General features: G+C 36.0%; 46 protein-coding genes and 1 pseudogene (2 of these 47 running past the window's edge). 28 read left to right on the forward strand and 19 right to left on the reverse strand.

All coding sequences use genetic code 11. The annotated features are described in order from the left end of the window. The 8 genes and pseudogenes from RT723_RS01135 to RT723_RS01170 form a co-directional block, all read right to left on the reverse strand. Window positions 1–47, reverse strand: partial view of a hypothetical protein gene (locus RT723_RS01135; RefSeq protein ID WP_315945550.1) — the 5' portion only. It extends 1,723 nt beyond the left edge of the window; 47 of the gene's 1,770 nt are visible here — the first part of the coding sequence; it begins with the start codon at window positions 45–47; its stop codon lies off the left edge, out of view. A 14-nt stretch (window positions 48–61) separates the two neighbouring features. Further along, complete coding sequence (locus tag RT723_RS01140; RefSeq protein WP_216055657.1) at window positions 62–442, reverse strand: DUF3192 domain-containing protein; 381 nt, start codon at window positions 440–442, stop codon at window positions 62–64. Window positions 443–531: 89 nt separating this feature from the next. Further along, entirely contained in the window at window positions 532–1,872 is a 1,341-nt protein-coding gene (ppnN, locus tag RT723_RS01145; protein ID WP_315945551.1) for a nucleotide 5'-monophosphate nucleosidase PpnN, read from the reverse strand. Between the two features lie 77 nt (window positions 1,873–1,949). Continuing rightward, window positions 1,950–2,660, reverse strand: a complete 711-nt coding sequence (locus tag RT723_RS01150) for a GGDEF domain-containing protein (protein WP_315945552.1) — start codon at window positions 2,658–2,660, stop codon at window positions 1,950–1,952. A gap of 197 nt (window positions 2,661–2,857) precedes the next feature. Continuing rightward, window positions 2,858–3,442 (reverse strand): hypothetical protein, encoded by a 585-nt coding sequence (locus RT723_RS01155; RefSeq protein ID WP_315945553.1) that lies wholly within the window; start codon window positions 3,440–3,442, stop codon window positions 2,858–2,860. A 500-nt stretch (window positions 3,443–3,942) separates the two neighbouring features. Beyond that, window positions 3,943–5,231 (reverse strand): annotated as a pseudogene (locus RT723_RS01160) (anti-phage deoxyguanosine triphosphatase). Then, complete coding sequence (gene yfbR, locus RT723_RS01165) at window positions 5,228–5,821, reverse strand: 5'-deoxynucleotidase (protein ID WP_216055661.1); 594 nt, start codon at window positions 5,819–5,821, stop codon at window positions 5,228–5,230. The pseudogene RT723_RS01160 and the gene yfbR overlap by 4 nt, the downstream one beginning before the upstream one ends. Window positions 5,822–5,839: 18 nt before the next feature. Then, window positions 5,840–7,054 carry a pyridoxal phosphate-dependent aminotransferase gene (locus RT723_RS01170; protein WP_315945554.1) on the reverse strand — a complete coding sequence of 405 codons (1,215 nt, stop codon included), beginning with the start codon at window positions 7,052–7,054 and terminating at the stop codon, window positions 5,840–5,842. Between the two features lie 111 nt (window positions 7,055–7,165). Between RT723_RS01170 and RT723_RS01175 the strand changes: the two genes are divergently transcribed. Genes RT723_RS01175 through RT723_RS01185 form a run of 3 tightly spaced genes read left to right on the forward strand, consistent with a single transcriptional unit; the run spans window position 7,166 to window position 9,226 of the window. Continuing rightward, on the forward strand, window positions 7,166–7,735 hold the full coding sequence (locus tag RT723_RS01175; RefSeq protein ID WP_315945555.1) for a hypothetical protein: 570 nt from the start codon (window positions 7,166–7,168) through the stop codon (window positions 7,733–7,735). Between the two features lie 43 nt (window positions 7,736–7,778). After that, window positions 7,779–8,564: a glucosaminidase domain-containing protein gene (locus RT723_RS01180; protein WP_315945556.1), complete on the forward strand. Its 786-nt coding sequence runs from the start codon at window positions 7,779–7,781 to the stop codon at window positions 8,562–8,564. Between the two features lie 5 nt (window positions 8,565–8,569). Further along, a complete protein-coding gene (locus tag RT723_RS01185) occupies window positions 8,570–9,226 on the forward strand; it encodes a DUF2987 domain-containing protein (RefSeq protein WP_315945557.1) in 657 nt (218 codons plus the stop codon). Between the two features lie 16 nt (window positions 9,227–9,242). Here RT723_RS01185 and yfaE read toward each other — a convergent pair whose 3' ends face one another. The 3 genes from yfaE to RT723_RS01200 form a co-directional block, all read right to left on the reverse strand. After that, window positions 9,243–9,509, reverse strand: a complete 267-nt coding sequence (yfaE, locus tag RT723_RS01190; protein WP_216055666.1) for a class I ribonucleotide reductase maintenance protein YfaE — start codon at window positions 9,507–9,509, stop codon at window positions 9,243–9,245. Window positions 9,510–9,824: 315 nt separating this feature from the next. Continuing rightward, a complete protein-coding gene (gene speE / locus RT723_RS01195; RefSeq protein WP_315945558.1) occupies window positions 9,825–10,682 on the reverse strand; it encodes a polyamine aminopropyltransferase in 858 nt (285 codons plus the stop codon). Beyond that, the gene (locus tag RT723_RS01200) at window positions 10,672–11,634 is read right to left on the reverse strand and encodes an adenosylmethionine decarboxylase (protein WP_315945559.1); all 963 of its coding nucleotides are present in this window, start codon (window positions 11,632–11,634) and stop codon (window positions 10,672–10,674) included. Before RT723_RS01200 ends, speE begins: the two co-directional genes overlap by 11 nt. Window positions 11,635–11,822: 188 nt before the next feature. On the opposite strand from RT723_RS01200, the gene speB reads away from it, so the two are divergent. After that, window positions 11,823–12,785: an agmatinase gene (gene speB / locus RT723_RS01205; protein WP_315945560.1), complete on the forward strand. Its 963-nt coding sequence runs from the start codon at window positions 11,823–11,825 to the stop codon at window positions 12,783–12,785. Then, window positions 12,778–14,715 (forward strand): biosynthetic arginine decarboxylase, encoded by a 1,938-nt coding sequence (gene speA, locus RT723_RS01210; RefSeq protein ID WP_315945561.1) that lies wholly within the window; start codon window positions 12,778–12,780, stop codon window positions 14,713–14,715. The genes speB and speA overlap by 8 nt, the downstream gene beginning before the upstream one ends. A 129-nt stretch (window positions 14,716–14,844) precedes the next feature. Here speA and nrdB read toward each other — a convergent pair whose 3' ends face one another. From nrdB to ubiG, 3 genes are all read right to left on the reverse strand, one after another. Continuing rightward, on the reverse strand, window positions 14,845–15,975 hold the full coding sequence (nrdB, locus tag RT723_RS01215) for a class Ia ribonucleoside-diphosphate reductase subunit beta (protein WP_216055671.1): 1,131 nt from the start codon (window positions 15,973–15,975) through the stop codon (window positions 14,845–14,847). A 64-nt stretch (window positions 15,976–16,039) separates the two neighbouring features. Further along, the gene (nrdA, locus tag RT723_RS01220; RefSeq protein WP_315945562.1) at window positions 16,040–18,355 is read right to left on the reverse strand and encodes a class 1a ribonucleoside-diphosphate reductase subunit alpha; all 2,316 of its coding nucleotides are present in this window, start codon (window positions 18,353–18,355) and stop codon (window positions 16,040–16,042) included. A gap of 356 nt (window positions 18,356–18,711) precedes the next feature. After that, window positions 18,712–19,428, reverse strand: a complete 717-nt coding sequence (gene ubiG / locus RT723_RS01225) for a bifunctional 2-polyprenyl-6-hydroxyphenol methylase/3-demethylubiquinol 3-O-methyltransferase UbiG (protein ID WP_315945831.1) — start codon at window positions 19,426–19,428, stop codon at window positions 18,712–18,714. Window positions 19,429–19,707: 279 nt separating this feature from the next. Between ubiG and gyrA the strand changes: the two genes are divergently transcribed. The 5 genes from gyrA (at window position 19,708) to rpsA (ending at window position 27,638) form a co-directional block, all read left to right on the forward strand. Continuing rightward, window positions 19,708–22,389 carry a DNA gyrase subunit A gene (gene gyrA / locus RT723_RS01230; protein WP_315945563.1) on the forward strand — a complete coding sequence of 894 codons (2,682 nt, stop codon included), beginning with the start codon at window positions 19,708–19,710 and terminating at the stop codon, window positions 22,387–22,389. A 236-nt stretch (window positions 22,390–22,625) separates the two neighbouring features. After that, entirely contained in the window at window positions 22,626–23,708 is a 1,083-nt protein-coding gene (serC, locus tag RT723_RS01235) for a 3-phosphoserine/phosphohydroxythreonine transaminase (RefSeq protein WP_315945564.1), read from the forward strand. Then, window positions 23,701–25,017, forward strand: a complete 1,317-nt coding sequence (gene aroA / locus RT723_RS01240) for a 3-phosphoshikimate 1-carboxyvinyltransferase (protein WP_252731777.1) — start codon at window positions 23,701–23,703, stop codon at window positions 25,015–25,017. Before serC ends, aroA begins: the two co-directional genes overlap by 8 nt. Window positions 25,018–25,165: 148 nt before the next feature. After that, on the forward strand, window positions 25,166–25,846 hold the full coding sequence (gene cmk / locus RT723_RS01245; RefSeq protein ID WP_315945565.1) for a (d)CMP kinase: 681 nt from the start codon (window positions 25,166–25,168) through the stop codon (window positions 25,844–25,846). A 124-nt stretch (window positions 25,847–25,970) separates the two neighbouring features. Further along, window positions 25,971–27,638, forward strand: coding sequence for a 30S ribosomal protein S1 (gene rpsA, locus RT723_RS01250; RefSeq protein WP_216055676.1), 1,668 nt, complete (start codon window positions 25,971–25,973; stop codon window positions 27,636–27,638). Window positions 27,639–28,079: 441 nt separating this feature from the next. Here the strand turns inward: rpsA and RT723_RS01255 are convergent, their stop codons facing one another. Further along, a complete protein-coding gene (locus RT723_RS01255) occupies window positions 28,080–29,444 on the reverse strand; it encodes an MATE family efflux transporter (protein ID WP_315945566.1) in 1,365 nt (454 codons plus the stop codon). 305 nt (window positions 29,445–29,749) lie between these two features. On the opposite strand from RT723_RS01255, the gene RT723_RS01260 reads away from it, so the two are divergent. The 3 genes from RT723_RS01260 to RT723_RS01270 all read left to right on the forward strand — a co-directional run bounded on the left by RT723_RS01260 (window position 29,750) and on the right by RT723_RS01270 (window position 32,462). Beyond that, window positions 29,750–30,223 carry a low molecular weight protein-tyrosine-phosphatase gene (locus RT723_RS01260; RefSeq protein WP_315945567.1) on the forward strand — a complete coding sequence of 158 codons (474 nt, stop codon included), beginning with the start codon at window positions 29,750–29,752 and terminating at the stop codon, window positions 30,221–30,223. Between the two features lie 12 nt (window positions 30,224–30,235). Continuing rightward, on the forward strand, window positions 30,236–31,588 hold the full coding sequence (locus RT723_RS01265) for a class II 3-deoxy-7-phosphoheptulonate synthase (RefSeq protein WP_216055679.1): 1,353 nt from the start codon (window positions 30,236–30,238) through the stop codon (window positions 31,586–31,588). A gap of 103 nt (window positions 31,589–31,691) precedes the next feature. Then, window positions 31,692–32,462, forward strand: coding sequence for a heparan-alpha-glucosaminide N-acetyltransferase (locus RT723_RS01270; protein ID WP_315945568.1), 771 nt, complete (start codon window positions 31,692–31,694; stop codon window positions 32,460–32,462). A gap of 35 nt (window positions 32,463–32,497) precedes the next feature. On the opposite strand, the gene ppsR is transcribed toward RT723_RS01270, so the two are convergent. Further along, complete coding sequence (ppsR, locus tag RT723_RS01275; protein ID WP_315945569.1) at window positions 32,498–33,310, reverse strand: posphoenolpyruvate synthetase regulatory kinase/phosphorylase PpsR; 813 nt, start codon at window positions 33,308–33,310, stop codon at window positions 32,498–32,500. Window positions 33,311–33,463: 153 nt separating this feature from the next. On the opposite strand from ppsR, the gene ppsA reads away from it, so the two are divergent. Then, window positions 33,464–35,860, forward strand: a complete 2,397-nt coding sequence (gene ppsA / locus RT723_RS01280; protein ID WP_315945570.1) for a phosphoenolpyruvate synthase — start codon at window positions 33,464–33,466, stop codon at window positions 35,858–35,860. Window positions 35,861–35,977: 117 nt separating this feature from the next. Here the strand turns inward: ppsA and RT723_RS01285 are convergent, their stop codons facing one another. Next, entirely contained in the window at window positions 35,978–36,427 is a 450-nt protein-coding gene (locus RT723_RS01285) for a YchJ family protein (RefSeq protein ID WP_315945571.1), read from the reverse strand. An 11-nt stretch (window positions 36,428–36,438) separates the two neighbouring features. Next, window positions 36,439–36,852 carry a hypothetical protein gene (locus tag RT723_RS01290; protein ID WP_315945572.1) on the reverse strand — a complete coding sequence of 138 codons (414 nt, stop codon included), beginning with the start codon at window positions 36,850–36,852 and terminating at the stop codon, window positions 36,439–36,441. Between the two features lie 159 nt (window positions 36,853–37,011). On the opposite strand from RT723_RS01290, the gene RT723_RS01295 reads away from it, so the two are divergent. Continuing rightward, window positions 37,012–39,549: an EAL domain-containing protein gene (locus RT723_RS01295; RefSeq protein ID WP_315945573.1), complete on the forward strand. Its 2,538-nt coding sequence runs from the start codon at window positions 37,012–37,014 to the stop codon at window positions 39,547–39,549. A gap of 51 nt (window positions 39,550–39,600) precedes the next feature. Here RT723_RS01295 and RT723_RS01300 read toward each other — a convergent pair whose 3' ends face one another. Continuing rightward, entirely contained in the window at window positions 39,601–40,794 is a 1,194-nt protein-coding gene (locus RT723_RS01300; protein WP_315945574.1) for an SPOR domain-containing protein, read from the reverse strand. 734 nt (window positions 40,795–41,528) lie between these two features. Between RT723_RS01300 and tssB the strand changes: the two genes are divergently transcribed. From tssB to RT723_RS01365, 13 genes are all read left to right on the forward strand, one after another. After that, a complete protein-coding gene (gene tssB, locus RT723_RS01305; protein WP_216055686.1) occupies window positions 41,529–42,017 on the forward strand; it encodes a type VI secretion system contractile sheath small subunit in 489 nt (162 codons plus the stop codon). Window positions 42,018–42,045: 28 nt separating this feature from the next. Next, entirely contained in the window at window positions 42,046–43,500 is a 1,455-nt protein-coding gene (gene tssC / locus RT723_RS01310) for a type VI secretion system contractile sheath large subunit (RefSeq protein ID WP_216055687.1), read from the forward strand. Window positions 43,501–43,567: 67 nt separating this feature from the next. Beyond that, window positions 43,568–44,113 (forward strand): type VI secretion system tube protein TssD, encoded by a 546-nt coding sequence (gene tssD / locus RT723_RS01315; protein WP_216055688.1) that lies wholly within the window; start codon window positions 43,568–43,570, stop codon window positions 44,111–44,113. Window positions 44,114–44,177: 64 nt separating this feature from the next. After that, window positions 44,178–44,873 (forward strand): type VI secretion lipoprotein TssJ, encoded by a 696-nt coding sequence (locus tag RT723_RS01320; protein WP_315945575.1) that lies wholly within the window; start codon window positions 44,178–44,180, stop codon window positions 44,871–44,873. 49 nt (window positions 44,874–44,922) lie between these two features. Then, window positions 44,923–46,314 carry a type VI secretion system baseplate subunit TssK gene (gene tssK, locus RT723_RS01325; protein ID WP_315945576.1) on the forward strand — a complete coding sequence of 464 codons (1,392 nt, stop codon included), beginning with the start codon at window positions 44,923–44,925 and terminating at the stop codon, window positions 46,312–46,314. A gap of 9 nt (window positions 46,315–46,323) precedes the next feature. Then, on the forward strand, window positions 46,324–46,986 hold the full coding sequence (locus RT723_RS01330) for a DotU family type IV/VI secretion system protein (RefSeq protein WP_216055691.1): 663 nt from the start codon (window positions 46,324–46,326) through the stop codon (window positions 46,984–46,986). Between the two features lie 38 nt (window positions 46,987–47,024). After that, on the forward strand, window positions 47,025–50,516 hold the full coding sequence (locus RT723_RS01335) for a type VI secretion protein IcmF/TssM N-terminal domain-containing protein (RefSeq protein ID WP_315945577.1): 3,492 nt from the start codon (window positions 47,025–47,027) through the stop codon (window positions 50,514–50,516). Next, the gene (gene tssC / locus RT723_RS01340; RefSeq protein ID WP_315945578.1) at window positions 50,516–52,249 is read left to right on the forward strand and encodes a type VI secretion system contractile sheath large subunit; all 1,734 of its coding nucleotides are present in this window, start codon (window positions 50,516–50,518) and stop codon (window positions 52,247–52,249) included. Before RT723_RS01335 ends, tssC (RT723_RS01340) begins: the two co-directional genes overlap by 1 nt. Window positions 52,250–52,267: 18 nt before the next feature. Continuing rightward, on the forward strand, window positions 52,268–52,756 hold the full coding sequence (gene tssD, locus RT723_RS01345; RefSeq protein WP_315945579.1) for a type VI secretion system tube protein TssD: 489 nt from the start codon (window positions 52,268–52,270) through the stop codon (window positions 52,754–52,756). A gap of 5 nt (window positions 52,757–52,761) precedes the next feature. Next, window positions 52,762–53,184: a type VI secretion system baseplate subunit TssE gene (tssE, locus tag RT723_RS01350; protein ID WP_216055695.1), complete on the forward strand. Its 423-nt coding sequence runs from the start codon at window positions 52,762–52,764 to the stop codon at window positions 53,182–53,184. Between the two features lie 8 nt (window positions 53,185–53,192). Then, complete coding sequence (gene tssF, locus RT723_RS01355) at window positions 53,193–54,920, forward strand: type VI secretion system baseplate subunit TssF (protein ID WP_216055696.1); 1,728 nt, start codon at window positions 53,193–53,195, stop codon at window positions 54,918–54,920. After that, window positions 54,884–55,891 (forward strand): type VI secretion system baseplate subunit TssG, encoded by a 1,008-nt coding sequence (tssG, locus tag RT723_RS01360; protein WP_315945580.1) that lies wholly within the window; start codon window positions 54,884–54,886, stop codon window positions 55,889–55,891. Before tssF ends, tssG begins: the two co-directional genes overlap by 37 nt. A gap of 7 nt (window positions 55,892–55,898) precedes the next feature. Next, window positions 55,899–57,671 carry the 5' portion of a type VI secretion system Vgr family protein gene (locus RT723_RS01365; RefSeq protein ID WP_315945581.1) on the forward strand. Its footprint extends 1,083 nt past the window's final position, so only the first 1,773 of its 2,856 coding nucleotides appear in the window; its start codon is at window positions 55,899–55,901; its stop codon lies off the right edge, out of view.

Consider the following 57,671-nt stretch of genomic DNA (forward strand, 5'->3'; position numbering starts at 1 on the left):
TGACATGACGATGCCAGTTCACAAAGCTGGTTATAAGAAGATAACAAGGCCGATTGCAAAGTTAGATGTTATTAAACTGTTCATAGGCGCTGTCGCCCCAAGCAATTAATTGCCCATTTTCAAATAACATTGGCGTGCACTCATCTTTAGTTGTGATCCCGTCAGATTGTGTATGCTGTGTACGGTAGAACATAACTTGAAAACTTACGTCATCTTTTAATTTCGCTTCAGTTAAATCTGGAGAGCCCAATGTTTGAATAACGTAGGAGCGATTAATGTTTTCATCAATAGAAAGGGCACTGATAAATCGTTGGTTGAAAGCTTGTCTATCTTCCCAACCCATTTGATCCGGATCATCTTCGTAAAATGTTAAAACTAGGGCCGCAAATATTGCATATAACCCAAAACCTATTCCTACAAACTTAACGACCTTTTTATCCATGATGTTCTCTAACTTATCCGATTTATTATTATGCTTTTATTATAACGTGATCACTTTGTACTATGTCAAAAGAAGTTTATTTTTTATTTTTAAAGTATATTTATCTTATAACAAGGTTCATATTTACTTCCCGGCAGCTTCATCCGTCCTTGTTCGACAAACGCCATTAATAATTTATCCATACGATGCATCAATGTCTCATCACCTTGAAGGATAAATGGCCCTTTTTCTTTAACGGCTAACACGCCTTGTTCTTTTATATTGCCAGCTACAATACCTGAAAATGCTTTTCTTAAGTTTGCAGCAAGTCGTGTTTTAGGCTGATCAAGATTAAGGTTTAGTTGAGACATGTTTTCATGGTTAGGGTCAAAACTATGTTGAAAGTCAGGTTCTATATTTAAGGTCCAATTGTATTGATAGGCATCACCTACCGATTTCCTAAAATCTCTTACGTTTACCATTTGGTCTTTAATGAATTGTGCTACTGCAGCAGGTTTATCAGGCATGATATTCAATAAGTCACGAGCCTCTTTGCCCAATGTTGCTTCAACAAATTCAGCTATTTCTTCAAAATAGGCGATGGACTCAGCAGGCCCTGTTAATACAATAGGCAACACTTGTAATTTATTCTTAGGGTTTAACATAATACCTAAAAGATATAATAACTCTTCTGCGGTACCAGCGCCGCCAGGAAAAATAATAATGGCGTGAGCAACTCTGACAAAGGCTTCTAATCTTTTTTCAATATCTGGTAAAATGACTAATTCATTTACAATTGGATTAGGGGCTTCTGCTGCGATAATACTAGGTTCGGTTAATCCTAAATATCGTCCATTTTTAATTCTTTGTTTTGCATGGCCAAGCGCCGCACCTTTCATTGGGCCTTTCATAGCACCTGGTCCACAGCCAGTACAAATATTTAATCCACGTAAGCCTAACTGATAGCCAATTTCTTTGGTGTAACGGTATTCTTTTTCTTTTATAGAGTGGCCGCCCCAACATACCACTAAGTTAGGCAAGTCGGTTGGTAAAATCACATTTGCGTGGCGAAGGATATCAAATATGGCATTGGTCACTTCAACACTGTCATTAAAGTCTGTTGTTTCATATTTTGACGAGTTAAATAATATGTCACGAATAACGGATTGAAGGTGTTCTTGTATACCCGTGATGATTTCACCATCAACAAAGGCAGCTTGTGGCGGGTTAATCAGTTCAATTTTAATCCCACGCTCACGGCTAAGTAGGTTAATTTCAAAGTCAGAATATTCGTTATATAACTCATCACTTTCATTCCCTACGTTTAATACAGCTAGTGCACAACTTTTGAAAAGGGCATATAAAGGGCTGTTTGAGGACTTTTGTAGTTTAGAAACTTCTGTTTGCGATAATAAATTCATCCCATCAAGTGGGTTAAGTAATACTCTCATTCATATTCCCGTCTGTTTTTATAAAAACTGAAAAATTCAATTTTTATTAATATGCTGTAGTAGAAAGAGGAAACAGGTTATTTTTTATAACACGTCTTATTTCGGCCTGTATGTTTTGCTTCATAAAGTGCTTTATCAGCTCTATCAAATACAGTATGGGTATTGTCCGTTGCTTTTAATGCCGTCACACCAATGGAAACGGTGATATTCAACCTATCTTTTTTGATTGAAAATGGAATGGCTTCGATAGCGAGACGCACTTTTTCAAGTGCTAACATGGATTCTTTAGGATCTGTATTGGTTAATATACAAACAAACTCTTCACCACCATATCTGGCAACATAGTCAGATACTCTAAAATGTTTTCTTAACGTTTTGGCAACAATTTGTAATGTCTTATCGCCAACACTATGCCCATATTTATCATTAATACTTTTAAAATGATCTAAGTCTAAAACGGCTAAACATAGTGGCTCTGGGTGACGGATCCAACGATGAAACTCTTCATCAAAGCGTTTATCGTATGCACCCCTGTTTGGTAAACCAGTTAACGCGTCAGTTTCACTTCTTGATTTCTCTTCTAACCATTTGGTTCGATAGAAAGAAGTTCTTTCTTCCATTTTAGAAAGTTTAGTTTCCATCTTACTGAGTGAAGAATTAAGTTCTTCGGTACGTTGCTTTTCAATATCTTCTTTCTTTTTTATTGACTCAGTAATGGAGTTTAACTTGCTATTAATAAGGCCTTTTAACTGCTCTACGTTATTTGTTTGTCCTGACTTTTGTGACAATTCATGGATTTGTTTTTCAATCTGGATATTTAATTTAGCGAGCTCTAAATCGTAATGTTTGGAGTTGGCTAAGGAATCGACTAATACTTGCTGAACTTCTTCTAGCGCTGAATTTATGCTTAGTACTAATGTTTGAGTTTGTTTAAATTCTTCGCCAAACTGTACAATTACTTCTGCAAACGTTTTAATGCATAGGTTTAGTTTATCTTTTTCAACGGTAGTTTTTTTATTTGGATCAAGCGTTTGTCTAATGACGGAACCAAAATCTCGTTATTAGCTAAGTTATCTAAACTGTCTACTAATATCTTGGTGATATTGAAACTTTCAGGTGCATTTGTCGAATTGTTAGTGTTTTTTAGCGCACTAAATAATTCAAGTAATTGAATAGTTTGCGGTTGCAGTTCTGTGAAAATACTTACCGTTCCTGACTTTAACTTATTTACAACCATTCTTAATTGGCGTCTTAAATTATCTGGAATACCGGTTGTGCTTTGTAATACTTCACCTGATTCGATTAAGGCATCTTTTAATGATATTTGAGATTTTTGTTGGAATTGTTCTAACGATTTAACTTTTAGGTTAGCGGATTCAATTGCATTGATAACGGATTGGTAATCAGCATCGTTTACGACAAGTTTTCTAAGTTTGGTAAGTTGGATGTCTAACTCAGGACTACTTCCTTTTGTAACATGACTTAATCTTTCTAATAAGCCAAAAGAAGCCTTATATGCTTTAACTTGTAATGCTTGCTTAATTTTTTCGTTGTCTACGTTATCGTTCAATTTTATTTCCGTATTATAAAGACTATAAGTGATAAATAGTTTGAAAAATCAATCCTAATAATGTCTTTAACTATAAGAGGTATAACAAAAAAAGCCATCTATAAAGATGGCTTTTTAATGATAAAAATATCAAGTCAAAAACATAATTGCGTTATTTATTTAATAAATAATAAGGCAACCAGCTATTTTCTTCATTCTGTTCAACAATCATCATGTACTCGCTTAGTAAATAATAAAAACAAGATTGGGGACTTGTTGATGAGGATAATACTCGATTTTTGATCGTTTGTGTAATCTATTTTGTAACATTACAAATGGGCTTACAGTTTGGTTGTCTATTGAGTTGTGTATTTGGTTGGGTTTTAAATTGAGGTGTGGGTGGTATTGTTTTAAAGTGTATACTTATCAATGCGTTAGTGTTTTATTGAGGTGTGGTAGATGTTTTATTTTATTTTTTAAGGTTGAAATGTTACTTTTGTACTTACGTGATTTGGTGGGGGTTAGATAGGGCTAAATAAATTTTGATACACTCTAGTTGCATGTTCATCTGACATACTCGCTAAATAATCGGATAATATTCGGTCTGGATTATTCCCTTTGGAGTCCGCATTTATCCATTCTTGTTTGATACTGTTAGGTAATAACCTTAATGGATCACTTTTAAAGGCATCAAACATTGCCATTAACATTCTCTGACCTTTAAATTCTAACTGTTGTATTTGTGTTGCCATGATAACGTTATTAAAAACAAACTTTTTAAGTACATCTAACAAGGCCATAGCTGAAACGGCCAAGGTGCCATTATATTTAAGTAGTGGTTCTGTAAATGCAGGGTTAACTTCAATGATAGTGATATTGGTAATTAAATGATTTACTAAGGCGCCAATTGCATTTTTACGTAAATGGTGTTCGTGGCTAAATAACATTTCGGTTAAATTGGCACTATGTTTTTTAGACCAAGGGTTTTCAATTTCTAATAATATAGGAAGAACTTGATCAAGCCATTTTTCTTTAGTGACATTGTTTAACACTATGGCATCTTCTAAATCATGTACACCGTAGGCAATATCGTCTGCTAGTTCCATAATGGATGCATCAAATGATTTGTACACTGTGGCGTTATTATTCAAGGTTAACAATAATTGTCGGTCTGGCTCTTTAAGATCTTTGAGTACCCAATCGAAACTTTTTCCGTCATCGATAAAGATGCCTTTGGTTGGTTTCCAATCTGCTGCTTTAATTAAGTACATGCCGTTTTCTTCTATATTCGAGGGGGTAGGGGCATCTAATAAACGAGGGTATTTAATTAAACCAAGTAAGGTTCTGCGAGTTAAATCCATACCAAAAGATTTAGTATAAGGTTCTAATTCAGTTGCGATTCTAAACGTTTGCCCATTTGCTTCAAAGCCACCTGAGTCTCGCATCATATAATGCAAAGCGACTTCACCACCATGGCCAAAAGGGGGTGACCCAAATCATGTGCGAGGCACAAAGACTCTATTAAGGCATCACTTGGTAATAACGCTTGTAAAAGCGGACTTGCTAAGACTTGAGTACTTTGCCTTAATTGTGCGGTTAAGCCGGTGCCGATTTGAGCAACTTCTAATGAATGAGTTAAGCGAGTTCGATAAAAGTCATTTTTACCAACACTTAATATCTGAGTTTTAGATTGTAAGCGGCGAAAAGCGGCAGAGTGCAATACCCTTGCTCTATCTCTTTGAAAAGCATCTCTATGATCATTAGGTCTTACGTTCCTGTCACCAGATAGCCGTGCTTGCCACTTATTCATAAATCTGCAGAAATCTCATCTAAACTCAGACTGAAACTAGGAACAAATACATCCATAAAGTAATTAACTTCAGGGGTTCGGTATTTTTCTAATGTTTTAGAAATATTGTTTTTCGCTTTCTCGAATTCATGGTTACCCGCAGATATTTCTTCTAATGCTTTGAGGTAACCGCATATTACATCAGCCGATTTAACTAAAAACGCGACTTCAGTATCTATTTTTTCATGTTGAATGAGCGGAGCAAAGTCTTCCTGAAACTCCGTGGGCAACATATTAACCAATGTTTTTTCAGCGATTGATTCAATTTTTTTATATTCTTTGGCAATGTCTTCGTTAAAGTATTTAATAGGGCTAGGTAAGTCACCAGTTAATACTTCCGAACTATCGTGGTAAAGCGCCACTAACGCAGCGCGTTCAGGGACTATATTGCCATTAAATTTTTTGTTTTTTATGACCGCTAAAATGTGACTAACAATAGCGACTTGATAACTGTGTTCCTGTACATTTTCTTCAGTGACAGTACGCATTAAAGGCCAACGGTGGATTAATTTCAATCTTGCTAAGTTGGCAAAAAAGTGACTTGTCTTCATGTATAAAGTACAACCTTGTTATTGTTTATAATGTTTAAAGAAATCTGCAAGTTCAGCTAATGCTATTTTTAAATCATCGATATTTGGTAAGAATACAAGCCTAAAGTGATCTGGTGAAGGCCAATTAAAACCTCGACCATGAACGAGCAAAATATGTTTCTGTTTCAACAAGTCTAACACCATTAATTCGTCGTCTTTAATGTTAAATTTTTCTAAATCAATTTTAGGGAATAAATACATGGCACCTTGAGGGCGTGTACAACTGATGCCATCAATTTCATTTAACGCTTTATAAGCAAATTCCATTTGTTTATATAAACGGCCATCTTTATCCACTAAATCATTAATGCTTTGGTAACCACCTAATGCTTGTTGAATCGCGTATTGGCATGGAACATTTGGGCACAATCTCATTGAAGCCAACATGTTTAACCCTTCGATATAATCAGAGGCATGTAAACGACTACCTGATAACATCATCCAGCCGGTTCTAAATCCTGCTGCACGGTAGTTCTTAGATAAACCACTAAAGGTAACGGTAAATAGGTCAGGTCTTAATACAGCAATGCTGTGGTGTATGGTTTTGTCATACAAAACCTTATCGTATATTTCATCACTGAAAATAATTAACCCGTGTTGGTCGGCTAACTCTGCTATCTCCAATAAACATTGTTTAGAATAAACAGCACCAGTAGGGTTATTAGGATTTATTAACACAATTGCTTTGGTGTTTTTTGTGATTTTAGACTTTATGTCTTCGATTGATGGTGCCCAGTTTTGTTCTTCATCACATAAATAATGGACAGGTTTTCCACCACTTAAATAAACCGATGCCGTCCATAAAGGATAATCTGGAGAAGGGATTAAAATTTCATCACCATTATTTAACAATGCTTGCATTGACATTGCGATTAATTCACTCACACCATTACCAATATAAATGTCTTCAACACGTATATCTTTTAACCCTTTTTGTTGGTAATACTGCATGATGGCAACTCTGGCAGAGTATAACCCTTGTGAATCACTATAACCTTGTGCTTTTGGCAGTTGTTTGATGACATCTTTTAACATGTCATCAGGGGCTTCAAAACCGAATGTGGCTGGATTTCCAACATTTAACTTTAAGATTTTGTGACCCGCGGCTTCTAGGCTTTTAGCATGATCGAGAACTGGGCCGCGAATGTCGTAACAAACGTTATCTAATTTTGAAGACTTTTTTATTGGTTTCATTTACTTAAGGGTACTTTTATAGGTTAAACACATCTTGTTTCACATATTTACAGACAAAGGGTTATTTATGTCAAATAATATATTTATCTAAGTGATTCAATCGAGGTGTATATGGCGTTACCTTTCATCGCATTAGCAGCCGTAATCGGCGCAAGTGTGGCTCATGAGTCGACAAAATCAAGATATAAAGATCTAGAACAGTTAAGACATATCGCAAAAGAAAATACAGATGACTTATCTGTTATTAAAACCCCCTCCGATACGTATTCATCAGATACATATGTGCAACCACAGCCTGGCAGTATTGTTTGTTGTGAAGTGTATAATTTATTCGAACATACTGGGATTTGGATTGACCAAGATACCATCATTGAATTGAGTAATGATGGATTGGTCAAAGCTGTGTCGGCATCCCGTTTTTTAGATGAACGTTCAGGTAAAAATATATTTGTTGCGTGTAATGCTCGTCATCAACCGATTGTATTACCAGGTTGTGAAAGAAGGGCTCTACATAGCATATTTACCTATCGAGAGTATGATGTATTAGAAAATAACTGTCATCGATTTACCCATTATTGTCTTTCAGGAAAAGACATAAAAGTGTCACGCTTTACACGATTAAATGAATTATTAATTGATAATGTAGAACAAAATATATATTGGGATAAAGTTAAGGTTTAGAGATAAAGCTGTTAATATAAAACCTTAATTTATTGAGGTATTTATGACGTTAAAAATAGTAACTAAAATTATCCTTGCTGCAATTATAGTGTACGCAGCAATTTATCCTATGTTGAACCTGCCTACGAGCAGCATTACTACGACAGAAAAGAATAACCACCAACCTAATATTGTTAAAATATCTCCATTACCAGACTTTTCAACTTATGTAGATGTCAAAGAGAAAAAAGTCGCTTTTTTCTCTTACCTTACGCCTTATGTTGAGCAAATTAACCGTGAAATATCGTTACAACGTGACTTTATCAGCCGATTAGATAAATTTCCGCAATTTACTAAAGATGCTGAAAAACTAGTGAAAATTGCCAAAAAATTTAAAGTTGATATGGAACAAGACTTTCCAGAACTTAAACGCCAATTATTGTTAAGGGTAGATACTTTACCGATTGAACTCGTTCTGATGCAAGCGGCAAATGAAAGTGCTTGGGGCACATCTCGATTCGCTTTGACGGCGAATAACTTGTTTGGCCAATGGTGTTTCAGAAAAGGTTGCGGTGTGGTCCCAAGTGGACGTCCAGTAGGTAAAACATACGAAGTTAGAAAATTTAAACATCCAATCGACTCTGTTCGTGGTTATTACCATAACTTAAATACAGGTCATGCTTATGACTTACTTCGCGATTTACGAGCAAACTTGCGTAAAGAAAATAAACAGTTAGATCCTAATGTCATTGCCGATGGTTTATTGTCTTATTCAACACGTCGTGAAGCATACATTGCTGAATTAAAACAAATGATCAGAATCAATAGAAAATACATCAAAGGTAATTAATAAAAATGTTTAACATTATAATGGGTGCTCTTACTGGTTTATTATTGCTAAGTGGCGTTATATCTCCTTTTAATACTTATGCTGATAGCACCCAATTAGTCCTAAATTATGATGGATTTTTTGACCGTATGGACGACTTGGATGAGCCTGAATATCAAGATATAAAACTGGCGTTTTATTTCATGGATGTCAAAGGTAATGCTTGTCCGGTAAAAGCGGTAAGGTTACAAACACAACTAGCTAAAAAAGAAGTTTATCATTTAGCCAGTGGTGAAATTTTATTACCTTTTGACCATCAGTTAGATGCTGATAAGGCCGCCATCGTTATAGATAAAGTGGACTCACAACCTTGTGGTTTAGATATGCGTTTGGAAACCAGTATTTTATTTGAACAGAAAGTGGGGGTTGAGAAAGCGAAATCGTTAATTGGTACATTCGACCTAGCATTAAACGACCTAGCTGGCATGATGTCATTCACCTTACCTGATGTGGTTGGTATAACGTTTAAATCGAAAATAGGTGAAACATTAACGATCACTAATTTAGCAGCTGGACATTGTGAGTTAAATGCGTGCACATTAACCTTATCTGATTTAACTTTGTATCAAGAAACGATTAAATTTTCACATACCATCATGAAAGCCGTTCCTTATATTAAATAAGAAAGGTTACATGGATTTATAATAATTGAATTTCTATATCTTCATTTGGAACACTACAACAAGTTAAAATCTCGCCTTTTCTAACAAAGGCGAGTGGTTCGTTGATATATGTAATGGAACCAGATTTTAACTTACATCGACACGCCCCACAAAACCCTTCTTTGCAATGATATAGCACTTCAACTCCATTATTTTGTAACGAGTTTAACAAAGTAGAATCCGTGTTATTGAACTCAATCTCAGTTTCAATGACGTCATGGCGGTGAACAGTGACTTTAGTCATAGTTAATCTGTAATCTCGACTTGTCGATGAAAACTGACTTTAGTAAATAATTGAGGGCTGATTTGACAACAAGGCTGTATGAAGAGGATATGTATAACATTGTTATTTAACATATTAATAACTAGCCTTTGTTCTTATTGTTTTGGGCTTAAAATTTAACAACATACCTAATATAAACTCTGATTAAACACGTAAGTTGTCATTATTATGATAGAAAATATTATACCGTAATAGTGATAAATATTCACGTTAAGAGTAGGCGTTATTGGATAATATAACGCCTAATTGATGATTACTTTTGTGTTGGTATATGTATTAGTTTTTAATTAAATGCGCCAAACCTTCTCTTACAAAGTTTGGTAGCGCAAAGGCAGCAGTATGTATGCCTTTATTATAATATTTGAATGACAAACCACTTTCATCAACCTTAGATTCGTTAAAGTCAGTCATTGGGTTATATTTTTTAGACGCCAGTGTAAAACACCATAATCCACCAGGGTAGGTTAAATTACTGAAGCTATACATATAGGTTTGATCAAATACGTTATTCAAGACGGTTAACAAGGATTTTTGTATCTCTTTGCCATACCAAGGCGTTTCGCCTTGAGAAACAACCATACCGTCATCGGTTAAACAGTTGTTTACATCTTGATAAAATTCTTCACCAAATAACGGGGTAGCAGGCCCTATAGGGTCCGTACTATCTATGATGATCACATCAAATTTTTCGGTGGTTTCTTTAACAAACTGAACCCCGTCGCCAATGATTAAATTAATTCTATCATCGTCTAAAGCACTCGCCGTTAAAGGAATGAACTCTTTACAAGCATCGACAACCATGGCATCTATTTCGACCATAGTGCATTTTTCAACACCTGGGTGGCGGATAACTTCACGGGCAGTACCACCGTCGCCACCACCAATTACGAGTACATTTTTAGGGCTTGGATGAACAAATAATGGCACATGAGAGATCATGTCATGATATGCAAATTCATCACGTTCAGTGACCATGATCAAGCCATCATTTAGTAACATTTTACCGTGACCTTTGGTTTCAACAACATCGACAGTTTGAAACTCACTTTTGCCAGAGAAAAGTACTTTTTCTACTTTTAAACGAAGCCCTAAAAAGTCTTCAAATTTTTCTTCTACCCATAGATCAGAGTACATGGTTTTCTCCGTTGATATTTATTTTAACTGGTGCGGAAAATTCAGTAGAGGGTTTTAAATAATTACTAAATTTAACTTCATAACCGTTGGTTAATGTTTGTTGTATTTTACACGTAGCCTGATATTCAGCCGGAATAAATTTATTGACCTTATTTAGGTAATCAAATTCGTTATAGGTAAGAATATCGAATGATGCAGGGTCTAACACTGAGATTATCTGCGGACTGAGTGAAATTAGGTCAATGTTAGACTCAAAACTAACGTAACTGCTGGTTTCTTGAGGCGTAACATGAATCGTTAAATATTTATCATCTTTAATCGCATTTAACGAATATCCATAAGGGTCAAATACAAAGTCATCGATTGTAAAACCAGGGATCAGCTGGTCAAAGTTAAACAGCGTTCTTATTTGCTGTTTAGATAACCCTGTTGTAGAAAGTAGTTTTGAAGCTTTTTCACTAATTTGATAGGCCAAAAATTCGTAGGTCTTATCTTGTTGGTCAGCTTGAAAATCATTTTCATAATGGAAAATAAAATTATGGTGACCATCAAGGGCGCCAAAACGATAAGCTTGACCATCAATGTATTTAGCCAGAATTCTTAAATCATCGCCAAAACAACTAGGTTGGGCATGAGAAAAGTATTCGTTTTTACGCTGATATGTAACTTGTTTTAATATTGCTTTGTCATACTTTTGAATGAAGTATTCAATAGAATTGATAAGCTTAGTTTCACCACAGGTTAAGATTAAAAATCTGTCATCCCATACAAACAAGCTTGACTCAGATAACAGAAAGGCTTTGCAATATTTATTTTCAATAGAAGATAATATTTTTGCTTCACATTTATGTACTAACTCATGCCAATATTGGTTTGGAATATCGTTTAGTAGTGATAGTTTGTTACTATCTATTTGGATTTCGGCTTTTTTTTCAGCACCTTCAAAAAACAACGATAGAGTCTCCGCAAATTATTAGCTTATAGCTATTTAAGTTGGCGTATTCTACAAAAATTCTTATACATCACAATAAATGATCGAGTTTTTAGTAAAAAAAATTATAATGCCGGAATTCACAATTATAGAGTAATACCATTTAAACGATATGGTATGAAACGACATATTTTAAATTAGGCGTACTTATGGATCTAATAAAAGCAATTAACGTTGATCTTACTCCCGCAAATGTTGTGTTTGAGTGTTCACTAGAGCAAAGTGGTATTTTCAGAGATACGATTCATATTGTTGGTTTTGAATTTGATGGCACGGCTTGTTTCCGTAAGGGCACAAAAGATGGACCTAATGCCTTAAGAGAAGTATCCGATGGGATTGAATCGTATTCTCCTTATTTGGATGATGATATTGATGGGATTTCATTTGTTGATTTAGGTAATTTCAAACTGCTTAACTTAACAGAACAACCAGAGCTTGTTGATGCATCCTCAGAGTTTATTGAGTCATTATGGCAAAAGGGTACAGATGACTTTGTAGACTTGTTTTCAGATGTGAATTTACAGCAAGATAATGTAAAGGTACTTACTCTAGGCGGGGAACATTCTATTTCCTATGCACCTATTAAAACGTATTTAGACCAATATGATGACTTAACATTAATTCATTTAGATGCGCATGCGGATTTAAGAGATGGTTATCTAGGTTATCATTACTCCCACGCATCGATTATAAGACGGGTTGTTGATCACTTTGGTGCTGGTCATGAATTGATCCAATATGGTATACGCTCTGGGACTAAACAAGAATATGTTTGGATGGATGAAAACCAAACATTAATCAAAGATAGAACTTCATTTCTTAAAAAAATAGAAAGTATTCCAAGTGATAGACCAATCTATTTAACCTTAGATTTGGATTACTTTGACCCGAGTTACTTCCCGGGCACAGGCACACCTGAGCCAGGTGGTGAAGATTTTCACTCGTTCGTCAGTTTGTGTAAGATTTTAACGAATAAAAACTTTGTCGGTTGTGATGTAGTTGAATTGGCGCCCAATATTGATGCATCGGGTAATAGTGATGTATTTGCCGCTAAAGTCGTACGTGAACTTATTTTATGTTTAAACAATTCTGGTACATCAAATCATGCCTAACAAAAATACCGAAACATCAAATTGGAACTTTGAAGACTCTGAAAAGTTATACGGTGTTAGCCGTTGGAGTAAGGGGTATTTTTCTATCGGCGCTAATGGAGATTTATTAGCGACGCCTGATCATCATCAACCTAGTCTCACCATAAATATTCAAGAGATTGTTGAAGAAATGAATGAAACGGGTATTCAGTTTCCTGCGGTTATTCGTTTCCACGACATTCTCCGTTCACAGGTAGAGTCACTAAATCTTACTTTCCGAAATGTTATAAATGATGCCGACTACCAAGGGCAGTACTTTGGGGTATTCCCAATCAAAGTTAATCAAATGCGTGAAGTGGTAGAAGAGGTGGTTAGTGCGGGTAAACAGTTCAATTACGGTTTAGAAGCCGGCTCAAAACCAGAGTTAATGGCTGCACTTGCTTACAACACAAACAAGGAGTCTTTAACCATTCTAAATGGTTATAAAGATGAAGAGTATTTTAAGTTAGCTTTGTTGGGGCAACAGATTGGCCGTAAAATCATTATTGTAATTGAAAAATTTAATGAATTAAAAACCTTGGTGCGGATAGCGAAAGAGATGGGGGTTATGCCTATCGTAGGTTTACGCAGTAAGTTAATGGTGAAAGGCAGAGGAAAGTGGAAAAACTCAAGTGGCGAACGTGCTAAATTTGGTTTGAGTTATGTTGAAATGTTAAATGCGGTTGATTATTTAACAGAGCAGGGATTTGCTGATAGCGTCAAATTGTTGCATTTTCATATTGGAAGCCAATTAACTGATATTCGCTCTGTTAAAGACGCAATACAAGAAGCCTCCATGGTTTATATGAACTTAGCTAAATATGGTGTGCCATTATCTTATATTGACGTTGGTGGTGGATTAGCCGTTGATTATGATGGGAGTCAATCTACACATAACTCGTCATGTAATTATTCTACCGAAGAATACATTGTTGATATTGTTTATGGCATCAAACAAACGTGTGACTTGTATGATATTCCACACCCTAATATCGTCAGTGAAAGTGGCAGGGCGATCACAGCTCACCATTCTTGTGTTATTGCAAAAGTGATTGGCGAAATCAAACCCAACAGTACCAAGTTTGATACCAGTATTGAGCAAGATGAGCATATTTTAATCAGTAATTTGCGCGATATTACCCAAGAACTTAATTGCGAAAATTACCAAGAGATGTATAACGATTTAGTCTCTGTAAAAGCACAAACGGTCAGTGCTTTTAGTTTAGGCGTTCTTAGCTTAAAAGACATGGCTAAAATGGAGTCGTTATATTGGCAAACTCTGGAAAAGATCAATCAACATTTAATTGGCGAGGAATTTATTCCAGAACAGTTAATGGAGATACCCGCGTTATTATCGTCACAGTACTTAGTGAATTTCTCTGTGTTTCAATCAACCATAGATTCCTGGGCCATTAAACAAGTATTACCGATTGTGCCAATCAACCGTTTGTCAGAAAAACCTACCAAGATAGCAAGTTTAGTGGATATAACTTGTGATAGTGATGGCAAGATAGATCAGTTTATTGAATCTAATGGCTCGACAAATACATTGCCTCTACATCAACTAAACACAGGTGAAGATTATCATGTTGGCATATTTTTAACGGGCGCTTATCAAGACGTTATGGGCGACATGCATAACTTATTTGGCCGGTTAAATGAAGTACATATATATAGTTATGACGACGACCCTAAAGACTATTACATTGAAGAAGTCGTACATGGTTCAAATATGGGTGATGTTCTGTCCACTATGCAATATAGCTCTGAAATTCTAGCTAATAATATAAAAAAAGAGATTGATGTAAAAGTATCGCAAGGGTTAATCAAACCAAGGATGGGTGTTCAACTTACCGATTTTTATGAAGGTTGTTTAAGTAATTACACATATTTAGCAGACGATAAACACTAATCAAAATAGTAAAGTTAAATAATAGATATAAAAAAGGTGATTTCATTTCTGAAATCACCTTTTTTATTTATGTCTCGTAGCCCTAGCTCCTAACACGAAGCTCGCTACTCGAATCTCAATACTTATAGACTAAAGTTCAAAGTCGTCAAACGCACTAGCATCAACATCAGAATCAATTTGTCCAACTAAGTAAGAGCTAATTTCTGATTCTTGTGGTGCTACTTGAACGTTGTCAGATTCTAAATACTTATTCATCCAAGGAAGAGGATTGCTCTTAATGTCATACATGGCTGGAATGCCTATGGCTGACAAACGGTGATTAGCAATATACTCAACGTACTGGCATAATATTTCTTCATTTAGACCAATCATAGAACCGTCTTTGAACAAGTATTTTGCCCATTCTTTTTCTTGGTCAACAGCATTAACAAAGATTTGTTTCGCTTCTTGGAAGCACTCAATGCTGATCTCTTGCATTTCAGGATCATCTTGCCCATCTGCCCACAAGTTTATTATGTGTTGAGTTGAGGTTAAATGTAAGTTCTCATCACGAGCTATCAAACGAATGATCTTAGAATTACCTTCCATGATTTCACGTTCAGCAAATGCAAAGGTACAAGCAAAACTGACGTAAAAACGAATCGCTTCTAATGCGTTAATTGAGTTTACCGCTAAATAAAGTTTCTTTTTAAGCTCTCTAAGTGTGATGTTGTAAGTAACACCATCAACCACATGTTCACCAAGGCCTTGTGTTTGATATAACTGAGTACAGAAAATTAAGTCATCGTAGTATTTAGAAATGTCAGAAGCACGTTTTAATATCTCTTCGTTTCTAACGATGTCATCAAATACTTCACTTGGGTCAGTAAATAAGTTTCTTAATATATGGGTATATGAACGAGAGTGAATCGTTTCACTGAAAGACCATGTTTCAATCCACGTTTCTAGTTCAGGCAATGACGTAATTGGCAATAACGCAACGTTAGGGCTTCGGCCTTGAATTGAATCTAATAACGTTTGGTACTTTAAGTTTGAAATAAAAATATGTTTTTCGCTGTCTGTCATTGACTGAAAATCAGCACGGTCTTTACTAACATCAATTTCTTCTGGACGCCAAAAGAATGAAAGTTGTTTTTCTATTAACTTTTCAAAAATGCTGTGACGTTGTTGATCGTATCGAGCTACATTTACTGGTTGACCAAAAAACATAGGTTCTTTTAACGCATCGACGATAGTTTGATTAAACGTGGTGTATTTCATATTTTTTTATTCTCTAATTCTTTAGTTATCCACGGTAATGATACCGTGGATACATATTCCCTGACTAAATTTTACAAGCGCCGCCTTCACAATCGTCATCTTCTTCGATAACAACTGTGGTTGGATTAGCAGCCGTAGCCTCTGATTTACCACCAGTACTGATACCAGCTTGGTCTCGTGTATTATGGTAATACAAAGTTTTTAAACCGTATTTATAGGCTGTTAACAAGTCTTTTAACAGCTGTTGCATAGGCACTCTGTTCTCAGGGTATTTTGTTGGGTCATAGTTAGTATTCGCCGAAATCGTTTGGTCGATAAACTTCTGCATAATACCGCACAACTGTAAGTAACCTTCGTTACTAGTAATATCCCACAATAATTCATATTGATTACGTAAACGGCCAAGTTCAGGAACTACTTGTTTTAATACGCCATCTTTACTTGATTTAACCGAAATCAATCCACGTGGTGGCTCGACACCATTTGTCGCATTCGATATCTGAGATGACGTCTCAGAAGGCATTAATGCTGACAATGTAGAGTTACGTAATCCATGTTTAACAATGTCAGTACGTAATGTTTCCCAATCTAAATGTAAAGGTTCATCACAATAACCATCAACAGACTTCTTATAAGTGTCAATTGGTAATAAACCTTGAGCGTAAGTTGTCTCGTTAAATTTAGGGCAAGCACCACGCTCTTGCGCTAAGTCGTTTGATGCTTTTAATAAGTAAAATTGAATCGCTTCAAAGGTACGGTGAATTAAGTTGTTGCCACTACCGTCTGAGTATTTAGCACCATTTTTTGCAAGATAATAAGCAAAGTTAATAACACCAACACCTAATGTTCTGCGTCCCATTGTTGCGTTGAACGCAGCGGGAACCGGATAATCTTGGTAATCTAATAAGTTATCTAAGGCTCTTACCGCTAATTGTGCTAACTCTTCAAGTTCATCCAAAGATTCTATCGCACCTAAATTGAAGGCAGATAATGTACAAAGAGCAATTTCACCTTCTTCGTCATTTACATTCTGTAAAGGCTTAGTTGGTAGAGCAATCTCTAAACATAAGTTACTTTGGCGTACTGGGGCAAACTCAGGATTAAATGGACTGTGTGTATTACAGTGATCAACATTTTGTAAGTAAATACGACCTGTACTTGCACGTTCGTTTAAGAATAAAGTAAATAATTCAACGGCTTTAATACGTTTCTTACGAATACTTTCATCTTGTTCGTATTTTACGTATAGCTCTTCAAATAGGTCTTGGTCAGCAAAATAAGCATCGTACAAACCTGGTACGTCAGAAGGGCTGAATAAAGTAATGTATTCGTCTTTAATTAAGCGTTGGTACATAGTTCGGTTGAACTGCACACCATAATCTAAATGACGAACGCGGTTTTCTTCAACACCACGGTTATTTTTTAGAACAAGTAATGATTCTACTTCTAAATGCCATAAAGGGTAAAAGAGTGTAGCAGCACCACCACGAACACCACCTTGAGAACAGCTTTTAACAGCCGTTTGGAAATGTTTGTAAAAAGGAATACAACCTGTATGGAATGCTTCACCGTTACGGATTGCACTACCTAGAGCACGAATTCTACCGGCATTAATACCGATACCTGCACGTTGGCTTACGTATTTTACTATGGCAGAAGTTGTCGCATTAATTGAATCTAAGTTATCGCCAGCTTCTATTAATACACAAGAACTAAATTGACGAGTAGGAGTACGGACGCCCGCCATAATAGGAGTTGGTAACGATATTTTGAATTTAGACGTCGCATCATAAAAACGCTGAATGTAATCTAAGCGTGTTTCTTTTGGGTATTTGGCGAATAAACAAGCCGCAACTAACACATATAAAAATTGAGCACTTTCATATATTTTACCGGTTACGCGGTTTTGTACTAAATACTTACCTTCTAGTTGCTTAACAGCGGCATAACTAAAGTCTAAATCTCGTGAGTGGACAATAAATTTATCTATTTCATCAAATTCAGCTTCAGTGAAGTCTTCTAACAAATGTTCATCGTAACGTTTGTCTGCGACCATTGCTTTTACGTGATTGTACAAACGTGGTGGCTCAAATTGGCCATACGCTTTTTTACGTAAATGGAATACAGCTAAACGCGCTGATAAATATTGGTAATCTGGCGTTTGTTCAGAGATCAGATCCGCCGCAGCTTTTATGATCGTTTCGTGAATATCTTCAGTTTTGATACCATCATAGAACTGAATATGAGATTTGATTTCAACCTCAGATACAGAAACGTTATCTAAACCCTTGGCTGCCCAAGTGATAACGCGATGGATTTTATCTAGATCAAGAGGTTCTTTAACTCCATCTCTTTTACTAACAGATAGGTTCTGATTCATCTGGCCAGTTTATCCTTTATTTTTATTATTTGCGCACGACTTTAATATCGTTTTTTGTTGACAACTATATGTAGGGGTGTTTTTGATTAAAAACACATCATGTAGTGCCTAACTTGTTTGTTAGGCACAAGATAGAGTGTATGAGGTGTGAATGCAAGCTCAAATTTCGCTTCAATATTGAGCATTAATTGGTATTGTAAGTAGCTCCTAACGCTACACAATAAAGTGTAAATACGAGCTAAAAAAATCTACATTTTATTGAAAAAAAGTCCATTTTATAAATTATTTTTTTCTCACGTACTGAATTAAAAAGTGAGCAGTCAAGTAAAAAACAATGGAAATCTTATATTAAAATCTTATTGATCTAACTTTTCAAAATATAAAATGTAATTTACATCGATGTTAGGTTTTAAGGTGAACTGTTCATTTAATGGATTGTAATGTAATCCAATTGCATCCCTGATTTTTAAACCGTAACGTTCGGCCCACTGAATAAGTTGTGCCGGTTTTATGAACTTTTCAAATTCATGTGTGCCTTTGGGTACTAACTTCAATACTTTTTCAGCACCAACGATGGCTAATAAGTAACTTATAGCGGTTTTATTTAAGGTTGAGAAAAAGACACGCCCCCCTGGTTTACATGCATTTGCGGCGGCACAAATGATTGATTCTGGGTCTGGAACGTGTTCCAACATTTCCATGCAAGTAACAATATCAAACTGTTGATAATGTTGTTGGCTAAAGTCTTCTGCGTTGATGTTTTGATATCTTACGTTTGTCACTCCAGCTTCTAATGCATGAAGTTTGGCAACATCTAAAGAATCTTGTGCTAAATCGATACCGACAACATTAGCAGACAATTTAGCTAAACTTTCAGCCAAAATACCACCGCCACAACCAATATCTAGCAATTCTTTATGGGCTACTGAGCCTGCCATTTGTTGAATATAAGACACTCTTACAGGGTTTAATTTATGTAATGGTTTGAAGCTACCTTCCATATCCCACCATGAAGCCGCAATGGAATTAAATTTGTCAATTTCGTTGGAATCGACATTGGTGTTTTCACTCAGATCAGAACTCATAAATTTTGTGCCACTTATATAAGGTAATTAATGTGATTATATGAGTCATAAAAAAATAAAGATAGATGAAATAAAAGTGATTGTTCAATTAAAACGCAAATACAGTGGTCACAAAGGGCGAATAAACAATTTTTAATCATTTTGCATAGGGTAGCCAATAAAGACGCTGAAATTGCACTAGCGTGACGATACGAATGTGTTACAATCGCGAGCAAGATCCATACTAATAAAAACTTACTTTAAGTAGTTGCAGGGAATAGTGCGTTTATGACAGATCATACTGATAATATTAGTCCTATTAATATTGAAGAAGAATTAAAAACCAGTTACCTAGATTATGCCATGAGTGTAATCGTTGGCCGTGCGTTACCAGACGTACGAGATGGATTAAAACCAGTTCATCGTCGCGTATTATTTGCGATGAACGAATTAAAAAATGACTGGAACAAACCTTATAAGAAATCTGCACGTGTAGTTGGTGACGTTATTGGTAAATATCACCCACATGGCGATAGTGCGGTATACGATACCATTGTACGTATGGCACAGCCTTTTTCATTACGTTATACATTAGTAGATGGTCAAGGTAACTTCGGTTCAGTTGACGGTGATTCTGCAGCAGCCATGCGTTATACCGAAATTCGTATGGAAAAGTTAGCTCATGAATTGTTAGCTGATTTAGAAAAAGAAACGGTAGATTTTGTTCCAAACTACGATGGTCAAGAACACATTCCAGTTGTTTTACCAACAAAAGTGCCTAACTTATTAGTTAATGGTTCTTCTGGTATCGCTGTTGGTATGGCGACAAACATTCCGCCACATTCATTACGCGAAGTTATTGACGGCACACTTGCTTTGTCACATAACGAAGATATTACTGTTGAAGAGTTGATGGAGCATATACCTGGTCCTGATTTTCCAACAGGCGCGATCATCAATGGCCGTAAAGGTATTATAGATGCTTATAATACCGGTCGCGGTAAAGTATATATCCGTGCACAAGCCACTATCGAAACTGATGAAGCGAATGGTAAAGACACCATTATTGTTACTGAAATTCCTTATCAAGTTAACAAAGCAAGATTGATCGAGAAAATTGCTGAGTTAGTTAAAGATAAAAAAGTAGAAGGCATTACGGCATTACGTGACGAGTCTGATAAAGACGGTATGCGTATTGTTATAGAAATCAAACGTGGTGAACCGTCAGAAGTTATTTTAAACCAATTATATTCATTGACTCAGTTACAGACTGTGTTTGGTATGAATATGGTTGCATTAACACATGGTCAGCCAAAAATTCACACGTTAAAAGAAATGCTTGAAGCATTTTTATCTCACCGTCGTGAAGTTGTTACCCGTCGTACGGTATTTGATCTCCGTAAAGCGCGTGACCGTGCCCATATATTAGAAGCATTAGCAATTGCGTTGGTGAACATAGATCCAATCATTGCATTAATCAAAGATTCTCCAACACCAGCTGAAGCAAAAGTTAAGTTAGTTGCGCAAGGTTGGCCTTTAGGGAATGTTGCAGCCATGCTTGAAAAAGCAGGGGAAGACTCAGCACGTCCAGAGTGGTTAGAGCCCGAGTTTGGTATTCGTGATGGTGTCTATTATATGACTGAGCAACAAGCTCAAGCCATCTTAGAGTTGCGTTTACACAGATTAACAGGTCTAGAACATGAGAAAATACTTGCTGAATACGGTGAGATCTTAGAGCTAATTGCTGAACTGTTATACATTTTAGGTAGCCCAGAACGATTAATGGAAGTTATTCGTGAAGAGTTAGCCGTGATACGTGAAACATATGGTGATGAACGTTGTACTGAAATACGCGATGCATCACACGATATAAACCTTGAAGATCTTATTAATGAAGAAGATGTTGTGGTAACACTTTCTCACGAAGGTTACTGTAAATATCAACCGTTAACTGATTACCAAGCACAACGTCGTGGTGGTCGTGGTAAATCTGCGACTAAGATGAAAGATGAAGATTTCATTGAAAAACTCTTAGTGGCCAACACCCATGACACTATTCTATGTTTCTCTGATAAAGGTCGTATGTATTGGTTGAAAGTATACCAATTACCTTTAGCCAGCAGACAGTCTCGTGGTCGTCCAATCATCAATTTATTGCCTTTAGATGCTGATGAGAAGATCACTACTATTTTACCTGTACAAGAATATGAAGCTGATAAGTTTGTATTTATGGCAACAGCCAACGGTACGGTTAAGAAAACAGCGTTAACAGAATATTCTCGTCCACGAGCTAACGGTATTATTGCCGTAGGTCTTAACGACGGTGATAAACTGATTGGTGCATCTATTACCAATGGTGAGAATGAAATCATGTTGTTCTCACAAAACGGTAAAGTGGTTCGATTCCATGAAAGCCAAGTTCGTTCTATGGGACGTACTGCAACGGGTGTTCGTGGTATCAAATTAACTGAAGACGCTAAAGTAGTATCGTTAATTGTTCCAGACGCTGAAGGTAATATCTTAACCGTTACTGAAAATGGCTTTGGTAAACGTACTCCTCAAGCGGATTACCCAGCTAAGAGCCGTGCAACACAGGGTGTTGTATCAATTAAAGTTAGTGAAAGAAATGGATTGGTTGTTGGTGCAACACAAGTTGCAGATAATCATGAAATTATGATCATTAGTGATAAAGGTACCTTAGTTCGTACTAAAGTTGATGAAGTTTCAGTTGTTGGTCGAAATACACAAGGTGTACGTTTGATCAGAACAATTGAAGGTGAAAACGTTGTCGCTCTAGCACGTATTGAAGAGATTGAAGAAGACGAAACATTATTATTGGATGAAGATGGTAATGTTATTGAACCTGAAGTTGTTGCTGGTGATGTAGAAGGTGAAGAGGTTGTTACACCTTCAGAAACTGACTCTATAGAACTAGAAGACGACACTAACAATGAAAGCGATGAAAGTTAATTAAACGCTTAACATGATAAAGAGGCTCTACGGAGCCTTTTTTTGTGCCTGTTTATTAACCACTTCAAGATGGAATAACAATCAAATTTAATCTTTACTAAAATTAATGACAAAGTTGCATAAATATCAATTGAGTGAATATATGTTACGGGTTAGAGTAAATATTCAATTTGAAATAAATCATAATAATATTTTTCAAATCTCCACAACAAATAGCACCAATAAATGAGAACAAGATGACGGTATATAACTTTTGCGCAGGTCCTGCCAAACTTCCTGATGAAGTAATGATCAAAGCTCAATCTGAATTTAGAGATTGGAATAATACAGGTTGTTCTGTGATGGAATTAAGTCACAGAAGCAAGGTTTATATCGAAGTCTATGATCAAGCAATTCAGTCACTGAAAACATTATTGAACATTGGTGATGATTACACAGTGTTATTCATGCATGGTGGTGGTCGAGGTCAATTTTCAGCAGTTCCGCTTAATCTCTTAACAGAGAAGAAACAAGCCCATTATGGTGTGACCGGTTCATGGTCTAAATCAGCGGTAACTGAAGCTGAAAAATTTGGGGCCATCACGGCTCGTGATTATGTAAATGTTGATACGAAAGGTCAAAAAAGTGTATTAGGTTTTGATCAATGGAAGGTAAATAACACTGTCGATTTTTTACATTACTGTCCTAATGAAACCGTTGATGGCATCGAAATATTCGAATCGCCTAAATTTGAAATACCTGTGGTTGCCGATATGTCATCGACGATCTTATCTCGCCAAATTGAACTTAATGATTACGACTTAATATACGCCGGTGCGCAAAAAAACATAGGTCCATCAGGGTTAAGTATTGTTGTTGTTAAAAAAGAACTATTAGCTCGCAGTAACGACTCAATTCCATCGGTATTAAACTACAAACTGACGGCAGAAAACGACAGTATGTTTAATACACCACCAACGTACGCTATTTATTTAGCTAAATTGGTATTTGATTGGTTATTAGAACGTGGCGGTGTAGCAGCACAAGAAGTATTAAATATAGAAAAAGCGAAATGTTTATACCAAGCCATTGATGCTTCAGATTTTTATTCAAATAATATTTCACAAAATAATCGTTCGCGTATGAATGTACCATTTTTCTTAGCCAACGATTCTTTGGATAAGTTATTTTTAGAGCAAGCTGAGAATAATGGATTGTTAGCGTTAAAAGGGCACCGAATTGTCGGTGGCATGCGTGCCAGTCTTTATAATGCAATGCCAATTGAAGGCGTTAAAACACTAGTTGAATTTATGCAGGAGTTCGAACGTACCCATGCTTAATAATAAAGAAATGGCTAATACAAATAAACACGATTCATTAACGCTCGACCATATTACCGCTTTCAGTGGTGATGTTACGGTACCTGGTTCAAAAAGCCTTTCTAATAGAGCACTTTTACTTGCTGCCCTGTGTGATTCAAAAACCACGATTCGTAATTTGTTAGACAGCGATGATATTCGCCACATGTTAAATGCGTTAACTGCGTTGGGGATCCAAACAGAATTAAATGATGATAAAACAGAATGTGTGGTGTCTGGTAATGGCGGTAAGTTTACGACGCCAAGCAGTGCTTTATTTTTAGGTAACGCAGGAACCGCAATGCGACCTCTGGCTGCGGTACTGGCATTTTCTGGCGTTTCAGTGGAATTAACCGGTGAACCGAGAATGTTCGAACGTCCAATTGGCCATTTGGTCGACGCGTTATTGCCATTAGGAGCAAACATTGAGTATTTAGGCGATACTGATTTCCCACCTTTAAAATTAACACCATTTGAACAGGTTGATTGTTCAGAAGTAAATATTGAAGGCAGTGTATCAAGTCAATTTTTATCTGCTTTGTTGATGGCAGCTCCTTTATTAGGAAGAACGATCACCATAAATATGATAGGTGAACTGGTTTCTAAACCTTACATAGATTTAACGTTAAACATCATCAAACAGTTTGGCGTAAACATTACCAACAATAACTATCAATCATTTGTTATTGAAGCGGGTCAACGTTATGTTTCGCCTGGTGATTTTATGGTAGAAGGGGATGCATCTTCTGCATCATACTTCTTAGCGGCAGGTGCACTTAGTGGCGGTCCGGTTAATGTCTATGGTGTTGGTAAACATAGTGTTCAAGGTGATATTCAATTTGCTGATGTATTAGCCAAAATGGGGGCAACGATTAATTATTATGACGATCATATCTCCGTTAGTTCTAACGGACAGCTAAATGCAGTTGATATGGATATGAATCATATTCCCGATGCTGCAATGACGATTGCAACCACGGCATTATTTGCCAAAGGTACTACAGCAATAAGAAATATTTATAATTGGCGAGTAAAAGAAACCGATAGACTTCATGCTATGGCTACCGAACTTAAAAAAGTTGGCGCGACAGTAGAAGAAGGGCATGATTATATTATTGTAACGCCTAATAAAATTAATCACGCAGCGATAGATACTTATGACGATCATCGTATTGCTATGTGTTTCTCTTTATTAGCCTTCGATAAACAAAGCGTAACCATTAATGACCCTAAAGTAACGAGTAAAACCTTCCCGGATTATTTCACACGATTCAATTCGTTAGTAAAATAATTAGTAAATAAATACCCAATATTAAATCATATTTATGCAAAAGCCTTAACTTAGGCTTTTGCAAGAGATTTAAATTCGTTCTAAATCAATTTCCTTTTATTTTAATTCGAGTATAATCCCGCCCGCAAATTCACCGTATGGAGTATTTATGGAGCAAACAATTCCGGTTATCACTATCGATGGCCCTAGTGGAGCAGGTAAAGGCACAGTATGTCGTTTATTGGCTCAAAAGTTAGGCTGGGAGATCTTAGACAGTGGTGCAATCTACCGAGTATTAGCATTAGCTTCCATCCATCATCAAATTGAACCATCAGACGAAGATAGCCTAATTCCTTTGGCTGCACATTTAGATGTTCAATTCTTATCAACCGAAACCAGCTCTAAAATTATTTTAGAGGGTGAAGAAGTTACTCAATCTATACGCAATGAAGAAGTTGGCGGTATTGCCTCTCAAATTGCGGCTTTGCCACGTGTTCGCGAGGCATTATTACGCCGTCAACGTGCCTTCCGACAGTTACCTGGTTTAATTGCTGACGGTCGAGACATGGGAACGGTTGTATTCCCAGACGCAGAAATCAAAGTATTTCTTACGGCAAGTGCCGAAGAGAGAGCGAATAGACGTTATTTAGAGTTGAAACAAAAGGGGCACGATGTTAAAATCGGCGACCTTTTGACCGAGATACAAGCTCGAGACGATAGAGATACCAACCGATCAGTAGCACCTATGGTGCCTGCAGAGGATGCAATCGAAGTTGACTCAACGAGTATTTCAGCTCAAGAAGTGTTTGAACAACTTATTGAAGTTGTTGAAGCTAAATTTGGTAAGTAGTTAGGTAACCTTTTATTTTGAAAGGTTTTTAACATAATTAACAGCCTTGTTAGCATGGATGTAACAAGTTAAAAATCAACCCATAGTCGCTGGAACGCCTCTTTGGAATTAATGAAGATAAATCATGACAGAAAATTTTGCAGCATTATTTGAAGAAAGCCTACAGGTTATAGAAACTCGTCCAGGTTCAATTGTTAAAGGTACAATCGTATCAATCGATCGTGACTTAGTATTAGTAGACGCTGGTCTTAAATCTGAATCTGCTATTCCTGCAGCTCAGTTTAAAAACCACGCAGGCGAACTAGAGGTTGCAGTGGGTGACGTTGTTGACGTTGCACTAGAATCAATCGAAGACGGTTTCGGCGAAACTATCTTATCTCGCGAAAAAGCAAAACGTTACGAGTCTTGGGTACGCCTTGAAAAAGCTTGTGAAGAACAAGAAATCGTTAAAGGTGTTATCTCTGGTAAAGTTAAAGGTGGTTTCACTGTTGAAGTTGAAGGTATCAGAGCTTTCTTACCAGGTTCTCTAGTAGATGTACGTCCTATTCGTGACACATCTCACCTAGAAGGCAAAGAATTAGAATTTAAAGTTATCAAGCTTGACCAAAAACGCAACAACGTTGTTGTTTCACGTCGCGCAGTTATCGAAACTGAAAACTCTGCAGAACGTGAAGAACTTCTTGCTAACCTTGAAGAAGGTTCAGAAGTTAAAGGTATCGTTAAGAACCTTACAGATTACGGTGCGTTCGTTGATCTTGGTGGCTTAGACGGTTTATTACACATCACTGACATGGCTTGGAAACGCGTTAAGCACCCAAGTGAAATCGTTGCAGTTGGTGACGAAATAGACGTTAAAGTACTTAAATTTGATAAAGAAAAGAACCGTGTATCTCTAGGTCTTAAGCAATTAGGTTCAGATCCTTGGGGCGACATCGCTGGTCGTTACCCAGAGTCTTCACGTCTTAAAGGTCGTGTTACTAACCTTACAGACTACGGTTGTTTTGTTGAAATCGAAGACGGTATCGAAGGTCTTGTTCACGTTTCAGAAATGGACTGGACAAACAAGAATATCCATCCTTCAAAAGTTGTTAACTTAGGTGACGAAGTTGAAGTTATGGTTCTTGAAATTGACGAAGAGCGTCGTCGTATTTCTCTAGGTCTTAAGCAATGTAAAGACAATCCTTGGGAAGTATTCGCTAAGACTCACAACAAAGGTGATCGTGTTTCTGGTAGCATCAAGTCTATCACTGACTTCGGTATCTTTATTGGTCTTGATGGCGGTATTGACGGTCTTGTTCACTTATCTGACATTTCTTGGAATGTTTCTGGTGAAGACGCTGTACGTGAATTCAAGAAAGGCGATGAAATCGAAGCTGTTGTTTTACAAGTTGACCCAGAGCGTGAGCGTATCTCTCTAGGTGTTAAACAAATGGATTCTGACCCGTTCAGTGAATACTTAGAAAACAACAAAAAAGGTACTGTAGTTAAAGGTCAAATTAAAGACGTTGACGCTAAAGGTGCTACTGTTGTTCTAGGTACAGAAGTTGAAGGTTACATCCGTGTATCTGAAATTTCAGCAGAACGCGTTGAAGACGCTTCTACAGTATTAAAAGCTGGTGAAGAAGTTGAAGCTAAGTTTGTTGGTGTTGATCGTAAGAACCGTGTAATTAGCTTATCTATTAAAGCTATCTTCGCGGCTGAAGAGAAACAAGCATTAGACAACTTGCAAAGTCAAACTCCTGAGTTTGAAAACGCAATGGCTGCAGCATTCAAAAATGCACAAAAAGACTAATAATTAATTATTAGCAAAAAAGGGAGCTTAGGCTCCCTTTTTTATTAGTTAAAATCTATCGTAACTGAAACTCACTACCACTTTCTGCAAAATATACTCAACACTTAACTTCCAAATTAACATTACTCATTAGAAATATTGAAATTGGCATAATTCATTATGGATTACGAAAAAATGAATCAGTAGCTTGTTCACTGCATATTGAGAGAACTATAAAGATAAAATTAAAGAGGAAGCGAACAGGACTGGAAATTATAATTAGCTTACTTATGCGTGAGAATCAAAACTTAACTCGTTACACCTACATCAGTTTAACCTTAAATGTTAAGTAAATAGGATGAGTGTCACCGCTTCTGATTAATTACAAAACAGGGTATACCAGATGACAAGAGGATTGAGCTTGTCACTCATTAAATAAGGTAGTTTATCTATTTAACATCATTAGCTTAACTTAAGCTTACTCATGGTGAACTTTAACCATATTAAGAACAAGACTGATGCCGTTGATAAGCCGATAACCGTACCAACCCAAAAACCTTGGGGTCCCATCGCTGGCACTATGTGGTCAGTTCTTCCTAACAAATATCCTAAGGTAAAGCCAATTGGCCAGTAGGAAATAAAAGTAATATAAAATAAAGGTTTAGTAATCTTTAAGCCTTTAAATACGCCTGCGGCCATAACTTGAATTGCATCGGGTAGTTGGTATATAGCAGTGATGACTAATATGCTGGCTGCCAGTGCAACGACTTCCGGTTTTGAGGTATAAATAAGGATGATCTGCTCACGGAAGAAAAAGGTGGTTAACATAACTAACGTACCAAAACTTACCGCCATGAAAAAACAGGTCTTGATGGAATATTTCAACTTGTCTAAATCACCAACACCTTTTAAATAACCAACTCGTATTGTTGCAGCCATCGCCAAGCTTAATGGGAACATGAAGACAACGGCACTATAACTAAATGCTACTTGATGACCAGCAACTGCGATTGAACCTAATGGGGCAATAAATAGGGCCATAAAAGCAAATAGACTGGATTCGAACAATAAAGACAGTGCAATAGGGGTACCTAATTTTGTTAACATTTTTATGCTTTCTGGATTCGGCTTCTCTGGGTGCTTAAATATTTGAAAAGGTTTTAAGTTTCGTGAAATATTAAAGTAGATTAACAAACTGATTAAACTTATCCATTGTACGATAGCCGTTGCAAGACCACAGCCTGCGCCACCTAACTCCGGCGCACCAAACTTACCAAATACAAATATATAATTAAGTGGAATATTCGCCAGAAGTGCTATGACACTGACGATTAATGCTGGTTTTGTCACTCCAATGCCTTCGCAAAAACCACGTAACGCAAAAAATAAACAGGTGGGTAATATGCCCCAAACCACATAATTTAAGTAACCAATAGACTTATCATGCAATTCGGTTTCTAAGTCTAAGTTTTCTAACGGTATATGAACAAACTGGAATAAACAAACAATAACAAGTGTGATAGCAGCAGCGATATAAGCACCTTGGAATAGAGTTGATACCATTTGTGCCTGATTGTTATTGTTTTTACTGGAACCAAACAAATGAGCGATGACAGGCGTGATTGCAATTAATAAACCTTGCGCTGAAAATATAACAGGAGACCAAATACCGGTTGCGATAGAAACAGACGCCATGTCAACATGTCCTGCTCTACTTGCCATTACCGTGTCCGTAAAAAACATTAAACTTGCCGTTATTTGGGTCAGCAATAGTGGAATGGCTAACTTTAAAATGTGTTTTACTTCGGTGAAATCAAATACTTTCATGAATAACTTTATAAAATTCAAAAACTAAATACATTATGAAGTGAATGTTGATTTGAAACCAGTTTTGCGTAAATTAATTGGTAAAACATGCCCCAGATTATCCTTTATTGAACTTAGTAGCTGCTAGAAATCAATTAATAGTACATAAACTCTAAAAATACTGATTTATAGGTTTCTATATTCAGCCCTATATGGCAAAGTCGGGGCATAAGTTAGTTGAAATTCGTTTTTCGAATTATCAAGTTTATTACTTAAAGTTAGACGTCGTATTTATCAGTTTATAATAGGTGCTTTGGTTTTTAATTATGGCTAGAAAAAACACATCTGTATTGTTTGTATGTTTGGGTAATATCTGCCGTTCTCCTACTGCACATGCTGTATTTCGACAAAAATTAAAACAAACCAAGTTAAATGTGATCTTGGATAGTGCGGGTACCGCTGGGTATCACGTTGGTGCTACGCCTGATAAACGTTCAATTAAACATGGTTTGGCAAGGAATTATGATTTTTCTGATTTATTTGCCAGAGCCGTTAATAATGACGATTTTGAATTTTATGATCATATTTTGGCCATGGATAAAGCCAATTACCAAGACTTAATGGCTAAATGCCCAAGTATTTATCAACACAAAATAAACTTGTTTCTAGACTATGCAGAAAATTATCCAGATTACGATGAAGTGCCTGACCCTTATTATGGTGGTGATCAGGGCTTTGAAATCGTTCTGGATTTAATCGAAGATGCCAGTGATGGCTTAATTAACTATCTCTCAAAATAAAAGGGTGACGCAGTGAGTATTTGGACACCGGATGGTTGGAGAAATTTCCCTATCCAACAACAACCAACTTATAAAGATCAAACATTATTATCAAACGTTGAACAGCAATTGCAAAGCTTTCCGCCTCTAGTTTTTGCTGAAGAAACGAGAGAATTACATCGTCAATTAGGTGAAGTTGCTGAAGGTCGTGGGTTTGTTTTACAAGGTGGTGACTGCGCAGAGTCGTTTGCTGATTTTAACGCGGCAAATATCAGAGATACGTTTAAAGTTATGCTGCAAATGGCTGTAGTATTGACGTTTGGCGGTAAAGTACCAGTAACTAAAATTGCACGTGTTGCAGGACAATATGCAAAACCGCGTTCAGCTGATTTAGAAACGATTGATGGTGTTTCATTACCGAGTTATCGTGGCGATAACGTTAACAGCTTTGAATTCACACCAGAAGCTCGTGAACCCGATCCTAATCGTTTGATCACGGCTTATCATCATTCAGCATCTACATTAAATTTATTACGAGCTTTCGCTCAAGGTGGGTTAGCTGATTTACACCAAGTAAACCGCTGGAACATGAGTTTTGTCGCCTCTAACCCTAATCGTGAACGTTACCAACATTTAGCGGATAGAATTAAAGAAACGTTAGAGTTTATGGAAGTCATTGGTTTAACGTCAGAAACGACACCTAGTATTAAAGAAACTCAATTATTCACCTCACATGAAGCATTGTTATTAAATTATGAACAAGCCTTAACTCGTCGTGATCACTTATCTGGCAATTGGTATGATTGCTCTGCACATATGTTATGGATTGGTGAACGTACTCGTCAATTAGATCACGCACATATGGAATTCTTTAAAGGCATTCATAATCCTGTAGGTGTTAAAGTCGGACCTAGCATGGACCCAGATGATCTGATTCGTATGATAGATGCTATTAACCCGAATAATGAAGCGGGTCGTTTAACCTTAATTACTCGAATGGGGGCTGATGTATTAGCCGAAAAGTTACCAGCTCTAGTTCGTAAGGTTGAATCTGAAGGGCGTAAGGTGGTTTGGAGTTCAGATCCAATGCACGGTAATACGATTAAAGCGTCTAATGGTTATAAAACGCGGAACTTCGATTCTGTTTTACGTGAAATCCAGCAGTTCTTTGGTGTACATAAATCGGAAGGCAGTTGGGCCGGTGGCGTTCACTTTGAAATGACAGGGCAACATGTTACTGAGTGTACTGGTGGGGCTTATGGCTTAAGTGAGGCGGATTTGTCTCAACGTTATAAAACTCAATGTGATCCAAGATTAAATGCAGATCAAGTACAAGAACTTGCTTTCTTGATCACGGATGCATTAAAAGATGCTAAAAAGTCGTAACATTCAGTTTTAGTATTAATTTAATAAGAATTAAAAAGCCAACTATCAAATAGTTGGCTTTTTTTGTAAAGTTAACTAACAAATAGATGTATTGGAAAAAGCTGTGTCTGAAACCGTTACTTTAAATCAACCAAGTATTAAGAAAACGCATCGATTACCATTTATAGATTGGTTACGAGGGATCAGTATACTGTTGATGGTGATTTACCACTTCTGTTATGACTTAGATTTGTTTGGTTATATAGTTACCACCTTTGGTAAAGGTCCTTGGATACCATTTCGTTATGTCATAGTAATAGGCTTTTTAACTTTAGTTGGTGTAAGTTTAGTCATCGTCCATCAGCGACGTGTTAATTGGAAAAGCTTAAATAAACGAACGTTACAGTTATTTATCGCGTGTATATTTGTATCAGGCTCTGGCTACTTTATCGCAGCTAATAAAATAACAATATTTGGCATATTACAATTTATATTGGTTGCGAGTTGGTTGGCATTGCCTATCATCAATAAACCTAAGTTAGCGCTAATTGTTGGTATTGCCATTTTTATAATTGGCCATAGCGTAACGTTTCCAGTCTTTAATTCTATTTGGTTGCATTGGATTGGGATGGCTGAGACGAAAAGAGCCGCACTGGATTTTGTGCCTTTGTTTCCCTGGTTAGGTGCGGTATTCGTTGGCGTGTTTTTAGGTCATTGGTTTATGTCGGAGAAAGGGCGTAAATTAGGGGCTTTTACCTTCAATAATCACCCTAATGCTGTATTGAGAAAGATTAACCAAACTATTGAAAAAATGGGACAAAATAGCTTAGTAATCTATTTAGTACACCAACCAATCATGTTTGGTGTTTTTTATGCCATTGAATATCTACATTAAGTTATTAACTTTGGTTTTAATTCTGGAAAAACCAATTAATACTTATGTCTTTCTAGTCCCATTTCAGAAATAACTTTGGCTGAAATCTCTTCAACAGAGAAGTGAGTCGTATTTATATAAGGGATCTTATTCTTCTTATACATGCGTTCTACTTCTCTTAATTCCATTCTGCATTGGCGTATTGATGCGTATTTACTGTTTGCATAACGTTCGTGTCTGATTGCAGCTAATCGAGCAGGTTCGATAGTTAAGCCAAATATTTTCTTTTTATTTTGTTTTAAATCATTTGATAACTTCAAATCATCCATGTCATCTTCGATAAATGGGTAATTCGCGGCTTTAATACCGTATTGTAATGCAAGGTATAAGCTAGTTGGCGTTTTACCACTGCGTGAAACCCCAACTAAGATCACATCTGCATCATCGTAATGTTGTGTAGTTTGTCCATCATCATTAGCCAGAGCATAATTCATGGCGCCAATTCTGTGATCATAACTTTCTTCATGAATTGAATGAGTTCTATGTAACTTAGGGGTAGGTTCAATATTTAATACTTGGGTAATCTCTTTAGTAAACGGACTCAATACATCAAAACAAATACTATCTGTTTGCTTAATTAATCTCTTAAATGCTTTTTCAACAAATGTAAAAAACACAAAAGGGCGATTGCCTGTTGTTTTATAACGAATATTTATCTGATCACACAAGTGTAATGCTTGCGCTTCAGTTTCAATAAATGGGCTAGTTATGTGCTCAATTTCAATAGGGTATTGCGATAAGGTCGCATGTCCAATGACTTCAGCTGTAATTGCTGTTCCGTCTGATATATAAAAGGCTGTGTGGGACATTATTTTCTCTTGTAGTAATAAATTAACAAAATTAATTACATTTTACCCGACCAAAAACTCGGTGTAGAATGCAGTCTCTTTGTAAGTGACCTTGTAATAATACAAAATACAGAACACTAATTTTAACGCAACTAAAATCTTGGAGACAGCCTAGTGCAAAATCAACAAACGGCCCAACAATATGTGATTTGGTATCAGCAATTAGGAATGAACGATGTAAATCAAGTTGGTGGTAAAAATGCGTCGTTAGGCGAGATGATCAGCAATTTGGCTAATGCGGGAGTAAAAGTACCGGGTGGATTTGCAACAACGTCTTATGCTTTTAATGAATTTTTAGAGCAGAGTGGATTAGAAAAACGTATTCATGATGTGTTGGACACTCTAGATGTAGAAGATGTTAATGAGCTTGCAAAAATTGGTGAGCAAATCCGCAACTGGATAATCGAAACTCCGTTTACAGACAATATAGAGCAAGCTATATCCGAATCTTACACTCAGCTTGCTGGTGAATTAGGCGAACAAGCCTCTTTTGCTGTTCGTTCATCTGCTACTGCAGAAGATATGCCTGATGCATCATTTGCCGGTCAACAAGAAACGTTTTTAAATGTTAAAGGATTAGATGCAATTAAAGTGGCAGTGAAACACGTTTATGCATCGTTATTTAATGACCGAGCCATTTCATACCGTGTACATCAAGGTTATGACCATAAAGGTGTGGCTTTATCTGCGGGCGTACAACGTATGGTACGTTCAGATTTAGCATCTTCAGGTGTTTTATTCTCAATTGATACTGAATCTGGTTTTGAAGATGTTGTATTTGTCACTTCTGCTTATGGTTTAGGTGAAATGGTCGTTCAGGGCGCAGTTAATCCAGATGAGTTTTATGTGCATAAGCCAACTTTAACAGCAAATAGACCTGCCGTTGTACGTAAAACCATGGGAAGCAAAGCAATTCAAATGACCTACTCTGAAGACCAAGGTCATGGTAAACAAGTCAAAATTGAAGATGTTGATGTGGCTAAACGTAATCAGTTCTCATTAACCGAAGATGAGGTGATGGAACTGGCTAAACAAGCAGTGATCATCGAGAAACATTATGGTCGCCCAATGGACATTGAGTGGGCTAAAGATGGCTTAGATGGTCAGTTATATATAGTACAAGCAAGACCTGAAACAGTACGTAGCAATGAAGAAACGAATGTCATAGAAACATTCCAATTACAACAACGTGGTACCGTTATCTGTGAAGGTCGAGCTATTGGTCACAAAGTAGGTTCAGGTACGGCTAAAGTCTTAAATTCAATTGCTGAAATGGACAAAATTTTACCTGGCGATGTATTAGTGACTGACATGACGGATCCTGATTGGGAACCAATTATGAAACGAGCTTCAGCTATCGTTACCAATCGAGGCGGTCGTACATGTCATGCAGCTATTATAGCGCGTGAGTTAGGTATTCCAGCCGTTGTTGGTTGTGGTAATGCAACAGAGACATTAACAACAGGTGATCAATTAACGGTATCTTGTGCTGAAGGTGATACTGGCTTTATTTATAGTGAAATTTTGCCATTTGATGTAGTGACATCCAAAGTCGATGAGATGCCTGACTTACCAATTAAAGTCATGATGAATGTTGGTAACCCAGATAGAGCCTTTGATTTTGCACGTTTACCACACGCTGGTGTTGGTTTAGCGCGACTTGAATTTATTATTAATAGAATGATAGGTGTTCATCCAAAAGCATTAATAAATTATGAAAAACAAGATGCAGACCTTAAAGAAGAAATTGATGAGTTAATTGCAGGTTATGAGTCTCCGGTTGAATTTTATATTAATAAAATCAAAGAAGGTGTTGCTACTTTAGCTTCAGCCTTCTATCCAGAAAAAGTAATCGTAAGAATGTCTGATTTTAAATCTAATGAATATGCCAATTTGGTTGGTGGTGAGCAGTACGAACCAGAAGAAGAAAACCCAATGATTGGGTATCGTGGTGCCGCACGTTATATTTCTGATGACTTCAGAGAGTGTTTTGCATTGGAATGTGAGGCGTTAAAACGCGTACGTAACGACATGGGATTCACTAACGTAGAAGTGATGATCCCATTTGTTAGAACCGTAGGTGAAGCCAAAAAAGTCAGTGAATTGTTAACTGAGCATGGTTTAAAACGTGGTGACAATGGTTTACGTGTAATTATGATGTGCGAATTGCCATCTAATGCATTGTTAGCAGATCAATTTTTGGAGTACTTTGACGGCTTTTCAATTGGGTCGAATGACTTAACTCAGCTAACGCTTGGTTTGGATAGAGATTCTGGTTTAATAGCACACTTATTCGATGAACGTGATGAAGCCATTAAGATGTTACTTTCAATGGCAATCAAAACGTGTAAAGAAAAAGGTAAGTACGTTGGCATATGTGGTCAAGGTCCATCTGATCATGAAGATTTCGCCGAATGGCTAGTTGAACAAGGCATTGATTCTGTATCGTTAAACCCTGATACAGTACTTGAAACCTGGTTATATCTAGCGGAACAACAAAAAGTTAACTAACCTATTTGAGTTGTTAGTTAACGTTTTAGGAAGCACGGTGTGAGTGAATTACATCGTGTTTTTTTCGCTTAACTGATAATGAACTGAACATTGTGAAAGTAGGAAGGGAAAATGAAATTAATCCATATGACATTTTTTGTATTTTTTACCCGACTGACAAGGGCAGTTATCATTTCTTTTTAACTTTATTATTGGAGTTTCAAATAACAGGCCTGTGTCGTATTTCAGCTTATTATTATCATTAATAAACGTCGAACGTTCATGTATTTTATGATATTCATCATTTATCAATAAATGAGCAATAAACTCAACAGTATTATCTTTAAAATCTACCACATCCAAATGTACAAACTGACATGTGGAACAGGTTTCAATTAAGTCTTGTTCAGAAAAAGTGGTTAATAATCGGTCAGAACTTGTATTAATTAAATAGCTAGTGTTGCCAATAGCAAACGCTGAATAACGCGAACGCATTAATTGTTCAAAATCAGATGCCGATTTTTCTTCTTTTACTATAGGTTCACAACAATCAGAGTAGCTATCCCCAGACTTACAATAACACAGCATAATGACAAATTTTAATGATGAACAATGGCTTGATCATGAGTGTTTTTATTAAGTAAGTAAAGTGCGGTATTTACTGATTTTGCTTTTGCGTTTAATAGAGCATATTCACTTTGGTTAATTAAACCATCCCAGATCACTAACGCTGAACAATTTTCATTTCTTAGACCTTGATATGCAGTGAAAAGTATATCTGTACAATGTTTTTTATGAACGATCAGTACTTTATCTAAATTAATATTATGATGGGTTAAAATATCTTTTTTAGGTAAATGATCAGGCGCTATTAATAGGGTCCAACCACAACAATATTCATAACGTTTAATGATTTTAATTAATTCAAAGTGAGAATTTAAATCATCTTCAGAAGGGGTGTTTAAAAGTATGGTTTCTACTAAATGTTTAGACTCTGTATTAAATATATCCATCATTATTCCTGTATTTGTTAACAGTGGTTTTATGTACAGTAGTTTATCCAGTAGTAAAACACAACACTTTTTTTACAGCTTAATTAATATTAAAATTGCATATTTGCTATACTAAGAATATGTTTATATTAATAATTTAGGTTGGAGCACGTTTAACCAATGAGCAAATTTAATAAATGGATGTTCGTTTTGTTCATTTTATTCCCAATCTTGTTGTTCCTGTTTGGGATAGGAAACTCTTTTACTGACATCAGTAAACTTGCACTAAGTGAAGATGATATCAGCATAGACATCAGGCATAAGTTCTTCACAGATAAAACTAACCAATTATCCCTAAATGATGTTGTCGATAAATTAGATGACTTTGACGAATTACCATTAAACAAAGCAAAGGTGAGTTTTGGTGAAATAGGATTTTGGTATCAAATTGATATAAAAAATGTGTTAAATCATTCTAGAGAATTAATTGTATTCTTAGATAACTCTATGATTGATATTATTAATGTTCATCAATTAAAAGAGGGGGAATACAAGTTAGTAAGGTCTTTAGGTGACAGTAATCTAGACAATATAATTTTAGATATAGCACTTCCCAATTTTAATGTTGAATTAGAGGCCGGGCAACAAACTTCGTTTTTAATTTACACAACAACAACGGGTGCAGCTAATGTACCTATTTCTATATATGACAGTGAAAACTTTTATCGATATAAAGATGCCGTTTACCTTTTATGGGGGGCATTTATTGGTATTGTTGCTGTGATGTCAGTGTATAACTTAATTTTATTTATTGGCACTAGAGAAAAGTTGTATCTTCTTTATATCGGTTATATCGCTATATTTTTAATCGAACTGGCTACCGTTCATGGCTATGGTGTCTACATCATGTCACTGCCATTATTCGACTTTTTCTCCAAAAATATTATCTCCATTAACTACCTTTTAGGTTACTTTACTTTGATGTTTGCTTCTCATTATTTGAAGTTTAATGAAGAACCAGAGCGAAAGGTCACACGTTATGTCAACTATCTTAGTTATTCATACCTAGTACTCTCTGTGATATCAGTATTTGTTGTGGAATATATAGCTGCACAAATATTTTTCAGTTTACAGATATTACTCTATGGTTTAGCTGTAACTATGATGTATACAAGATTAAAAGAAGGGGTTAAATGGGCCAATTTTTATATTTTTTCTTGGCTTCCGCTTCTTGTCGGAACGGCAGTAGGCCCTTTATTATTAACTGGAAATCTTGAATACAGTTTTTGGTCTCGACATGCGCTTTTGCTGGGCGTTGTTTTTGAAATAACCTTTATGGCTATGGCATTAGCTCATAGGTTAAGAACCAGTGAAAATGATAGATTGTATCAAGCATCACACGATCACTTATTTGGTTTTGCTAATAGTAATTCACTAGAAGTAGCCGTTAAAGGATTAACTGAGAAATCAAATGAGCCTTCTTTTTCAATAATGATCGTATCTATTTCAAAATATGAATCGATAGTGCCTTATTTACCTAAAGAAAGCTTAAAATCAATTGTTTATCAATTTGTCAGTGATGTTGAAACTGAATTAAGCAATGAACTGTTATTAATCGACATAGATAAAGACTCTCAGTATATGAAAATGGCAATGATCCGTGAAGGTGTCTTTGCATTTTTAGTATCAAGTAATGATGAACATTTACTTAATAATGTTATGAGTCAGTTTGCCGCTCAACAACCAATTACCTACAACAGTGGTGAATTGTCGTTGAATATTAAATGTTTAATAGGGGCTTCTACTTATACCAGTAGAATTAATAATACCAATGAGCTTGTTAATAAAGCGCAGCAAGCTATCGAATTAGCCATTGGAAATGGTAATTTGCACGGTATTTATAATGATCATGTAAATAATAATGATCAAAGAAAAGTTATGCTAGCGTCAGATTTACAAACGGCGATTGAAGCGGGGTCATTGCAGCTTTACCATCAACCTCAGACTTCTACTTCAACAGGTATGGTTGTCGGCAGTGAAGTGCTATTACGTTGGAGTCATCCTAATTATGGCTTCATTCCTCCTGATGAGTTTGTAAGAATTGCAGAAGACACAGGGATCATTAATAAGCTAAGCGAATGGGTATTTAATAAAAGTTGTGAGCACCTAGTTGAGCTGATGAAGTTAGGTATCGACAATCATATTGTATCGGTCAATATGTCGGTTCATGACGTAATGCATAATGGCTTTATCTCTTATTTAATAAGAACCATAGAAAGGTATCAATTACGCGCTGATATGTTTGTATTAGAACTGACGGAAACGGTGTCAGTGACAGATACAAAAAAATTCACACGTAACATGCTTGAATTAAAAGACATAGGTTTTTGCCTAGCCATTGACGACTTTGGCACCGGTTACTCTTCGTTAACGTATGTCAGTAAACATCCTTTTGACAAACTAAAAATAGATAGAGAATTCATTAAGAATTTAGATCAATCGGACAAAGATTTTACGATTGTGTCCGCAACTATAAAAATGGCTAAAAGTCTTGGGTTAGAAGTGGTCGCTGAAGGGGTTGAAGATCAGAAGACATTGACTCTGTTAAAGTCGTTGAACTGTGAATGGGCCCAAGGTTACCATATTTCCAAACCTTTGCCATTTGAAGCATATGTTGAATGGTTGGATGAGGAATCCATCAAGAACAGTTTCAGTTGAGTTTTTTAAAGGGAAGACGACTCATAACAGAGCCGTGTGTTTTATATGTTATTAGTTTAGCTTAGTGACAAATCCGTTTATATCATTTACTTTCAGTTGTGCCAATTCAGTTTCTGCATTGGCTTTTTGTTGAAATTTACCCGTATATAATTTCATCAATTCACCGGATTGTTTTATAAACGTTTGTTTATCTAAACTTTGTAATTTAGTGATGATTGGGTCAGCTGAACTTAATGTACTAAAACTACCTAATTGAACGGCGTAAAAGCTACCCATACTCACAAATTTAGTGGTTGTTTGTTTAACTGGGGTATTGACGATAAATCCATCCACTCCCATTCCCTTCAGTTTTCTTAACGATACAGACGCAGATGATTTAGTTTCAAATCCTTGATAATAGATTTTTATTAAGCCGTTTATTTCCCTAGTATATGTCTGAACTTCTGCAATATTATTTTGTTTTAGATATAGATTTACGGAATCTATGTTCTTAAATACACCAATCTGAATAGTAAAGGGCATATCTTCAAATGTATCTTGTACAAGCATGCTACTTTCTTCAGGCGCTAGTTCTTCAACTTGACTATTGATTAAAGTATCGTCAATTACACCAGTTACAGAGCTGGCTAATATACTCGGCGCAGTGGTGATAGGAAGTGTGTCCTCAATTAACGGTGAATCGGTTTTAACATCACTGGTTAAATCGGTATCAAGGGTTGTACTTACCGTTTGTATTGGCTCAGCACTTTCATTTTTAAAAGTGGATACAGGAGCTCGATGACTTGGAGTGTATTTAAACCCTAAACCTACAGCGCTAGAATCGGTTAACACATTTGAACCAAAATCATAACTTCCTTCAAGTACAATACTAAATGAATCTGATACATCATATGAAAATGTCAGGTTGCTATAACCTTGTGTGGTACCTGAGTCTAAGGAAATTTGTTTAACCTCTAAAGCATTTACGGCCAACCCAATGCTTGGAGTAATACTAAAGTCATTGGTCAATTCAAATTTATATCCTGTTGACCAACGTAAATTAGTAAAGTCATGTTTAAAATCAACATTACTTAACTTATAACTTAAGTCGGATAAATGATCTATGCCTACATTTATTATGAAACCACTTTCTGTACTAGGTTTATAACCCAGCTCCATTTTAACGCCTGAACTTGAGAAGTGATCAGAATATAATCCAGTAAGTTGAAAACTAAAGGGGCTTTTTATTAATTCAGTGACTTCCATATCATCATTTTTTGCACAAATAGCAGACGTTGAAAATAATAGGGGGAAGTTAATAGAGTAATATAAATTTTTTTAATTTAGCCATGTTATCCCTTAGCAAAAATACCTGTTAAAACCATACCGCAACAATACAGTGAAACAATTAACCAATTTAGTGTAAATGTTTTTGCACCGCTTTAATAGTGAGATATATCAATAACCAGTCAAGTTTTGCGTCAAAATTGTATTTATATAATTTGAAAGAAATCGATTAATTTAATAATAGCAACTTATCAACTGGTAAGACCTCATTGTTTTGCAATATTATTGTCAAGTTATTGATTACACTACAGGAATAACGAACAAACATAAAAATCTTTCTAACGCTTATTCTTTAAGGTTTTGACGTATTTTGAACAAGTGGTCAAATAGAGTAATTAGTATGTATATAATCAATAGTTTTTATTTTAAACAAAATATAATTAGAAACTAACCCAAATGATCCCTTTACCTAAGTAAAAATATAGGCTAGATTTTTACCACTTTATATATTTAGAGGCGTATTTTTGAACCTAGATATTAAGATTTTTATATGATGTACGTATTTTAACTTTTCTTTAGTTGACGAATCATACATTTGACTCATTGATTGTCCGATGACTTTTTTGCTCAATTTTAAGATTAGTAGTGAATTTAGTTGTCAAATCATAATGAATATATTTTAAACATATAAGCTTTAAGTTAACGGAGTAATCATGAGTAAAAGTAAAGGGGGATCAGTCGCCCCGAAAGAACGTGTTAATATTTCCTATAAACCGGCCGTTGGGGATGCAACTGCTTCCATTGAATTACCAATGAAAGTCTTAGTATTAGGTGATTTTACGACTAAACCAGACGACCGAATTATGGAAGACAGAGACATCATCAATGTGAACAAAAATAACTTTGATGAAGTGATGTCCTCAATGGACCTAAGTGCTGAATTCACGGTACCTAATCATCTCACTGACGATGCTGAAGAATTTGAAATAAAACTTAATCCTAAAAACCTCAAAGACCTATCCCCAGATCAATTAGTAAATAGCATTCCTGAATTAAAGAAAGTTATTGAATTACGTACAGCATTAAAAGCATTAAAAGGACCGTTAGGAAATGTACCTAGTATGCGTAAGAGCATACAGTCAATGATTTCTGACGAATCTATTAGAGGTCGATTAATTCAAGAAATTAATCCAGACGCATAAATCTAGATTTCACTCTAAAGGTATAGATATGGTAACCACAAAAGAAGAAGTTATAGAAGGGACGTTGGTTGATGAAATCTTAGGTTTCACAAAAATTTCCCAAAGTGACGAAAGCTATCCTGTTGTAAAACAAGGCGTAGAAGTATTATTAAAAGAAGTTTTAGACCGTGATCAAGCAACAGTTAGAGTTGACAAGTCGTTTGTTGACCAGTTGATTGAAGAATTAGATCTTCGTCTAAGTGCTCAAATGGATGCGATTTTACACAATGAAACATTCCAAGAGTTAGAAAAACCTTGGGCAAGTTTAAATTTCCTCGTTAACCGCACTGATTTCTCTCAAAATATTAAAGTTCAAATCCTTAACGCTACAAAAGATGATTTAGCTGAAGATTTTGAAGATGCGCCAGAAATAACACAAACGGGTTTATATCGACGTGTATATACCGATGAATATGGACAATTTGGTGGTGAACCATTTGGTGTAATCATTGGTGATTATTCGTTTAATCAAAAAGGCACAGATATCGACTTGCTTAAAAATTTAAGCGCAGTTTCGGCGATGACTCACGCTCCGTTTATTGCATCAGCGAGTAATGAATTTTTTGGTATTGACGATTACAGTGAATTACCTTCTCTTAAAGAATTGGAATCCATCTTTGATGGTGCACCTTATACCAAATGGCGCTCATTTAGAGAAACTGACGATGCTCGATATGTTGGATTAACGCTACCTAAATTTATGTTACGTCCAACGTATGGTGAAGATGCGATAGTTCGTAACTTTAACTATAAAGAGACAATTACCGAAAAAGGTGATTACTTATGGGGTAACGCAGCATATGCGTATGCGAGTCGTTTAGTGGCTAGTTTTGCTGAATTTAGATGGTGTCCTAATATTATAGGTCCACAATCTGGTGGTGCAGTTGAAGACTTAGCTATCGACGTAGTTGATGTTGATGGGTCTGATGAAATACGCGGTCCTGTTGAAGTCGTTATTTCAGATCGTAAAGAATATGAATTAGCCGAGTTAGGTTTTATTCCACTGACACTTCGTAAAGGTGGAGATCATGCCGTATTTTTCTCATCCAATGCTGTTCAAAAAGCGATTAAGTTTGGTAATGATGAAGAAGGTCAATTAGCTGAATTAAATTATAAACTTGGTACTCAGTTACCTTATTTATTTATTGTTTGCCGTTTAGCTCATTATATAAAAGTTTTACAACGCGAAAATTTAGGCAGTTGGAAAACAAGAGCTGACTTACAAACAGAACTTAACAAATGGTTACGCCGTTATGTGGCTGACCAAGAGAATCCATCACCGGCAACAAGAAGTGCCAGACCGTTAAGAAATGCAGAACTAACGGTGTCTGAAGTTAAAGGTGAGGCTGGTTGGTACACAGTTTCTTTAAGTGTGACTCCACACTTTAAATTCATGGGTGCTAATTTTACACTTTCACTTAGTGGAATGCTGGATCGCAATTAATACTAATGCCTAGTGAATGCTAGGCATTATTAATTAAAGTACATTTAAATAAATAAGGAATATTCTAATGCCAAATGAAATTTTTATTACAATTGAAGACGCTGAAGGTAATAACTTAACTGAAGGTGCTTCTTCTAAAGAAAGTATCGGTTCTTATTATAAAGAAGAGCATGTTGATAAAATATTTGCTCAGGCTTTTGCCCAAAAAAGCATATTGCCAATCGATAGACGTAATGGCCAGGTTACTGGTGTAAGACGTCATGAATATCTAGAATTTACAAAATTAATTGATAAAAGCAGTCCAATTTTAGCCCAGCTTTTATCTCAACCTACCGACCTTAACATTCATGTTGAATTTTACCGTTCTCCAGATGAAACCAGTGGTGGTGAACCTGTACGCTATTTTCAATTAAAGATGGCTGAAGCTAAATTGATCAGTATCGAAACTGTCTCTCCAAATGCAATGGATCCTGCAAACGATCACTACATGGCAACGGAAACTCTACAATTCAGTTTTAACGCAGTTGCCTGGAAACATGATGTTTGTGGTACAGAATGTGTTGATTCATCTGCAAATGGTGAAAATGTTGAATTAGTTGCATTTGACGACTAAATCAAAAAATAAACGCACTTAAATTATTAAGTGCGTTTTTCTCTACCCTTGGTGATTAAATAGTATGGATTTACGTGTTTCGAGTTTAATAATTATTTTGCTCGCTTTATCTGGTTGTGCAACACAGCTAACTGAATGGAAGGGTACGATTGAAGATGTTCCTCCAATTACGATTGATGATTCCAATAAATCTGAAAATGATTGGATTTGGAAAGACTCAAAAAATAAATGGATTTATAGAGATGGTGAACAAGCGTTACCAGAGTTTGCTAACTGGGGATTTGAAAATCAGTCGTTTGTATTTAGATTCGAATCACCTCAACATTTGAACTTACATTTGGGTAAACCTCATAGTTTGTATTTAAAGGTTTATCAGTTAACCGATCTTAAGTTTTTTAAAGATATTATTAAAACACCTGCTGGTAATCGAGAATTGTTATCGTCAGGAAAAATTGATCCAAGTATTGTAGCTATTAATGAATTAACAATTTCACCAAACGATGTTGAAACTCTGGTTGTTGATAGGTTTAAAGAAACTCGATTCATTGCAATTGTGACTGGCTATTTCACTATGAAGTCCGGTGAAAATATCAGAATATTTGAAGTTCCTGCAGTAAAAAATAGATTCGCAACTGAAAACTTTACTTTTAGTGACCTAAATCCTTTTGCTGAACCAGCAGTAACAGAAGCTGCAAGGATAAAAGCTTGGGTAGATCTTGGTGTAACAAAAATATCTCGTTTAAGAATGATAGCTCAGTAGAGCAAATAAAAAATACCAAAAATTAAATTACATTGTATAGGGTAATCAGGTGAATTTTAATAAACCGCTTCTTTGGCATCAAGGCTTGTTCCTACAGCCTCAGCACTTTCAGTATAACTCGCTTCATATGCAGCAAAGTATCGTGCAATATATGGCACAATTTAGCTCATATCCTTGGGGAGTGTCTTCGTTACAACTTGATGATGCCGCATTAAATCGAGGTCAGTTTTCAATCAAAGGTGCTGAAATTATCTTTGAAGACGGAACATTCACTAACATACCTGAAAATGCCCATATTATTTCTAGAAACTTTGATAGCGTTTGGATAGATAGAACTAAACCATTGGAAGTGTATTTAGGCTTAGCTAAATTAGCCGATGATCAAAGTAATGTTACGGTTGTCACAAATTATGACAGTAATCCCAATATAACCACTCGCTTTGTCTCCTTAGTCGAAGGTGAAGAATTCCATGATTTACATCAGGGTAAAGTCTCTAGTCATCTAAAAACCATGAAATATGCGGTTACTGTATTGTTTAATGAAGAAGTTTCTTCATCGAATAATTTCGTTACGATTCCAATTGCTGTAATAGAACAGCATGAAGATGAAGCGCACTTTAGCAGTTCGTTTATTCCTCCAAGTATTTCAATGCGTGGTTCATCTATTTTAATGTCTACTGTAAAAGACATTAGAGATGAATTAGTCGGTCGTTCTAAACAATTAGAAAACTATAAAAGTAACCCAACGTCACGAGCTGCAGAATTTAATCCTGTTGCAGAACGTTACAGAGCAGCATTACGTGTAATAGCTAGGTACGCGCCTATGTTAAATCACCATCTTGAAAATAGTGTGGTACATCCATTAGAAATTTATGGATTAATCAGATCGCTAGTTGGTGAATTGAGTACATTTTCAGACAAGGTAAACTTACTCGGTGAAACTTTTGAGACCGGAGTCGATTTACCAAAGTACCAGCATAAAAATTTAGGTAACAGTTTTTCATTAGCAAAAAATATAGCCATAACCTTGCTTGATGAACTAACAGTAAGTCCAGAGTTATTAGTTAAATTTACCAAAGATGAAGCTGGTAGGTTTAGTTGCCAATTACCAAACGATTTCTTCGCTAAACAACACAGTATGTACATAGTGCTTGAAACAGCCACTCCATTTAGTGAATTTATCACTTCATTTAACCGATTCGCTAAGTTGGGTTCAAATAGCCAAGTTGATATTTATGTAGAAAGAGCCATTCCAGGAATACCATTTGAACACCTCAGCGAACAACCGACTGGTCTAGAACGTCGTTCAAAAGTGACCTATTTTACCATTAGTAGAAACAGTGAAAAATGGAAATTAGTTGAAGAGGAAGGAAAACTTTCACTTCAGTGGGACGATGCGCCTGAAGATTTAAATGTTGAAACTGTTTTAGTCAGAGGGTAGGGAGTTACTATGCGTTTAATTGATTGTTTTGCACCTAGTTTTGCCTACACTTTGGACATGATTGCCGATAGTGAAAAAGGTGAAACAATCGAGTTTGCAACGGTTCAAAGTCATATTATAAGCCAGATTGATAGTCTTAAAGCAAGAGCATTTGATGGTGGGTATTCTGAAAAACAATACCAAATTGCGTTATATGCGGCGATTGCACTGATAGATGAAAAACTTGTGAGTGCAAATTGGCATGGTCGCAAGGAATGGGTTAAATCCTTATTACAAAAACGTTATTTTGATACGTCTAATGCGGGGATTGAATTTTTTAATAAGTTAGATCAATTAAATCCATTTAACCCAGCCGAAAGGGATATAAGAGAAGTTTATTTTTATTGTATGTCTATCGGTTTCTCAGGCAAGTTTTACGGTGAAGGCGCTCAATCCGCTTTGGATATTATAAAACATGATAATTATCAGTTACTAAATGACGACGAAGCGATATCCAGTGAATCATTATTTCCGAGTGCTTTTGCCCGTAAAACCGTAGCTGGGAAGGTTAAGGTAGCAAAGAATTTTTCTAGCCTTTTATATGGCGGTCCTATTTTAGTTTTAGTCATTTGTTTTTTTATGTTCAAGAAGCAAATACTTGATTTAGCAAGTTTTTTAGTTATTTCTGTGTAACAGAAATTCAATAATAATTAATAAAAAAAGAAAATATTGTGAAAAAATTCCTTAAATTTCTACTAATTTTATTTGTTTGGTTGTTAATTGCTGTTGCAGTTATTGGCGGAACAGTAATGGCTGGCTTTGAACTAGATCTAGGTATTAAGATCTTTGTATTCTTATTTGTAGGTTGGTTAGCTTTTCTATTAATAAGAAAAATAGTCATTAACTATCGGTCAAAAAAGAAAGTCGAGAACTTAGTAAATGTAGAGCAAGCAGAGAAATCATCTTGGAACTTTGGCTTTTCAATGGGGATATCGCCACTTAAAAATAATTTTACTAGTATGATAAAAATGCTAAAGAAAAGTTATTTAAAGGTTCATGGCGATCCTATGTATGTGTTGCCTTGGTATTTGATGATAGGGAATTCTAGTAGCGGTAAAACACAAGCGTTGGAGTCTGCTAATCTTCCTTCTCCGACTATAGATAAAGACTCTGTTACTGATCTGGATTGTGGCATTAACTGGGTTTTATATAACCAAGGTATTGTTATTGATACTCCTGGAGATTATTTAGCAAGTCAGGACTCAAACAATAGAAACACAGATTGGTTACAACTGTTAGGATTATTAAAGAAACATAGGGCAAAAGAGCCGATTAATGGTGTTATTGTTTCATTATCGATTACCGACTTAATTTCAGGCAATAGCCAAAAATTAATCGAGGTGGGAATTCAATCTCGTAAAAACATAGAACAACTTATGCAACAGTTACATGTACAAGTCCCTGTATATGTAATGATCACTAATTTAGATGCATTGCCAGGTATAAATGAGTGGAGCATTGACCTAGACGAACAACTGCTAAAAGATCCATTAGGTGAAGTTAACAATGATAGCTTGCCAGTTTCTGAGTTTATTAAAACCGCAGTAGGTAATATTTCGGAAAGGTTAAAACAATTATTACTAGCTTCAATTAAAAATGAAAAAGTCAGTTCTAATTTATTGATGTTACCGACAAATTTTGAACAACTTGAGCGTCATCTATCTACATTCACAGAAACGTTATTTCAAACCAATCCATACCAAAAAACACCTTTCTTCAGAGGTATCTATTTTGTTGGTCAAGCCAAAGCGGGGGTTCAACAAAATAACCATTCAGGTATTTTTTCAAATCGTTTCTTCACTGAGATTATTCCAAGTGAACGAAACATGGTTAGTTCGTTAGCGTCAACAGAAAAAATTGCTCAAAAACAACGTTTAGGTAAAACATTCGCTTGGAATGCAGTGTTTGCTGTGATGATAGGCTTGTTGTATGTGGGTTATGACAATGATGTTGAAACATTAGATCAGTTGATAAATGAAAACGCAGGTAGTTTTGAAAATTCAAATAATTTACCTAGGAATATAAGCAGTTTGTACCAATACAGAGATATGGTTAATGTGTTGCAGAACCATTCTTGGATCCCATGGTTTGGAATTTCTGGCAAGCCTGAATTTATCACTAAATTAGAAGGTATGTTCTCTGAACGTGTTCAAGCGCGGTTAGTTGAGCAAACTGATTTAGTTTTTAGCAGAGAATTAGCAAATAGCTTTACACGTGATGCGGATATATCAGAAGAGAAAATTGTTTCATTTATTAGCACACTCGTCCGTCGTATTAATATTATTGACGCTTACATGGATGGTCAGGGGCAAGATTATTTAGAAACTATGCCTTCTCCATATAGTTATAGTGATGCAAGCTTTTTTGGTATAAATGAAGATGCAACCGTAGATCGATTAAACACTCTTTACCTTCAATCATTAGCGTGGATCACCGATAAAAACTTGTTAAAACAAGAAGTGGTTTTGTTAAATGAACAATTACATGACATTTTAATTAAAAGTAAAAACTTAAGTAATTGGATGATCCCGTGGGCGAATGAAGTCGCTAAAAGCAATGAAGTTAGAATATCTGACTTCTGGACCAATACCACAGGGAAAATGAAAAACGATGTCATTATCAACGGTGCTTATACAATTGAAGGAAAAGCCGTTATTGATGACTTTATCGGTCAAATCAAAGCAACTGGTCGTTACGATGAGATCCTTGACAATATCTTACCTGGATTTGAAGAAGAGTATAAAAAGCGCTATTTGGGTGAGTGGGAAAAATTTGCGCTTAACTTTTCACGAGGTAGTGAGAAGTTAAGCAATAGAGATGAATGGCTGAACGTTATCAATAATTTATCGACTGGCCGAAACATATATTTTAATGCTTTAAATACAGTCGAAAAGCAAATTCAACCATACAAAGATGACGCAGAATTACCAGATTGGGTCACTATGGTTATGTTCTATCAGGATATGAGAGCGTTCGCACCAGAAGAAAAAACAGATGGTGCTCAAAACAAAATGCTTACCAAAATGGCACTTAAAATTGTTGGTAAAGCAGGACCGCTAGGTAAAGCATTAGCTAAGTCCGGTAAGAAAGGCTTAAAAACCCAGAAGAAAATGGCAAAAGGTGCTTCTGGCCCATCACCTGATGAACGTCAAATGCAATTGGAAGCTGCAGGTCAACTACTTGGTGAATATCGTCAATCTTTAGCTGACTTTGTTTACAGTGCTGAAATGCGTTCTGTCTCCCACGCTGCTGTGGCAACATTATATCAATACCCAGATAATCCAGCTGAAGGTGAAAGTCCATTAGCTATGTCTTATGCTAGCTTAAAACAACTTCAAGCTATTGTAGGCAAAGAAAGTAATACTAATAAAGCGTTCTGGAATTTATATTCTGGCGCTATTGATTTGATGCAACAATATATGATTTCTGAGTCTTCATGTGAGATACAGAATATTTGGAATGATGAGTTTTTAACAAACTTAGAGGGTGTCCCTACTTATAAAGTACCTAATATGGCATTTGGTCCCGATGGTATTTTATGGACGATGTTATCCGACCAATTAGCACCGTTTGTTACTGAGCGCTTTGGTGCAGGTTATGTTGCAACTAAAGTAGATAAAACAACGTATCCTATTAATAGTGACTTCTTAACATTTGCTGCAAGAGCAAAAGACGGTAAACAGTCGAAGCAAGAAGAGTACTTAGTACGCTTAGATGCGATACCAACTAGTACAAACTTGGATAGCAAGTTCTCCGTATCTGAAACTAGATTAGAGTTGCAATGTGCTGCTGGTCCTATGATGTTAATAAACAAAAACTTCTTCAACAGTGAAGTGTTTAAATGGACAGATGCATGTAGCACGGTCAATTTAACCATAAACGTTGGACGCTTTGTCTTAGAGAAAAAATTTGAAGGGGCATTAGGTTTCCCTAATTTCCTAAAAGCTTTTAAAACAGGACAAAAACGTTATACAGCCAATGATTTCCCTGAATATGCTCAAAGCTTAAGAGAATCGGGAATTAGTTTTATTGATGTTAAATATCGTATGTCTGGTCAAGAAGAGTTATTACGTTCATTAAATAGTAAAAAACTATCGATTCCTCGTAAGATATCGAGTTGCTGGGAAGGTAATGTTGCAACATTATCTGCTGCAAAAAACTAATGAACGATTTATTTAATCAACCTAAATGGGACAAACTCAGTTTTAGTTATCAAACCGTTGATGACAATGCTGAAATTGAGTTGCCATTTAAAATGTTGATATTGGGTGACTTTACACTATCTAATCAAGATGGTGACACTCATTTATTAAAACCTTCGAGAGTCTCATTTGATACTTTTAATCAGTTCTTTGCTTCGCAAAGCTTGACCATTCAGTTAGAAATGGCCGTTGCCGATATTGATGAAAACATCAGTTATATTGATGTAGATGTTAATTTAAAATCAATGGCTGATTTCGAAGCATTTGAGCTGGTTAATTCCGTGCCTTACTTGAAGGCACATAAGGATTTAATGGTTGATCTTCAGGTTATTCTGAATAAAAACAATCTGGATGGGATTTACTTTAGCGAAGCCCAAAAACAGTTGTTAAAACAGTGTAATGTTCAGCCTGACAGCATCACTATTGCTGAGTTACCGTTTATATTATGCGATGTAAATGAACATCTGTATGAAATGTTAGATATTGTTCTTCACCATTCTAAATTTCAAAAACTTGAATCCATTTGGCGTAATTTAAAGCAACTATTAAATAGCGCTAAAGAGATTAAAAATACCCATTTTGAAATCCTAGATATTAGCCAACAACATTTGGATGAAGATTTTTATGCCAATAGAGACATCCGTGAGAGTATCTTATTTGATATCGTTTATTTCCAAGAATACGCTCAATACGGCGGCCATCCCTACACGGCTATTATTGCAGATTATGAATTTGCTAATGGGGCACAAGATTTAGCACTATTAAAGAATATTGCTAATGTTTGTCATGCCGCACATGTGCCATTTATAGCAGGTCTTTCTGCTAAGTTCATGGGTTGTGAAACCTTTGACCAACTTGCGTCTTTGAGTGATTTGTCTGAGTTATATAGCTCATCTAAATATATAAAATGGCGCAATTTTCAACAAGATGTAACTTCTTCTTACATTGGTTTAGTGTTACCTAGTATAAATTTACGGAAAGGGTATAACTATCCTGCTGGGGTATTGGGTGGAATGCCTTATCGAGAGAATGTGAGAGGCAGTAATAATGTTTTGTTAGGCAACGCATCTTTTGCTTATGCACAATGTTTGGTAAACAGTTTTGCTAAATACAACGTTTGCACTGACTTATGTGGTCCAGTAGGTGGCGCAGTTTCGGTCGAATACGTATCAGATTCAACAAATAGAATTCCAGATTTTCCAATCGAATGTGTATTTTCAGAAACAAAATTAAATCAATTAAGTAATTTAGGGCTGTTACCTTTAGCCGTAAATAAACGTCAAAACGAAATATTTTTTAATACTGCAGGATCTCTGCGTTGGGGTTCATTGTCGATACCAACGACCAGAACAACAGCTGAAAAATTAAATGGGCAAGTTGAAGCTCAATTACCGTATTTATTTATAATTTCACGTATTGCACATTATTTGAAGGTTGTGCAAAGAGAACAAATAGGCTCGTTAGATAGTATTAGTGAATTACAAACCGAGTTAAATCGTTGGTTAAGGCGTTTTACTTCCGATGTGGAGAACCCTGCAGCTAGCGTTCGCTCAAGAAAACCTCTAAAAAAAGCAGAAATTGTAATTACAGGTAAAGGGGTAGATGAGATACCGCAAATGAGCCTTAGTGTTGTGCCGCATATGAAGTATTTAGGCAACGACTTTGTATTAACATTAAATTTTTCCACTGATTAATTTTAAGAGGATATAGACATGACCATGCTTGGTTTTTTATCCATAACTGGAACAGAACAAGGTGTTATTCAAGGTGGATCGACTCATGATGATAATCTAGATGATATCGAAATATTAAAACTTGACCATCAAGTTGAAATACCATCTGGATCAAAAACACAATTGAGTGCAGGGCAACCGATCCATGGCGGTATAAAAATAAATAAAATTATTGATAAGAGTACACCAAAACTAGCTCAAGCCCTTTGTACTCGCGAAGTTTTATCTGAAGTTAGTATTGCTTATTACCAACATACACAAAGTGGAACTAGAGAATTAGCGTACAAAATTGTATTAAAAAATGCCTTGATTACTAAAATTACAAGTTGGACTCCACACTTTTTTGAAACACAGGAAGAGCAATACAGATTGATGGAAGATGTGGTGTTAAGTTACGAAAAAATATTGTGGAGTTGGGGTAGTGAAGGTGATGTTGAATATGAAGTCAGTTCAAAGGGGACTGAGTAAACATCATGCAAAATTTAAGGTTAATGGACAGACTGAGTGAATTAGATTTAGCGGAAGAACAAATTCGGCAATCGTTGAGTTTACGCGTTCGAAAATCTGTTCAAAAACACCTAAGTGGTTTATTAAACACCAAACAGGGTAGTGTTTTAATTGATAACGATTATGGAGTACCTGATTTTTCGATTGGACCTGGTAATGGTCAAGCGCCAAATGGGGAATTAATAGCTCAAGTCGTATTAGCATTAATAAATAGTTATGAACCAAGGTTGATTAAACCAAAAGTAAAATTAACACTAAGCAACTCTGATAATTTATCAATGGCGTTTGTTATATCAGGCTTAGTTGAAACTAATAATGAACATCAAAATTTAACGTTTTCCGGCACGCTGTTAACAAACGGCAGCTTTTTATTCGATCCGATTGAGTAGGTTATATTGTGCTAACTGATTATTACAAACAAGAACTCAGAGTTCTAAAAGATATTGCTGCCGACTTTGCCCGTGACAATCCGTCACTTAGTAAGTCATTATCCGGCGCGACAGCAGATCCGGATGCGAGCAGAATTCTAGAAGGGGTGGCCTTTTTAACAGCTAACATTCGCCAAGAGCTAGATAGTCAATTCCCAAAGCTATTGCATAGTTTGGCACAATTAGTATGCCCTCAATATATACGACCTATGCCAAGTGCGACAATTATTGCATTTGAACCAAAACCAAGTATTGCCAAAGAATTAAAGATTAAAGCCGGTACATATATTGATTCTAAAGAGACAGCTGAGGGCAGTTGTCGTTTTAAAACCACTGAATCTATTGATTTGTTACCATTAAAATTAACGTCAGTTTCTCAATTAGATCAAAATGGTAACTCCGGTGTTGTTATCAATCTTGGTTTCACTTTAATCAATCAAACATTAGATCAGTTACCATTTAATAAAATCCGTTTATTTTTAGGTGGTGAGTATAGCGATGCTAGCGACCTATATTCTTTATTATTTAACCAACTTCAACAAATTAAAGTTGTTGCCAATGGTGAAAGTTACTTAAATAAAACTGATATAAGCCCAACGGGTTTTGATAAGTCACAAAGTTTATTCCCGCAACCCAAAGGGATGATGCCTGCATTTGATTTAATTCAACAATATTTCTTATTTCCACAGAAGTTTCTGTTTATCGATTTGGATCTAACCAATTGGGTTAGCCGTGGAGCGGGTGACAAATTCGAAATTCAATTTATATGTGATAAGCCTAATTTTAGGATGCCTAAGATAACTAGAGAACACTTTGTATTACATGCTTCTCCCGCGGTGAATTTATTCGACTTAGAATCTCAATCTATCTTGATTAATGCACAACATAGTGAATATCAGCTACTTCCTAATAAAGGCAGTGATGGTGGTGAAATTCAAATATACTCAGTTGATCACGTAGAAAGTCATGCTCGAGGAATGCAAGAATCTAGACAATATATTCTATTTGGTGGTTTCACTAAGCCGGACGGTAATACCTCAGTTTATGAATTAAATTACCAACAAAGCTCAACGGCTTATGCGCCGGATACCTTTATAAAATTGGCATTTGGACAAGAACAACAGATCAGTAAGAATGAAATTCTCAAAGCTCAACTTACCTGTAGTAATGGCCAAGCGGCTGAAAAATTAAGTCCAGGTGATATATGTGTTGCCACAGGTAATACGCCAGAATTAACTACGTTTAGGAATGTCACTACTCCAACAAAAGCGAGAAAAATACCACTAGATGGCGATATGCTTTGGCAATTGATTTCACACTTATCGTTGAATTACTTGTCTATTACAGACAGTGACACACTTAAAGCGATTTTACGCCAATATATCGCCCCAGATGACAGACATAAAAGTGATAAGTTAGTTAACGAGAAAAAAATTGAATCTATTGATAAGTTGGAAGTTGTCGCAGGGGAAAGCCTATTTGCGAATAATTTTATCCATGGTCAAAATATAAAAATAATAATTAAATCAGAAAACTTTGAATGTATTGGTGATAAATATTTATTTGGCAGCGTGTTAGATAGGTTTCTATCTGGCACCACAACAATCAATGTTTATACTGAATTAACATTCGAAGACTATTTTAGTGGGGAGCGTCAGTTATGGCCAGCCAAGATCGGCAACAGACCGCTTCAATAGAACAAGATATTCTTAGAGATGGATCAGCTTATACATTTAATAAACTGATCACACTATTGCATAGTATTGTAATAGATAAAGGCCAAGACCCATCAATGATGATCCGTATTCGTCCGGAATTATCAATGTCTTTAAATCGTTCTCAAATTGTTTCGGTAACAAAAACAGAAGACGGTGTGTTTGATGTTATAACTAATTTTATGGGCTTATATGGCGCATCTTCACCGTTACCTAACTTTTATACCGATGAACTGATTGAGTTAGAACAAGAAGATCAAACTAGCGCTAGAACATTTTTAGATGTTATTCACCAACGTTTGTATCAACTATATGGCGAAGCACAAAACAAATACAACATCATTACCTCTGTTGTTGAGCAACAACAAAGCATATTTAGCCAGTTACTACATACCTTTACAGGGAGTAGGGACAGTCAATTACAGCAAGCACACCCGGATGCGAACCAGTTAATATCATATCTTGGCTTATTAAGTAGTAGTCAGCGCTCAGCTGAAGGCTTGCAGGTCTTATTAGAAGGTTTCCTGAATAACATTTCCGTTATTGTTGAACAATGTGTTGAACGCAGTGTGAGCATACCAACAAAACATCAAAGTAGTTTAGGTAACAATGCTTGTTTGTTAGGTGAAAACGCCTTGCTTGGAAATAAATTAACAGACAGAAAATCTAAAATTATTATTCATTTAGGACCGCTTTCCCAAGATCAATTTGATAAGTTGGTCAACGATAAAACACAGTGGAATATGATGTTGCAATTGATCAAAACTTATTTAAATACACCTTTAGAAGTCGATATTAAAATTGCATTAATCGCAAGGGCAGCTCAAGGAGTTGCTTTGGGCGATACAAAGTGGTGTCAATTAGGTTACGACACTTGGTTATTGGATAATAAACCATTAGACATTGCCAATCCTGATTCTGACATTCTTTATAGTACATTACGTTTACAGTAGGTAAATTATGACTAATTCTATTCAATTTACATTTAGCCACCCACAATTATCTGAAACAGATAAAGTTAAAGTCGTTAATTTTACAGGTGATGAAGGTATTTCTCGACTCTATGAGTTTGCTATAGAGTTGATATCGGATAATGCCGACTTAGACAGTGATGTGATGTTGGAATCACCAGCGAGTTTGATCATTAAGCTAGGCGCAGACAGCCGCAACATTCAAGGTATCGTTTCCCACTTTGAAGCGGTAAAACAAATCAATAATAAAACCATATATAAAGCTAAGTTAGTACCAAGGTTATGGGAATTATCGCTTTATCACACCAACGAAATTTATTTAGACCAAACCGTCCCTGAAATCATTGAAACAGTACTTAAAGAGGCCGGGTTTACTAACCTAGACTACGACATATCAGGTCTGCAAGGAACGTATAAAAAATGGCCATACAAATGCCAATACGGGGAAAACCATTTAGATTTTATTTCACGACTAATGGAAAGAGATGGAATTTATTATTACTTTGCAGAAGGCGATTCGGGTGAAAAACTGGTATTTTGCGATACGTTAAACGCACAAGAAACTATTTCAATACCAGATATCCTATATAGCCCTTCAGCATCATTGGAGATCAATAGTTTAGAGAATAATGTTCATAGTTTTGTCAGTCAGCAGAAACGCGTTCCGCATCGCGTTTTAGTAAAAGATTATAACGATGATAAACCGTCTGTAGACATTAAAGGTGAAGCAATCATAGACCCTGATGCAAATCCTAATAGTGAAGTCTATGTTTGGGGACAAAACATTGAAACACCTGATGAAGGTAAATTACTCGCAGATATTAGAGCGGAAGAGATCTTAGCAGGTAAGAAAACCTATCATGGTGAAAGCTCGGTTATTCGTTTACTTGCTGGTTATAACTTTAAATTAAATCAACATTTCAGAGCTGCATGTAATCAAGAGTATTTGTTGTTAAGTATCAATCATGAAGGCAGTGACCCTAGTGTATTAGATTCAAGTGATTCAGGCTCAGCTCCAGCCACAATTTACAATAATCAATTCAGTGCTATTTCAAGCACCACTCAATACCGACCTGAACAGTTAACCGCTAAACCTGAGATTCATGGCACGTTAAACGCCTTTATCGACGCTGAAGGTGATGGCCAATATGCTGAGTTAGATGAAGAAGGTAGGTACCGAGTTACTTTACCATTTGATCGTGTTGATCGTGATGGTGGAAAAGCGTCACATTGGATCCGCATGAGTCAACCGTTTAGTGGTGAAAATCAGGGCATGAGTTTCCCACTTCATAAAGGCGCCGAAGTACTATTAACTTTTGTTGGCGGTGATCCTGACCGACCAATTATTTCAGGTTCAATACCAAATGCTTCACAACCCAGTGTCACGACAAGTGATAACCAAACCAATAGTGTAATACGTACCAGTTCAGGCAATAAAATTGAACTAGAAGATCAGGAAGGCAAAAATAGAATTAAATTGCAGACGGGTGATGATAAAACCTATATGCATTTAGGTTCACCAAACCATCCAGGTGATGGTTATGTACTGATGACAAAAGGCATGGAACGAAAAGAAGTTTTAGGTGGGCAACAATTATTTGTAGCGGCCTCCGGTGCAAGTTACGAGAATGCTAATGGTGACGATGCAACTATTCCAGATAGATCAGATCCTGAAACGGGAGAAATAGGTGAAACGACAACTGATGTTATAAATGAACAGGACGTTTTTACTTTTTGGAAAAAAGAGTCCGATGGACAAAAC

Source organism: Psychrosphaera aquimarina (assembly GCF_032461525.1).
Taxonomy (GTDB): domain Bacteria; phylum Pseudomonadota; class Gammaproteobacteria; order Enterobacterales; family Alteromonadaceae; genus Psychrosphaera; species Psychrosphaera aquimarina.

Excerpts from the sequence above, each read along its gene's own strand:
- RT723_RS01140 (WP_216055657.1), bottom strand. The coding sequence starts at position 442 with ATGGATAAAAAGGTCGTTAAGTTTGTAGGAATAGGTTTTGGGTTATAT.
- ppnN (WP_315945551.1), bottom strand. The coding sequence starts at position 1,872 with ATGAGAGTATTACTTAACCCACTTGATGGGATGAATTTATTATCGCAA.
- yfbR (WP_216055661.1), bottom strand. The coding sequence starts at position 5,821 with ATGAAGACAAGTCACTTTTTTGCCAACTTAGCAAGATTGAAATTAATC.
- RT723_RS01170 (WP_315945554.1), bottom strand. The coding sequence starts at position 7,054 with ATGAAACCAATAAAAAAGTCTTCAAAATTAGATAACGTTTGTTACGAC.
- RT723_RS01175 (WP_315945555.1), top strand. The coding sequence starts at position 7,166 with ATGGCGTTACCTTTCATCGCATTAGCAGCCGTAATCGGCGCAAGTGTG.
- RT723_RS01180 (WP_315945556.1), top strand. The coding sequence starts at position 7,779 with ATGACGTTAAAAATAGTAACTAAAATTATCCTTGCTGCAATTATAGTG.
- RT723_RS01185 (WP_315945557.1), top strand. The coding sequence starts at position 8,570 with ATGTTTAACATTATAATGGGTGCTCTTACTGGTTTATTATTGCTAAGT.
- yfaE (WP_216055666.1), bottom strand. The coding sequence starts at position 9,509 with ATGACTAAAGTCACTGTTCACCGCCATGACGTCATTGAAACTGAGATT.
- speE (WP_315945558.1), bottom strand. The coding sequence starts at position 10,682 with ATGTACTCTGATCTATGGGTAGAAGAAAAATTTGAAGACTTTTTAGGG.
- speB (WP_315945560.1), top strand. The coding sequence starts at position 11,823 with ATGGATCTAATAAAAGCAATTAACGTTGATCTTACTCCCGCAAATGTT.
- speA (WP_315945561.1), top strand. The coding sequence starts at position 12,778 with ATGCCTAACAAAAATACCGAAACATCAAATTGGAACTTTGAAGACTCT.
- nrdB (WP_216055671.1), bottom strand. The coding sequence starts at position 15,975 with ATGAAATACACCACGTTTAATCAAACTATCGTCGATGCGTTAAAAGAA.
- nrdA (WP_315945562.1), bottom strand. The coding sequence starts at position 18,355 with ATGAATCAGAACCTATCTGTTAGTAAAAGAGATGGAGTTAAAGAACCT.
- gyrA (WP_315945563.1), top strand. The coding sequence starts at position 19,708 with ATGACAGATCATACTGATAATATTAGTCCTATTAATATTGAAGAAGAA.
- serC (WP_315945564.1), top strand. The coding sequence starts at position 22,626 with ATGACGGTATATAACTTTTGCGCAGGTCCTGCCAAACTTCCTGATGAA.
- aroA (WP_252731777.1), top strand. The coding sequence starts at position 23,701 with ATGCTTAATAATAAAGAAATGGCTAATACAAATAAACACGATTCATTA.
- cmk (WP_315945565.1), top strand. The coding sequence starts at position 25,166 with ATGGAGCAAACAATTCCGGTTATCACTATCGATGGCCCTAGTGGAGCA.
- rpsA (WP_216055676.1), top strand. The coding sequence starts at position 25,971 with ATGACAGAAAATTTTGCAGCATTATTTGAAGAAAGCCTACAGGTTATA.
- RT723_RS01255 (WP_315945566.1), bottom strand. The coding sequence starts at position 29,444 with ATGAAAGTATTTGATTTCACCGAAGTAAAACACATTTTAAAGTTAGCC.
- RT723_RS01260 (WP_315945567.1), top strand. The coding sequence starts at position 29,750 with ATGGCTAGAAAAAACACATCTGTATTGTTTGTATGTTTGGGTAATATC.
- ppsR (WP_315945569.1), bottom strand. The coding sequence starts at position 33,310 with ATGTCCCACACAGCCTTTTATATATCAGACGGAACAGCAATTACAGCT.
- RT723_RS01285 (WP_315945571.1), bottom strand. The coding sequence starts at position 36,427 with ATGCTGTGTTATTGTAAGTCTGGGGATAGCTACTCTGATTGTTGTGAA.
- RT723_RS01290 (WP_315945572.1), bottom strand. The coding sequence starts at position 36,852 with ATGGATATATTTAATACAGAGTCTAAACATTTAGTAGAAACCATACTT.
- RT723_RS01295 (WP_315945573.1), top strand. The coding sequence starts at position 37,012 with ATGAGCAAATTTAATAAATGGATGTTCGTTTTGTTCATTTTATTCCCA.
- RT723_RS01300 (WP_315945574.1), bottom strand. The coding sequence starts at position 40,794 with ATGGAAGTCACTGAATTAATAAAAAGCCCCTTTAGTTTTCAACTTACT.
- tssB (WP_216055686.1), top strand. The coding sequence starts at position 41,529 with ATGAGTAAAAGTAAAGGGGGATCAGTCGCCCCGAAAGAACGTGTTAAT.
- tssC (WP_216055687.1), top strand. The coding sequence starts at position 42,046 with ATGGTAACCACAAAAGAAGAAGTTATAGAAGGGACGTTGGTTGATGAA.
- tssD (WP_216055688.1), top strand. The coding sequence starts at position 43,568 with ATGCCAAATGAAATTTTTATTACAATTGAAGACGCTGAAGGTAATAAC.
- RT723_RS01320 (WP_315945575.1), top strand. The coding sequence starts at position 44,178 with ATGGATTTACGTGTTTCGAGTTTAATAATTATTTTGCTCGCTTTATCT.
- RT723_RS01330 (WP_216055691.1), top strand. The coding sequence starts at position 46,324 with ATGCGTTTAATTGATTGTTTTGCACCTAGTTTTGCCTACACTTTGGAC.
- tssC (WP_315945578.1), top strand. The coding sequence starts at position 50,516 with ATGAACGATTTATTTAATCAACCTAAATGGGACAAACTCAGTTTTAGT.
- tssD (WP_315945579.1), top strand. The coding sequence starts at position 52,268 with ATGACCATGCTTGGTTTTTTATCCATAACTGGAACAGAACAAGGTGTT.
- tssE (WP_216055695.1), top strand. The coding sequence starts at position 52,762 with ATGCAAAATTTAAGGTTAATGGACAGACTGAGTGAATTAGATTTAGCG.
- tssG (WP_315945580.1), top strand. The coding sequence starts at position 54,884 with ATGGCCAGCCAAGATCGGCAACAGACCGCTTCAATAGAACAAGATATT.